The 57,671-nt window shown below is 36.7% G+C and carries 47 protein-coding genes and 4 riboswitches (2 of these 51 cut by a window edge); of the genes, 39 read left to right on the forward strand and 8 right to left on the reverse strand.

What is annotated here, in order from left to right:
- From metG to F8153_RS03645, 3 genes are all read left to right on the forward strand, one after another.
- A protein-coding gene (metG, locus tag F8153_RS03635) for a methionine--tRNA ligase (protein WP_151865000.1) crosses the window boundary here: on the forward strand, positions 1-495 show its end. The gene continues 1,449 nt to the left of window position 1, outside the view; only the last 495 of its 1,944 coding nucleotides appear in the window; the start codon falls outside the window, past its left edge; its stop codon occupies positions 493-495.
- Between the two features lie 12 nt (positions 496-507).
- A complete protein-coding gene (locus tag F8153_RS03640; RefSeq protein WP_151865001.1) occupies positions 508-1,275 on the forward strand; it encodes a TatD family hydrolase in 768 nt (255 codons plus the stop codon).
- A gap of 192 nt (positions 1,276-1,467) precedes the next feature.
- Positions 1,468-2,607, forward strand: coding sequence for an HD-GYP domain-containing protein (locus F8153_RS03645; protein WP_151865002.1), 1,140 nt, complete (start codon positions 1,468-1,470; stop codon positions 2,605-2,607).
- 129 nt (positions 2,608-2,736) lie between these two features.
- On the opposite strand, the gene F8153_RS03650 is transcribed toward F8153_RS03645, so the two are convergent.
- Complete coding sequence (locus F8153_RS03650) at positions 2,737-3,996, reverse strand: stalk domain-containing protein (protein WP_192929640.1); 1,260 nt, start codon at positions 3,994-3,996, stop codon at positions 2,737-2,739.
- A gap of 581 nt (positions 3,997-4,577) precedes the next feature.
- Between F8153_RS03650 and F8153_RS16525 the strand changes: the two genes are divergently transcribed.
- The 4 genes from F8153_RS16525 to F8153_RS03670 all read left to right on the forward strand — a co-directional run bounded on the left by F8153_RS16525 (position 4,578) and on the right by F8153_RS03670 (position 8,526).
- Complete coding sequence (locus tag F8153_RS16525; protein WP_151865004.1) at positions 4,578-5,612, forward strand: 3D domain-containing protein; 1,035 nt, start codon at positions 4,578-4,580, stop codon at positions 5,610-5,612.
- 163 nt (positions 5,613-5,775) lie between these two features.
- Positions 5,776-6,312 carry a ribonuclease M5 gene (rnmV, locus tag F8153_RS03660; RefSeq protein ID WP_151865005.1) on the forward strand — a complete coding sequence of 179 codons (537 nt, stop codon included), beginning with the start codon at positions 5,776-5,778 and terminating at the stop codon, positions 6,310-6,312.
- A gap of 8 nt (positions 6,313-6,320) precedes the next feature.
- The gene (gene rsmA / locus F8153_RS03665; RefSeq protein ID WP_151865006.1) at positions 6,321-7,184 is read left to right on the forward strand and encodes a 16S rRNA (adenine(1518)-N(6)/adenine(1519)-N(6))-dimethyltransferase RsmA; all 864 of its coding nucleotides are present in this window, start codon (positions 6,321-6,323) and stop codon (positions 7,182-7,184) included.
- Between the two features lie 142 nt (positions 7,185-7,326).
- The gene (locus F8153_RS03670) at positions 7,327-8,526 is read left to right on the forward strand and encodes a DUF7922 domain-containing protein (protein ID WP_151865007.1); all 1,200 of its coding nucleotides are present in this window, start codon (positions 7,327-7,329) and stop codon (positions 8,524-8,526) included.
- 89 nt (positions 8,527-8,615) lie between these two features.
- Here the strand turns inward: F8153_RS03670 and F8153_RS03675 are convergent, their stop codons facing one another.
- The 3 genes from F8153_RS03675 to F8153_RS03685 all read right to left on the reverse strand — a co-directional run bounded on the left by F8153_RS03675 (position 8,616) and on the right by F8153_RS03685 (position 9,932).
- Positions 8,616-9,059: a rhodanese-like domain-containing protein gene (locus tag F8153_RS03675; RefSeq protein ID WP_151865008.1), complete on the reverse strand. Its 444-nt coding sequence runs from the start codon at positions 9,057-9,059 to the stop codon at positions 8,616-8,618.
- Positions 9,060-9,162: 103 nt separating this feature from the next.
- Positions 9,163-9,606: a hypothetical protein gene (locus F8153_RS03680; protein WP_151865009.1), complete on the reverse strand. Its 444-nt coding sequence runs from the start codon at positions 9,604-9,606 to the stop codon at positions 9,163-9,165.
- Positions 9,603-9,932 carry a YtrH family sporulation protein gene (locus F8153_RS03685; RefSeq protein ID WP_151865010.1) on the reverse strand — a complete coding sequence of 110 codons (330 nt, stop codon included), beginning with the start codon at positions 9,930-9,932 and terminating at the stop codon, positions 9,603-9,605. Before F8153_RS03685 ends, F8153_RS03680 begins: the two co-directional genes overlap by 4 nt.
- A gap of 120 nt (positions 9,933-10,052) precedes the next feature.
- Between F8153_RS03685 and F8153_RS03690 the strand changes: the two genes are divergently transcribed.
- Entirely contained in the window at positions 10,053-10,433 is a 381-nt protein-coding gene (locus F8153_RS03690; protein WP_151865011.1) for a hypothetical protein, read from the forward strand.
- Between the two features lie 139 nt (positions 10,434-10,572).
- On the opposite strand, the gene F8153_RS03695 is transcribed toward F8153_RS03690, so the two are convergent.
- Positions 10,573-11,040 carry a DUF3189 family protein gene (locus F8153_RS03695; protein ID WP_151865012.1) on the reverse strand — a complete coding sequence of 156 codons (468 nt, stop codon included), beginning with the start codon at positions 11,038-11,040 and terminating at the stop codon, positions 10,573-10,575.
- A 416-nt stretch (positions 11,041-11,456) separates the two neighbouring features.
- Here F8153_RS03695 and F8153_RS03700 point away from each other — a divergent pair, with 416 nt between their 5' ends.
- The 4 genes from F8153_RS03700 (at position 11,457) to F8153_RS03715 (ending at position 17,298) form a co-directional block, all read left to right on the forward strand.
- Entirely contained in the window at positions 11,457-13,010 is a 1,554-nt protein-coding gene (locus F8153_RS03700; protein WP_151865013.1) for an AbgT family transporter, read from the forward strand.
- A 161-nt stretch (positions 13,011-13,171) separates the two neighbouring features.
- Entirely contained in the window at positions 13,172-14,287 is a 1,116-nt protein-coding gene (locus F8153_RS03705) for a M20/M25/M40 family metallo-hydrolase (protein WP_151865014.1), read from the forward strand.
- 164 nt (positions 14,288-14,451) lie between these two features.
- Positions 14,452-15,921, forward strand: coding sequence for an aminotransferase class I/II-fold pyridoxal phosphate-dependent enzyme (locus tag F8153_RS03710; protein ID WP_151865015.1), 1,470 nt, complete (start codon positions 14,452-14,454; stop codon positions 15,919-15,921).
- Positions 15,922-16,296: 375 nt separating this feature from the next.
- Entirely contained in the window at positions 16,297-17,298 is a 1,002-nt protein-coding gene (locus tag F8153_RS03715) for an LCP family protein (RefSeq protein ID WP_151865016.1), read from the forward strand.
- Between the two features lie 191 nt (positions 17,299-17,489).
- On the opposite strand, the gene murC is transcribed toward F8153_RS03715, so the two are convergent.
- Positions 17,490-18,872, reverse strand: coding sequence for a UDP-N-acetylmuramate--L-alanine ligase (gene murC / locus F8153_RS03720; protein ID WP_151865017.1), 1,383 nt, complete (start codon positions 18,870-18,872; stop codon positions 17,490-17,492).
- A gap of 444 nt (positions 18,873-19,316) precedes the next feature.
- Positions 19,317-19,402, forward strand: a riboswitch (cyclic di-GMP riboswitch).
- Positions 19,403-19,548: 146 nt separating this feature from the next.
- Here murC and F8153_RS03725 point away from each other — a divergent pair.
- The 25 genes from F8153_RS03725 (at position 19,549) to spoIIE (ending at position 49,983) form a co-directional block, all read left to right on the forward strand.
- Positions 19,549-21,915, forward strand: coding sequence for an MSCRAMM family protein (locus F8153_RS03725; RefSeq protein WP_192929641.1), 2,367 nt, complete (start codon positions 19,549-19,551; stop codon positions 21,913-21,915).
- 251 nt (positions 21,916-22,166) lie between these two features.
- A riboswitch (cyclic di-GMP riboswitch) is annotated at positions 22,167-22,250 on the forward strand.
- 34 nt (positions 22,251-22,284) lie between these two features.
- The gene (locus tag F8153_RS03730) at positions 22,285-24,303 is read left to right on the forward strand and encodes an Ig-like domain-containing protein (RefSeq protein ID WP_151865019.1); all 2,019 of its coding nucleotides are present in this window, start codon (positions 22,285-22,287) and stop codon (positions 24,301-24,303) included.
- Between the two features lie 58 nt (positions 24,304-24,361).
- On the forward strand, positions 24,362-25,066 hold the full coding sequence (locus F8153_RS03735) for a class D sortase (protein ID WP_151865020.1): 705 nt from the start codon (positions 24,362-24,364) through the stop codon (positions 25,064-25,066).
- A 200-nt stretch (positions 25,067-25,266) separates the two neighbouring features.
- A riboswitch (cyclic di-GMP riboswitch) is annotated at positions 25,267-25,346 on the forward strand.
- A 61-nt stretch (positions 25,347-25,407) separates the two neighbouring features.
- Positions 25,408-25,489: riboswitch (cyclic di-GMP riboswitch) on the forward strand.
- Positions 25,490-25,504: 15 nt separating this feature from the next.
- On the forward strand, positions 25,505-26,314 hold the full coding sequence (locus F8153_RS03740) for a transglutaminase-like domain-containing protein (RefSeq protein WP_151865021.1): 810 nt from the start codon (positions 25,505-25,507) through the stop codon (positions 26,312-26,314).
- Between the two features lie 150 nt (positions 26,315-26,464).
- Positions 26,465-27,283 (forward strand): pur operon repressor, encoded by an 819-nt coding sequence (purR, locus tag F8153_RS03745; RefSeq protein WP_151865022.1) that lies wholly within the window; start codon positions 26,465-26,467, stop codon positions 27,281-27,283.
- A gap of 142 nt (positions 27,284-27,425) precedes the next feature.
- Positions 27,426-27,722, forward strand: coding sequence for a septation regulator SpoVG (gene spoVG, locus F8153_RS03750; protein ID WP_151865023.1), 297 nt, complete (start codon positions 27,426-27,428; stop codon positions 27,720-27,722).
- A 161-nt stretch (positions 27,723-27,883) separates the two neighbouring features.
- The gene (gene glmU, locus F8153_RS03755) at positions 27,884-29,251 is read left to right on the forward strand and encodes a bifunctional UDP-N-acetylglucosamine diphosphorylase/glucosamine-1-phosphate N-acetyltransferase GlmU (protein ID WP_151865024.1); all 1,368 of its coding nucleotides are present in this window, start codon (positions 27,884-27,886) and stop codon (positions 29,249-29,251) included.
- A 63-nt stretch (positions 29,252-29,314) separates the two neighbouring features.
- Positions 29,315-30,262, forward strand: a complete 948-nt coding sequence (locus tag F8153_RS03760) for a ribose-phosphate diphosphokinase (protein WP_151865025.1) — start codon at positions 29,315-29,317, stop codon at positions 30,260-30,262.
- Between the two features lie 13 nt (positions 30,263-30,275).
- Positions 30,276-30,833 carry an aminoacyl-tRNA hydrolase gene (gene pth / locus F8153_RS03765; RefSeq protein WP_151865026.1) on the forward strand — a complete coding sequence of 186 codons (558 nt, stop codon included), beginning with the start codon at positions 30,276-30,278 and terminating at the stop codon, positions 30,831-30,833.
- Positions 30,834-30,863: 30 nt separating this feature from the next.
- Positions 30,864-31,244 (forward strand): hypothetical protein, encoded by a 381-nt coding sequence (locus F8153_RS03770; protein ID WP_151865027.1) that lies wholly within the window; start codon positions 30,864-30,866, stop codon positions 31,242-31,244.
- A gap of 69 nt (positions 31,245-31,313) precedes the next feature.
- Positions 31,314-34,835 (forward strand): transcription-repair coupling factor, encoded by a 3,522-nt coding sequence (gene mfd / locus F8153_RS03775; protein ID WP_243136888.1) that lies wholly within the window; start codon positions 31,314-31,316, stop codon positions 34,833-34,835.
- A gap of 32 nt (positions 34,836-34,867) precedes the next feature.
- Positions 34,868-35,824, forward strand: coding sequence for a peptidylprolyl isomerase (locus F8153_RS03780; RefSeq protein WP_151865028.1), 957 nt, complete (start codon positions 34,868-34,870; stop codon positions 35,822-35,824).
- Between the two features lie 159 nt (positions 35,825-35,983).
- Complete coding sequence (gene spoVT, locus F8153_RS03785; RefSeq protein WP_151865029.1) at positions 35,984-36,535, forward strand: stage V sporulation protein T; 552 nt, start codon at positions 35,984-35,986, stop codon at positions 36,533-36,535.
- Between the two features lie 461 nt (positions 36,536-36,996).
- Entirely contained in the window at positions 36,997-38,589 is a 1,593-nt protein-coding gene (locus tag F8153_RS03790) for a putative polysaccharide biosynthesis protein (RefSeq protein ID WP_151865030.1), read from the forward strand.
- A 14-nt stretch (positions 38,590-38,603) separates the two neighbouring features.
- The gene (yabN, locus tag F8153_RS03795) at positions 38,604-40,088 is read left to right on the forward strand and encodes a bifunctional methyltransferase/pyrophosphohydrolase YabN (protein ID WP_151865031.1); all 1,485 of its coding nucleotides are present in this window, start codon (positions 38,604-38,606) and stop codon (positions 40,086-40,088) included.
- A gap of 101 nt (positions 40,089-40,189) precedes the next feature.
- Positions 40,190-40,468 (forward strand): HU family DNA-binding protein, encoded by a 279-nt coding sequence (locus tag F8153_RS03800; protein WP_151865032.1) that lies wholly within the window; start codon positions 40,190-40,192, stop codon positions 40,466-40,468.
- 194 nt (positions 40,469-40,662) lie between these two features.
- Positions 40,663-40,908 carry an RNA-binding S4 domain-containing protein gene (locus tag F8153_RS03805; RefSeq protein ID WP_151865033.1) on the forward strand — a complete coding sequence of 82 codons (246 nt, stop codon included), beginning with the start codon at positions 40,663-40,665 and terminating at the stop codon, positions 40,906-40,908.
- Positions 40,909-41,289: 381 nt separating this feature from the next.
- Positions 41,290-42,273, forward strand: a complete 984-nt coding sequence (locus F8153_RS03810) for a SpoIID/LytB domain-containing protein (protein ID WP_151865034.1) — start codon at positions 41,290-41,292, stop codon at positions 42,271-42,273.
- Positions 42,274-42,346: 73 nt separating this feature from the next.
- Entirely contained in the window at positions 42,347-42,643 is a 297-nt protein-coding gene (gene yabP / locus F8153_RS03815; protein ID WP_151865035.1) for a sporulation protein YabP, read from the forward strand.
- A gap of 280 nt (positions 42,644-42,923) precedes the next feature.
- The gene (locus tag F8153_RS03820) at positions 42,924-44,750 is read left to right on the forward strand and encodes an LTA synthase family protein (protein WP_151865036.1); all 1,827 of its coding nucleotides are present in this window, start codon (positions 42,924-42,926) and stop codon (positions 44,748-44,750) included.
- A gap of 315 nt (positions 44,751-45,065) precedes the next feature.
- Complete coding sequence (gene yabQ / locus F8153_RS03825) at positions 45,066-45,578, forward strand: spore cortex biosynthesis protein YabQ (RefSeq protein ID WP_192929642.1); 513 nt, start codon at positions 45,066-45,068, stop codon at positions 45,576-45,578.
- Between the two features lie 28 nt (positions 45,579-45,606).
- On the forward strand, positions 45,607-45,903 hold the full coding sequence (locus F8153_RS03830) for an FtsB family cell division protein (protein ID WP_151865037.1): 297 nt from the start codon (positions 45,607-45,609) through the stop codon (positions 45,901-45,903).
- Between the two features lie 91 nt (positions 45,904-45,994).
- Positions 45,995-46,417 carry a S1 domain-containing RNA-binding protein gene (locus F8153_RS03835; protein ID WP_151865038.1) on the forward strand — a complete coding sequence of 141 codons (423 nt, stop codon included), beginning with the start codon at positions 45,995-45,997 and terminating at the stop codon, positions 46,415-46,417.
- A gap of 58 nt (positions 46,418-46,475) precedes the next feature.
- Complete coding sequence (locus tag F8153_RS03840; protein WP_151865039.1) at positions 46,476-47,396, forward strand: Ppx/GppA phosphatase family protein; 921 nt, start codon at positions 46,476-46,478, stop codon at positions 47,394-47,396.
- A gap of 226 nt (positions 47,397-47,622) precedes the next feature.
- Positions 47,623-49,983, forward strand: coding sequence for a stage II sporulation protein E (gene spoIIE, locus F8153_RS03845; RefSeq protein WP_192929643.1), 2,361 nt, complete (start codon positions 47,623-47,625; stop codon positions 49,981-49,983).
- Positions 49,984-50,027: 44 nt separating this feature from the next.
- Here the strand turns inward: spoIIE and F8153_RS03850 are convergent, their stop codons facing one another.
- On the reverse strand, positions 50,028-50,696 hold the full coding sequence (locus F8153_RS03850) for a transporter associated domain-containing protein (RefSeq protein WP_151865041.1): 669 nt from the start codon (positions 50,694-50,696) through the stop codon (positions 50,028-50,030).
- 716 nt (positions 50,697-51,412) lie between these two features.
- Between F8153_RS03850 and F8153_RS03855 the strand changes: the two genes are divergently transcribed.
- Entirely contained in the window at positions 51,413-52,819 is a 1,407-nt protein-coding gene (locus tag F8153_RS03855; RefSeq protein ID WP_151865042.1) for a hypothetical protein, read from the forward strand.
- Positions 52,820-52,928: 109 nt separating this feature from the next.
- On the opposite strand, the gene F8153_RS03860 is transcribed toward F8153_RS03855, so the two are convergent.
- The gene (locus F8153_RS03860) at positions 52,929-53,495 is read right to left on the reverse strand and encodes an S-layer homology domain-containing protein (RefSeq protein ID WP_151865043.1); all 567 of its coding nucleotides are present in this window, start codon (positions 53,493-53,495) and stop codon (positions 52,929-52,931) included.
- Between the two features lie 672 nt (positions 53,496-54,167).
- Between F8153_RS03860 and F8153_RS03865 the strand changes: the two genes are divergently transcribed.
- Positions 54,168-57,671 carry the 5' portion of an IPT/TIG domain-containing protein gene (locus F8153_RS03865; RefSeq protein WP_151865044.1) on the forward strand. The gene runs 2,454 nt beyond the window's last position, so the window shows 3,504 of its 5,958 coding nt (coding positions 1-3,504); the start codon lies at positions 54,168-54,170; its stop codon lies off the right edge, out of view.

The raw sequence follows: 57,671 nt of genomic DNA on the forward strand, positions 1-57,671 counted from the left end.
TGGGCTTCCTTAGCTGAGTTTAATGGTATAAAAGCAGGAGATAGAGTAGGAAAACCAGAAATTCTGTTTGGCAGAATAGATGCAGAAAAAAAACTAGAAGAAATTAAGCTGGAGCTAGGTAGTAGTCAAGGGAATATTGGAACCGAAGCTGATGAAGAGGTTACCGCCAAAGAGGAGATCACCATTGATGACTTCGATAAGGTTGAATTAAGGGTAGCTAAGGTACTGTCGGCAGAAAGTCATCCAAAGGCAGATAAGCTATTGGTTTTAAAGCTTCAGGTTGGGAAAGAGACTCGACAAGTAGTATCGGGCATAGCAAAGTATTATAAACCTCAAGATCTAGTGGGTAAATCTGTAATATTAGTAGCTAACCTTAAGCCCGTTAAGTTAAGGGGAATAGAATCTCAGGGAATGGTTTTGGCTGCTTCAGCTAATGATAAACTGGTATTGGCTACCGTCGATGGAGATATAGCCAGTGGAACCCTTATAAGCTAGGGGGTTATAAAAATGTTATTTGATAGTCATGCCCATTTAGATGATAGCAGATATGAAGAAAATAGAGGGGATATTATTGGTGCAGCCGAGGCTGAAGGGGTTAAGTATATTCTGAATCCTGGCGCTGACCTTGCATCCTCGATAAAAGCTGTAAATATTTCAGAGAAGTATGATGGAGTTTATGCTGCTGTGGGGGTCCACCCCCATGATGTAAAGGATATGGATGATTCTACCATAGAGCTTTTAAAATCCCTAACAACGAGAAAAAAAGTAGTGGCCATTGGAGAGATTGGTTTAGATTATTATTATAATCATTCTCCCCAAAAGGATCAAATTAAATGGTTTAGAAGACAACTAGAATTAGCTAAGAGTCTTAAATTACCTGTGATTATCCATGATAGAGATGCCCATCAGGATACCTTTGACATCTTAAAGGAGTATAAAGCAGGAGATTGGGGTTGTGTAATGCATTGCTTCTCTGGCAGTGTAGAATTGGCTAAGGAGTATGTAAAACTGGGAGTATTAATTTCCTTTGCAGGGCCCCTAACCTTTAAAAACGCAAAAAAAACCCACCAGGTAGCTAAAGAAATTCCCCTTAGGTGGTTAATGGTGGAAACAGATTCCCCCTACTTAACACCAGAGCCCTTGAGAGGCAAGAGAAATCAACCTTTAAATGTCAAACACGTTGCAGAAGCCTTAGCAAGAATCAAGGGGTTACCTCTTGAGGAGATTGCAGAAAAAACTACAAAAAATGCTAAGGATTTACTTTCTATAGAATAATTGTTGAACCCTCCATATTGATAAATGGAGGGTTTTGAATTTTATAAAAATTAGGAGGATTTAATTTATTCATGTCGAATATTCCAGAGATAGACAATATTGGCTATTTAATAAATGATCTAATATTGAATAATCAATAACGAAAATTATAATACATTCCTAAATAAAATTCCAGCTGTGGGGGGGTTAATAATGTCGTATCTTAACAAAAGAGACTATAAGCAGGTAGAAATTGAGGATTTAATGGAGGGTATGGAGCTTAAAACGGAGGTTGTAAACCGTTACGGAAATGTGCTGTTACCCGAAGGTATGGTTTTGCAGGACATCGAGAAGGTAAAACAGTTATTGGATCTACACAATATCCGAAGCGTTAGAGTTAAGGTGGATAATTCCATCAATACCAGCTTTTTAGACGACCTTATAAGACCAGATGAATACATTGATTCTGATGAGTTAGAAGAATTGCAGCTAAATATGGAAGTTGAAAACTTTAAAGCTGACTTGTCTGAAGTTAAAGAAGAATTGCAGGCAAACTTTGAAAAGATTCTAAAGGGAGAAACTGTAGAGCAGTCAGAATTCCAGGATAATATAAAGAAGATTCTAGAAATATTCAAAGGCAGCTTAAATGTATTCCAATTATTAGAAAGAATGAAGAATTATGATGATTTAACCTATGCCCATAGTCAAAATGTAGCTCTAATAAGCTATGCCATTGGTAAATGGTTAGACTTATCTCAAGAGCAACTTACTGATTTAACTTTAAGTGGCCTTTTGCTGGATATCGGGAAAATGCAGGTTCCAGTTGAACTGCTGAATAAAAGAGAAAAGTTAACCCATGATGAAATACTAGAGTGCCAAAAACATGCAATTTATGGTCATCAGCTAATAAAGAACTATAGCTTTGTAAGCGAAGTGGTGAAGCAGACTGTACTATTACATCATGAAAGAATGGATGGAAGCGGTTACCCTATGGGGTTAAAGGGGGATAAGATTCCGCTACTGGCAAGGATATTAGCAATTGCTGATGTGTATAATGCATTAACCTCCGAGAGACCTTATAGAGAAAAGAAAACCCCCTTTAATGCTATAAAAATCATGGAACAGGAATATGTCGAAAAATTAGATGCAAAAATTCTTTATATATTCCTACAGAGGATTGGAAACTGTTTTATAGGTCAAACAGTTGAGCTTAGCAATGGTTCTGTTGGTAAAATTATTTTCATTCCAAAGCAAAATTTATACCGTCCAATAATCCAAATAAAGAATAGCGATACCATTTTAGACTTAAGTCAACCTGCCAACAAGGATATAGAGATAATTGATTTTAAGTAGTTAAACGGATTTTATATTTTAGTAACTACCTAATATAATAAACCCAGCCTTTAAGGAACCTTATACAGGTCAGAAGCTGGGTTTTTTTATTATGAACTACTTTTTCTCGGTATAGAAATTTTGAGTGTATTAAACATTGTAGGGACCACCAAAGGCTACTCCCACTCCTAGGTTTTCGAAATCCCCTAGTATTGCCTCCCTGTGGCCTTTAGAATTCATTAAGCCTTCAAAGGCGTAGATTGCGCTTTGCTGTCCTGCTGCTATGTTTTCTCCTGCTCTATAATAATCAATTCCTTCCTTTAACAATCGATCGCCAGGAGACAGACCTTGTAAGTTATCGTGACTAAAGAACTGATTCTTTACCATATCATAGCTATGCTTATAGGCGACAGTATCAGCATCACTACATCTCACCAGAGGAGTCAACCCCCTTTTTACTCTAGCTACATTGGTTAAATCAAATAGTTGTGCCTCATAGGCCTTCCTTAAAGTAGTAGTATCATAATCAGAAGGAATGTAAGCTTCTTCTACGATTTTACTGACCATATGTATTGCAGTAACTTTGTTATGATTATGGAGATCGAAAAATATCGTAATATAGTCTCCATTAACTGAATACAAATAGTACTCTTCAAACCCCTTTCTAAATCCAGGTAGCAAATAATTGACATTTCCCTTAGTAATCATTGTAAGGGGGTCTTTTAGTTTCTCTTCTATGATTGTTTTTTCTGTATTTATATCAATATTATAATGATTATCCCAACCAGAATCATTACCATATAATGCAACTACAACCCGATCCTTTACACCTATTTGTATATACCCCCTATAATTATTGTGATAGACATACCAATTAAAGTTATATTCACTACTATCAATTCTAAGGGGATTACCAAAGGTTTCTATGACATGGCTAACGGAGTCGCCAAGGGAAATCCCTTTATATGAAAAGGAAGTTGAGGGATAAGTAATGTATACAGCATTATTTTTACCATCCCAACTGACATCTGCACCTAATCCTTCTGCTAGGAATCTAACGGGTATAAAAGTGCGGTCTCTTATCAATTGAGGAGGGACGTCCAAAACAAATGGCTTTTGATTTACATAAGCTGTTCTGCTGCCAATTTTTAAGCGTATATCAATACCATCTTTGCTGGTGGTAACGGTTCTAGTAGTGCCATCCCAGTTCACCTCGGCATCTAAAGATTCCAATATGCCCCTTACAGGAACCAATACTCTATTATCAATATTTCTGGGACTTGCGTCAAAGGCTATGAGTTTGTTGTTGACGTAAACCTTTATCGTTTGCTGGGCATATAATGTAGAAAAATAAAGGAAACTAGATATTATCAAAGCTGTCAGCAATATATATACTTTAATTTTTTTCATAACGTGCATTCCTTTCCTTTAGTTCAATTACTATTCATTCATGTAGAGTTTTGGAGTTACTATTATTATGATATCATTTTTATCAATCTTCACCAAGGCTATTAAAAAATAAAAAGACTTTAATATTAGACATATTTCCTGGGAAATAGACTTTTTATAAATTAGCTTCGATTTATCGAAGCATCCTGAATTCAACATTCAACACTTAGTTATAGGTTTGAGACCTATCATTATATTTATACGAAAACCATTAATAATTTAAGGAAATTGCAGATAACAAAAAGAATTGTGCAATAGGTTTAAATTTTTAAAATATTGACAATAATAGCCAATGAGTTGACAAAATCTAATAATAAGATAGAATATATGAATAAGTATCTTTAAACCTAGCAGAAATAAAAAATCCGGGGACAATTTATCCGTAAATCAGAGCTTTTATTGTTGAAATTTCAAAATAAAAGTACATACGAACTATGGAAGAACATTTAGTTCTTCGGAGAATAAAAAAAGCATATCATAACTTATAGATCACTTTAATTCAATGCTTTTGTTCTCATACAAAAAGAACAGGAGGAAGTAAGATGCAGAGTATAGTTAGCAGCAATAGACTTTTTAATAAAAAGATCCTAATTGCGGCAATGGTGATATTATTGGTTGCAGCAACCATTATCGTCATGAAATTAAATAAGCATGTTGTTATAGCCTTTGATGGCCAAGAAGTGAAAGTAATGACCTTTGCAAAGGATGTAGAAGGTTTATTAAAAAAGGAAGGCATAGAGTTTGAGGAAGAAGATAAAATTATACCAGGCCTTCAGGAAAGACTGGTAGATGGAACGAGGATTGTAATTCATAGAGCTTTTGATATTACTTTAGTTGATGGAGGGTATGAAACCCAGATAAGAACTGCCGAGTCTACTATTAAAGACCTATTAAGTTCTCAAGAAATCAAAATAAATCCACTAGATGAAATAGAGCCTGCTCTAACAGAAGAGCTTAAGGCTGGAGAAATCGTCACAATAACCCGGAGAGAAGAGAACTATATCGTTGAAGAACAAGAGGTTCCCTTTCATACTGTTACTAAATATAGCGATACTCTAAATCATGGAGAAACTAGATTAATCCAAGATGGAGAGAATGGTTTAAAGGAAATTAAGATTAAAATCTCATACGAGGATGGAATTGAAGTTGCTAGGGAAGTAGTAGAAGAAACGATTCATAAAGAGGCTATCGACGAAATCGTTGAGAAGGGCACTCTGAACTATATTGTTAGCTCAAGGGGCGAGGTTACAAGATACAAGGAAGTAATAGTTATGGAGGCATCCGCTTATGATGCAGGCTTTGAAAGCACTGGTAAAAACCCCGGAGATCCTTATTATGGTCTGACAAGAAGTGGTACTAAAGTTCGTAGGGGAGTAGTGGCTGTGGATCCTAAAGTGATACCCCTAGGAACAAAGCTGTATGTTGAATCGATGGATGGCACTGCCAGCTATGGATATGCAGTTGCTGAGGATACTGGTGGTGCCATAAAGGGGAATAAAATTGACCTATTTATGGAAGACCGTAGCGAGGCCTTGAAGTTTGGACGTAGAAAAGTTAAGGTTTATATACTTGAATAGATTGTATACCTTTTATACTAAGACCAGAGGGAACTCTGGTCTTTTTCTTGGGTTTTAAAATAGCTAAAAAACAGCTATAATAAAAACAACAGATACAATACATATTAAAAAAGATACCATAATTACGATAAATTATTGAGGTATAGGCTTTAAGGAGGACAAAATGATAAAGGAAATTATAGTAGTAGAGGGTAAGGATGATGTGTCGGCTATAAAGAGGGCTGTAGATGCAGAAATGATCATAACCGGTGGATACGCATTACCGCCCTCTGTCCTAAAAAGAATAGAAACAGCAGCAAAAAAAAGAGGGGTAATTATTTTTACCGACCCAGATTATGCAGGAGAAAGAATTAGACATATTATATCCTCTCAAATCCCTGGGTGTAAGCATGCCTTTCTCTCAAAGGAGGAGGCCATGAAGGATGATGATATAGGGGTGGAAAATGCCTCCCCTGAAAACATCATAAAGGCTTTGGAGAAGGTTAGGTGCCAACAGATAGAAACAAGCAATCTCTTTACCAAGGAAGACCTGATAAAACACAAGCTAATCGGATATGAAGGGTCAGCAGATAGAAGAAACACCTTAGGACAATTGCTAGGAATAGGCTATGGTAATGGGAAGCAATTTCTTAGTAGATTAAATAATTATGGTGTCACAAGGGAAGAGTTTTTAGCTGTAATAAATACTATGGAAGAGTAGGGATTAAAATGGATAAAATAGCAACCCCCAAACGAACTAAGGAATTAATATCAAAATACAACTTTTATTTTTCTAAGGGATTGGGTCAAAATTTTATAATAGATCAAAATATCCTTAACAAAATTACCTCGGCAGTAAAAATAACCAAGGATACAGAGGTATTGGAGGTGGGGCCTGGAATTGGAAGTCTCACACAATCTCTAGCAGAGGCTGCAAGAAGGGTTGTGGCTGTAGAAATCGATCAAAAATTGATACCCATTCTGAAGGAATCCTTAGCAGACTATGAAAATGTTGAAGTGATCAATAAGGATATCCTTAAGGTGGATTTACATAAACTGTTGGAGGAAAAATTTGAGGGGAAAGAGATTGTTGTTGTAGGAAATCTTCCTTACTATATAACAACGCCAATTATCATGAAATTTTTAGAAGAGAAGGTTCCAATTACAGCCATCGTAATTATGATTCAAAAAGAGGTGGCCGATAGAATGAAGGCAAAGGCAGGTACTAAGGATTATGGGGCCTTGTCAATAGCTGTACAGTATTATTGTGATATAGAAAACGTGATGATTGTTCCTCCGTCGGTTTTTATTCCCCAGCCAAAGGTGGATTCTAGCGTCATTCGGTTGCAGCTTTTAGAGGAACCTAGAGTTAAGGTTAAAAGGGAGGATTTGTTCTTTAAAGTAGTTAAGGATGCCTTTGGAAAGCGAAGGAAGACCCTGTTGAATGCCCTAAGCTCTGGTGAACTAGGATTAAGTAAAGAATTAGTAAGAAGAATTCTAGAAAGCTGTGGAATTAATGAAATGAGAAGGGGTGAAACCCTTTCTATCGAGGAGTTTGCCAATCTTTCAAATCTGTTGGCAGAAGAGCTCTAGCCTTAGGCTTAGGGCTTTTTTTATTGAATTCCCATTAATATTTATGAGTCCTATAAAATCAGTCAATAATTTCATACCTCTTACATATAATGAAACAGAGTACGATTTTAAATTTTGTTATAAAAAGGGGGGAAATGAAATCGTGAAAAGAAGATATAGGAGATTCTTTGTAATACTAGAGGGAGAAGATGTAGGCTATGAGAAGGTATTAAGTGATGCATTAAAGGGCTATGCAAAAATCGAAATTTATAACGAAAGGGGAACCATGGCATTAATCTGTCAGAACTTAAAGTCCACTGATGGAAGTAATCAGAGATATCGCTGGTATTTGATTAATGCAAAGGGGGACAAAGAGCCGACAATAGTAGACATAGGACCAATGGCCGTTGATAACAGCGGAAAAGGCGAGGTTGTATGGGAGTTTAATTGTGACAATGTTAAAGGTTCTGGTGTAGATGTTGAAGATTTCAACTTATTAGTGTTGTTAGCTGAAACCATTGGTGGAGATAAGGAACTGGAGGCACCCCTTGTAGGCTACATAGATAAGGTTAAAATCAATTGGAAACCAATGGTGGAAAGAAAAATGTTTGGTTCCTTCAAGAAGGATCAACTGGTGGTAGAAGAAAAATCTCTAATGAATGAAGAAAAGCCTACCTATAAGGAGACGAAGGGCCAGGAGATTAAGCTGGAAGAGGAAAAACCAATTATAGACTCAGCTCCATTGAAAGCAAAACCACTAGAAGCTAATAGGGATGACACCAATTATGCCGACCCAAATGTAGGAAAGGGTTACTCCTTTGAAGAGGATCGAATCACCTCACCCCAATATAAGGAGGCAGATCCTCAACAACAGCATAATTACTCTGAAAAAAGCATATTAAAATCTCTACAGGATTATATTGAAGGAACCTTAAAAATGTTCCCTAAAGTAAATCCCTTTCAGAAGAACTTAGATAACTATCATTGGTGGCAAATTCATTACAATTACCAAACCATTTATCGCAGCTATATGCCATTTATAGCCTATATAGACGGCATGAGGCAGGCGGCTTATTATCATCCTTATCAATATCCTTCGGAATATCATAGACAAATCTATATGTATCAGCATTACATTTTTGGTATTGCATATGATAATAACCAGAGGGCAGTGCATTATGTCTATGGAATACCTGGTAAGAAGACAATGGAAGAGCAACCCTATAGAGGTGCTACAGGTTTTGAATATTGGCATCCATGCAGCTATGAAGGTGGAGGAGGAACCAACCATGGTTACTGGCTATTGCACATTGATGTAAACACAGGAAAGGTTGTAACCCCTTTAAAGAAAACGGAGCTATAAAAAAGTCTTCCTATTTATAGGAGGACTTTTATAGTGTAGCAACAGCCTTGTATTCTATTTGATTTGTTCTACTAGGTGGAATAAAAACATTAGTGAATTTTGTCTATACCATAGGGCCAATTTTTGTAGCCCCCTACAATTGTGAAAACCCTGGGAAATCCCGATTCTGCCATAAGCTTAGATGCCTTCATGCTATCCTTTCCATTATTGCAGTATATCAAATAAGTGGAGTCGGTGTTCCATTGATCCAAACTAGCCTTTAACTCTTTATAAGGGATGGCTGTAGCATCCCTTATATGTCCCTTCTCATAGTCATTTCGTTCCCGAATATCAATAATAATGACATCGGGATTATTATTAATTACTTGGTGGGCCTCCTCTGGAAGTAGCTGTTGAAAGGTATATTTAAACTGCATATTGCTTACAGCTCTGTCTTTGGTATATTGCCATAGAAATATAGTTGCGAGAATAAGCAATATAAGTAGAAAAGCAACAATATGAATATGACGAAGCTTAAAGACGTAGATACGCAAAATACTCACCCCTTTTGTGTTATTATTATAAATATATTATAAGCTAGGTCTATTGATGTATAAGATTTCCTCTGTTGATGATCTGATAGGCTAAATATGTGCATTAATCAACAATTCTGCAAACTACAGAAATGGTGATAACCTCATTAATGATCAGGTACTTAACCGTTACCTTCATCTCTTTACCTTCAATTTGTAAAATACGATTATGAAAAATCTTATAAATCATCTCTCCATCGATTTCACTGACTTCTCTTCCTACTAGATCAGAAAGGTAGAAGCGAATATTCCTTTCTATAGCATCTTTTATTAAAACATTGCCATCGAACTCAATGAGAATATTTAAGTCTTTAATGAGGGGGATATCCTCTTTAATTGCCTTTTGTGTGAACCTTTCTAGTTTAATTTCCTTATCCAATAATTGAGTTGTAAGCTGCTTTTGCATACGATAAAGTCGGTCTAGTGTATGGCTATGAAAAAGGTTCATCAGGGCAAGGCCAAGTAGAAATCCTAATAAAAACATCGATAAAAACTTGTGTTTTTTCATACATTACCTCTTCCTTCAAGGTAATACATTAGAAGATAGCCAACCTGAGCCCCCATTAGAGCACTTAAAATGTACAGAACCTGTTTTGCCAGGCTTCTTATATCGCCATTAAATAGGCCGACCTGTAAAATTTTAAAAGAGGGGAAGGTGCCTCCAAGGGCTACAATAATGGCCCAAATTTTAATCTTTTCACATAAGTCCAGCATCGTTTTTAAAGGTGGGTGGCCATTTAAGGTGGCAGCTAAACCACCAAATATACAGCCGCCAATGATGACACCAAGGGATATAAAAAAATTATAAAGTACATTCTGCATAAAGGTAAACATAATGAGCCTCCTAAATAATCAATCTTTATAATATATGAAAAAGAGCCTATCTTAATGATTAAGAGGGTGCAATATAGAATCTAAAAACATAAAATGTATAGAAGAAAGGAGGGTTATATGATGCATTGCTATCCATATTGGGGGATGCCACCCATGTATTTAGATCAATATGAAAGTCAAAGAAGACTAATGGATATGTATCCCGATGTATATAATAGAATTCATCCAAGGGTTCAAGAGCTTTGTCATCACTTGGATGTACCATCAAATCCAAGAATGTACCCATATGTTGAACCAAGAATGCTGGAGGAAATGGTAGGGCAAATATATGAAACTGAGATAAATATGCCCCATGCCCAACAGTATAGAGGTATTCTAAGGGATTTAATTACAGTCCTATTTATTAGAGAACTAATTGGACGTAGAAGAAGGGGGCCATTTACTGGTTACCCAGGGTACCCAGGATACGGTCCTTATAATGGTATTGGAGGGTTTTACTAGATCTTAAATCATCAACCTTATAGAGGGTATGGAAACAATCTCAGGAGCAAGTAATAGATACTTGCTCCTGATTATTTTGGATATTCAATGGATAAAATCTTATTGTGAAAGATAGAAGATAACGAGACCCACTTTCAATCTATGATAGTTTATTTTTTGCTATAGCATCAGTTTTGCGTAATAATCTCACTAAATCGCCAGTTCTTTTCTTCAGCTTTTTCATGAAAAGCCATAAACTAAAGGCTTGAAGAGGGTTGTAGTGAATTAAGGTTAGAGCCATCGAGCTCAATAGGTTATCCAACTTTGTTGTATCAACCAGATAAAGTTGATCTCTATCAACTTCTAAAATATCAAAAACTGAGGATAGAGCAGGTAACATTATAGTCTCATGGGGGCCAGTATTGAGGATGTATATCTTATTATTGTATTGGTCTTTATCCATATACACCAATCCTCCTAGAGCTCTTTTATCACAATTTATTAAAGTGATAATCTCATCCATGGGAAGGGTTAGAGTCTGAAGGGAGATAGAATTGTTCTTTAGGTATAAATAGGCGGAGACAGCAGCTGTTAAGGATTTTCCGGTTCCGTAAAAAATTATATACATACTTTAGCTCCTTAGAATTGGATTACTTAAGTATTGTTATCTATATCCCCAATAATATGTGCTCCCTACCAGCAATATTATTGGATATAATGCTTTAGAAAATTCAGACTATAGACAATAGTGAAGAAATATAAGTTCGCAAGGATAAAAATTCAATTAATTCCCATGGTACTTTATAGAAAAACTGACAACGTCTAATTATATTTATACACAATCAGTACTATCCTGATGAAAGGAAAAAAGCACTATATATGAGGAATATGCGCTAGTGATTGAAAATACTGAATTCTTAGAAATACAAAATTATTAAAATTTATTAATTTGTTAATTTCAAATAACTATTGACTACAATAGCGAGTCTTTTGTATACTTATACACAGGTCTTTTATATACTTTTTACAATAAGGAGGTAAATTATGAGCACAAAAGTAGCAAAACAAAACAAAAAAGGCTTTTTTAATAAGTTTTTGGATGTTATTGAAGTAGTAGGTAATAAACTACCTCATCCAGTTACTCTATTTGTTCTTTTTAGTTTATTGGTTATTGCAATTTCTGCTATTGCAGCTAAGCTTGGTGTTTCAGTAGTGTTTGATAGAATTAACATAGCTACTGGTGAAACAGAGATCATAACTGTAGAAGCAGTTAGCTTATTAACAAAGACTGGAGTTAGAGATATTTTCTCAAAGGCCGTTACCAACTTTACAAGCTTTGCTCCGTTAGGAACAGTTTTGGTAGCTATGCTTGGTGTAGGGGTAGCTGAAGGAACAGGATTGGTTCAAGCCGCCCTAAGAAAATTAGTTTTAAGCACACCCAAAAGATTAATTACGGCTGTAGTTGTATTTGCAGGTATTATGTCAAACGTAGCTTCTGACGCTGGTTACGTTGTATTGGTTCCATTAGGTGCTTTAATATTCTTAAGCTTTAAGCGTCATCCATTAGCTGGTTTAGCAGCAGCCTTTGCAGGTGTATCAGGAGGTTTCAGCGCCAACCTTATTTTTGGTACTATAGATGCACTACTGGGAGGACTTTCCCAAGCGGCTGCTCAAATGTATTCCCCGGGATATGCTGTGGATATAGCAGCTAACTGGTATTTTATGGCGGCATCAACCGTTATCATCACGATTATTGGTACAATCGTAACTGAAAAAATTGTTGAGCCAAGATTAGGTGAATATAAAGGGGATGCTGAGGTTTTAATCGACAAAGTTGACGCTAATGAAACTAAAGGTTTAATATGGGCACTTATTTCATTAGTTGCCTTCATCGCAGTTATCGTAGCTTTAGTTGCACCAGCAAATGGTATCTTAAGAAGTGATGCAGGAGAAATTCTGAAAAACTCTGCATTCATGGGAGGCTTAGTACCAATTATAGCCCTTGCATTCTTAGTTCCTGGTGTTGCTTACGGTATTGCAGCAAAAACCATCACTAGTGATAAGGATCTTGCAGGATTTATGGGTAAAGCCATGTCTTCAATGGGTGGATACCTAGTACTAGCCTTTGTAGCAGCCCAATTCGTTAGCTATTTTGCTTGGTCTAACTTAGGGACAATCTTAGCAGTAAAAGGTGCTGATTTCCTACAGGCTACAAATATGACAGGGCTACCAATGCTAATAGGCTTTATCTTTGTAGCAGGTTTTATTAATCTATTTATCGGTAGTGCTTCAGCTAAGTGGGCAATAATGGCCCCAATCTTTATACCAATGTTTATGAGACTTGGTTATACACCAGAGTTCACTCAATTGGCCTATAGAATAGGTGATTCAACAACCAATATTATTTCACCATTAATGAGCTACTTTGCTGTTATCGTGGCCTTTGCTCAAAAATATGATAAGAAGACTGGTATTGGTACCCTAATATCAGTAATGGTTCCTTATTCATTACTATTCCTATTGGGATGGACACTGCTGTTTATTGCTTGGTTCTTACTAAGAATCCCAATCGGACCAGATGCCTTTATCAGAATGTAAATAAATCTTTAAATATAGGCACCGAAGCTTTTCGGTGTCTTTTTCAATCTGCTAAAGTACTTAGACACTAAAAACAATTAGACAATTTAATAGAAAATTGGGTATAATATAAGAAATTATGGGTTTTTAAATTTTGTACAATACATAAGGAGGTAGCTGTAATGGTTAATAGAGACAGAGTGGTAAATGAATTTATGGAACTAGTACAAATCGATAGCCTTTCAGGTAAGGAAGGAAATATCGCAGAAGTTTTAATCAAGAAGCTTAAGGATCTGGGGCTAGAGGTGATGGTGGATAAGGCTGGAGAAAAGGTAGGCGGTGAAACTGGAAATATCATTGCTAAGCTAAAAGGGACTAAAGATAAGCCAGCTATTCTATTTAGCAGCCATATGGATACAGTAGTTCCTGGTTTGGGAGTTAAGCCAGTTATTAAAGATGATGTAATCTACAGTGACGGGACAACTATTTTAGGCTCAGATGATAAAGCAGGTATTGCAGCAATATTAGAAGCCATAAGACTGGTAAAGGAGACCGATATAGATTATCCACCTGTGGAAGTAGTATTTAGCATTTGGGAAGAAGGAGGATTGTTTGGGGCAAAGTATCTAGATTATAGTAGTCTTGATGCAAAATTGGGCTTTGTTTTGGACAGCGGTGGATCTCCTGGAGAAATCATCACCGTTGGACCTGCTCAAGACAAAATTGAAGCAAAAATTATTGGAAGACCTGCCCATGCTGGAGTAGCTCCAGAGGAGGGAATCAGTGCAATCATGATTGCAGCTAGAGCCATTAACAATATGAAGCTTTTGAGAATAGATGAAGAAACCACTGCCAACATAGGGGTAATAAAGGGTGGAGAGGCAACAAATATCGTTACTCCAGAGGTTTTCATCAAGGGTGAGTCAAGAAGCCTAAAAGAAGAGAAGCTGAAAAAACAAACTGACCATATGGTGAAGGCATTAGAAGCTGCAGCAGAAGAAATGGGAGGTAAGGTGGAGATAAACGTTGAAAGGATGTATCCAGCCTTCAGTATAGATGAGAATCACCAGTTGGTTGTAAAGATGAAAGAGGTTTTAAAAAGAATGGGTGCAATGGCCAATATTGCGTCAACTGGTGGTGGTAGCGACACCAACATTATGAATGGAAATGGTATAGAAGCCATAAACTTGGGTATAGGTATGAAAAAGCCCCATACATTAGAGGAGCATATTCATATTAAGGACCTTGTAGATAGCAGTAGAATGGTCTATGAGTTAATTAAAGTTTTCGCTGAATAAAGGCATGGGTAGGGGGCTGTTGATGAAGACACAATCAACAGCCCTCAGCTATTATAAACTCCTTAAAAATTTATTGCATTTTTCGTCAAAATGTTTTTTAATAAATAGGAAAGAATAAAAGCTATAGAGTTTATAAACTCATACAAATGAAAGGGGTGGATTAAATGTCCTATCTAAACCAAAATCACACACCACTTTTTACGGCCCTTAAGGAGTATCATAAAAGACAGGTTGTACCCTTTGATGTTCCCGGCCATAAGCATGGTAAAGGACTAAAGGAATTTACGGACTATGTTGGAAGTACAATAATGGAATTGGATGTTAACTCCATGAAATGTCTAGATAATATATGCAATCCTATTGGAGTAATTAAAGAGGCCGAAGAATTGGCAGCCTATGCCTATGGAGCTGATCATGGATTTTTTCTTGTAAATGGAACAACCTCTGGGGTTCAAGCTATGATTATGAGTGCCTGTGAGCCTGGAGATAAAATAATTTTGCCAAGGAATGCCCACAAATCAGCAATTGCTGGATTAATTCTAAGCGGTGCAATTCCTATTTATATCCAACCTGAGGTAGATGACATGCTGGGAATAGCCATGGGAGTATCGCTGGAAAGCGTAGAAAAAACCATTGGCAGGCATCCTGATGCAAAATGTATTTTCTTAATTAATCCTACTTATTATGGGGCCACCTCTAATATTAAGGATATCGTAAAAGTAGCCCATAGAAATGCTATGGCAGTGCTGGTAGATGAAGCCCATGGTGCCCATATGGGCTTCCATGAAGAGTTTCCGGCAAGCGGAATGGAGTTAGGTGCAGATATGAGTGCTGTAAGCCTACATAAAACCGGAGGTTCACTAACCCAAAGCTCCCTATTGTTGTTACGGGAAGGGATTATAGACCCCTTTACTGTAAAGAAAAATTTAAACCTTATGCAAACCACCAGTGGCTCCTATCTATTAATGGCTAGTTTAGATGTTGCAAGGAAGCAGTTGGCTACAGAAGGACAACCTATGTTAGATAGGGTTTTGAAACTTTCGAGGGATGCTAGGGATAGAATAAATAAAATTGATGGCTTATATGCCTTTGGAAAAGAATTGATTGGCAATCCTGGAGTCTTTAACTTTGATGAATCAAAGCTGGGGGTTCATGTAAGGAGGTTAGGCCTAACAGGATTTGAGGTATATGATTTATTACGAGATGAATATGATATACAGGTGGAATTAGCTGACTATTATAATATTTTAGCTATTATCAGTCTTGGAGACACTGAAGAAGCCATTAATAGACTTGTAGAAGCCTTAGCCGACATAGCCTCTAAGCATAGAAGAGCAGGAGAATTAAGGGTGATAAATAATATATTAAAGAATCCAGATATTATTATTTCTCCCAGGGATGCCTATTATAGTAATAAACGAGTAATAAAACTGGAGGAGGCAGAGGGTGAGATCAGTGGCGAATCGATTATGGCCTACCCACCAGGTATACCGGTTGTTTCGCCGGGAGAGAGAATCACAAAGGATATGATAGAACATATAAAGATGCTAAAGGAAGAGGAGACCTTGGTTCAAGGAACTGAAGACCCCTACGTAAATTATGTAAGGGTGCTGGGCTTAGGGAATAAAAGATAGTTTAAAAATGGAAGTTGAAAATTGAAAATCAATAATTAAACCAAAACCCATAGTAGTAGGTGAATAATAGATTGAGGAATCAAAAATGAATATAAGAAGATATTCAAAGAGGAGGCGCAACCCCAAAAGGATTTCGCCTCCTTTACAGGCTTTTGGCGAACTTGTTCACCCTATAGGTGAAGCCTAATGAAGACAAGGCTGTAAATTAGAACTGAGGATATCTTGTGATGTACACATTGGGAAGGCATGGGTATAAAAATAAAAAAGGTGTAATGATCTTCACCACTAGATTTTATGTAAATAATTTGATAAAATTTAAATAGTAATTTTTATATTTTATCATTGAAACTTTGATATAGATGGGGAAGTGTCCAAATGAAAGCCTTTTTTAAAATTTTTACTATTGCCTTCCTAGGTTTTATAGTTTTGTTTAATAGCATTATTTTTACCTTTAATTATTTCATGAAGGATCAACACGGAAAAGGTAACAGTATTGTTGTCCGGGCTGCTGAAGAAGATAAGGAAGAAGTCATCCCGCCAGATGAAATGGATATACTGTTGCAATTGGCCTCTGAAAGCTCCAGAATCAACATAGTATTGCTGGGTTTAGAAGGACTACGCAGCGATACCAATATGTTTATATCCTATGACCCAGACAATAAGCAAATTGATGTTATCTCCATACCTAGAGATACATATTATCCAAGGAAGGGCTATACTGGCCTTGGAAAAGACAAATTTAATGCTGTTTATCAGGATCATGGAGCAGATGGGGTGAAAATGGCCCTAAGTGACTTGCTATTAAATATTCCAGTAGATCACTATATTACCGTTAATTATAAAGGGGCTGAAGCTATTATTAATACCTTGGGAGGGGTGCCTGTATATATTCCTGAGCTTATGAGCTATGAAGATCTCTATGACGATCCACCATTAAAAATTCATTTTGAGCCCGGACATCATCTGCTAAATGGGGAAGACGGAGTGAAATTTTTAAGGTATAGGCAAGGAAGTCCTGGCAGTGGTGCAATGTCCTATGCTGATGGTGACTTGGGCAGGATTAGAGCCCAACAGGAGTTTATGAAATCAGCCTTTAAGAAGGCTATAAGCTTTAGGCTTCCAACTGTTGTTGCTACCGCCTTTAGATTTGTACGAACAGATGTAGACCTTCAGGAAGCTGTAAAATATGCAACAATGGCAGCCGGAATGGAAATAGAAAATGTAAATATGCTAACCCTTCCAGGAGTAGATGAATATAGAAATGGTTTATCCTATTTCTTTTTAGATGAAGAGGAGACTAAGACCCTTTTGTTAAATATGTATGGCTATGTAGTGGAAACTGAAAATGAAGATGATGTAGTGGAAATAGGAGATTAGAAAATGAAAAGAGCAGGACCGGGGAATCCTACTCTTTTCTATAAATAATTGGATAGGGGAGTGGGGGTTATGTATTATAACATTACCCCCGCTTTTTATGATTAAACAAAAATAATTACTTCGATTAATCGATGTAATTATTTTTTGAATGACTTTAATTATCCATCCTCAATATCAACTTTTGCATTGCTTTAATTTTCTATTTTCAGTATCTTTTCTCCTACCTGATAAATATCTCCCGCCCCCATGGTTAATACAATATCCCTCTCCTCCATATTTTGCGAGATATATTCAGCAATCTCATCAAAATCTTTAATATATCTCACATCGGGGTGAATAATAGCATCTGCTAAGGTTTTGCTATGAATTTTGCCTTCGTCCTGTTCCCTTGCAGCATATATATCGGTTATGATCACATGATGGGCTTTATCAAAGGCCTTTGAAAAATCATCAAAGAGGGCAAGGGTTCTTGTGTAGGTGTGGGGTTGAAAAACACACCATATTCTATTATGAGGATAATTGGTTGCCGCCTCTAAAGTTGCCATTACTTCAACTGGATGGTGAGCATAATCATCTATAATTTTTACGCCGTCTATTTCACCAAGAATATCGAAACGTCTATGGGCCCCCTTATAAATGGTAATACTTTTAGATATATCAAGGGGAGAAGCTCCTAAAATGTAAGCCGTGGCAATAGAAGCTAGGGAATTATATATATTGTGTAAACCAGGTATGCTTAGAGTAAAGCTACCAAAGGAATTCCCTTTATACAGTACTTCGAAACTGGGAAAACCATTTTCATTATAGTTAATGTTAACAGCTCTAAAATCGCAGTCATTACTCAGACCATAGGTAATGATATTGCAATGTATCTGGGGTAAAATATCTAGAATGTTTTGATCATCAGCATTTGCAACAAGAAAGCCCTCCTTTGGTATCTTCATACCAAATTTTTTAAAGGCATCCTTTACATGGTGAATGTCTTTAAAGTAATCTAAATGATCAGCATCAATGTTTAAAATAATACCAATAAAGGGATTAAACTTTAAGAAGCTTTCTACATATTCACAGGCTTCGGTGATAAAATGCTGACTACTTCCAATTTTAATATTTCCACCAATTTCATCCAATTCTCCGCCAATTAATATGGTTGGATCAAATCCAGTGTATTCTAAAATCAGGGAAACTAAAGAAGTAGTTGTAGTTTTTCCGTGACTACCGGCTACTGCAATGGACTTTTCATACTTCTTCATAATGATTCCCAGCATTTCAGCCCTGTCAATTTCCTTAATTTCCAGTTCTTTAGCTCTAATTCTTTCGGGATTATTGTTTTTAATGGCTGCTGTATAAACAATAAGATCTGGATTCGTTATATTTTCAGGTCTATGTCCAATGTATACTTCAGCTCCGTGGTTTCTGAGTTTTTGTAAGATATTAGAGTCTCGCAAATCCGACCCACTAACTGTATAGCCATGATTCAGTAAAATTTCTGCTATAGCACTCATGCTAATGCCACCAATACCAATAAGATGGATGTGGTGAACCTCTTTAAAGGTCTTATCAAAAGATAACAATTTATTCACTCCTCAAAAAATATGTATTCATAGTTTTGCCAATTATATACAATCATATGACAAGTTCAAAATAAATAATTAAATAAATATTATTCCTGTTAGCTATATCATAAAACATATCAATAAATATTATGAAACTCTAATATGTATAATAACATAAATAATTAACATAATCACTAAATTTCTACAATGATCTAGGAGCCAACATATTTTAAAGACTGATACCACAGCTTTTCCATCTATAGAGAAATTCTACCTATGTCCAAATTCATAAATACTTGGACATTTTTTATTTAACAGTTAAATGGAGAATTTAGAATAGCTTAGCATGGATTTATTTTGTTAAATTATTAATTACTAACGATTATTGTTTGGAGGAGATTTTTGTCGGTATATATATATTATAATAAATGAAAATAAATCCAATAAGACCTCTATATAACAAAGTGAAAACGGCAAACCTTCGGAAACGTTGGGACGCAAAGCTATGAATCTAAAGTATTATATACTATGATTGTCAGGCTGCCACAGGATTGTGGCAGCCTTTGTGCTGTACTAATAGTTTACTAAGTCCATCACCAGTAGAGCTACTGATGGGTGGATTTTACATAGATTTATGATCATTGACAAATGGTCTAAATATTTCTATTAGTTAATTAAGGAAGGAGTGAAGAAAATGTCGAAATCATTAAAGAAAAATCTTAAGAAAGCACTAGTGTTCTTATCCGTTATTGCTTTAGTTATGTATGGCTTAGTTCCTAATCTATCCCTTAATGCATATGGTGCCGAAGAGATCATAGAGGAAATAGAAAATAGCCAAGAAACAATGGAGGACGTAGAAGAAAAGCAGGAAGAACAGCAGGAAGAACAGCAGGATGAAGAAGAACTAGAGGATCAGGAGCAACAGGGTGAAGAACAACAGAAGGAAGAACAACAGCAAGAGAATCAAACAGGTGAAGAAGATGTAGAGGAAGAAGAAAAAAGTGAAGAGCAAGAAAATAACAATCAACAGGAGGAAGAGTTAGAGGATAATGTGCCTTTAGGAGCACCTTCCCTTGAAGATGAAGGTGAATTTGAAATCTGTATCCCTATAACCCTATCCAATATTAAGGATGCAATAACCTTTGGAAACGTAGTTGATGGAGAAGTTACCTTTACAGTTAATGAAGGATATTGCGGTATAGGCCTACATTTAAGTAGCTACATTTATCCCGATGGATTTTATGATCCTAGATGGAATGGAAAACCCTACGAGAAGCAAGAACTTTATGATGATTTATATGATTTCTATACACCTGGTACCTACACCATATCAGTAGACTATCCAGATTGCGGTTTAGTACAAATTGATTTTTATACTGGATTGCATTTAGGCGATGGAGAATGGGAAGAAGCAACGGTTATTACTCCACCCCATCATAGTCATTCCTCAAATAATAACGACCCTAGCTGGAATAACACTAGAAAGTTATTAAAATGGGAATTAATGATTGGAGAAGAGTGTGAAATTCCAACGGGTTCTCTAACCATTATGAAGGAACTATATAATTCTGATGAATCCCTAATAGAAGAAGACGACACTGAATTTACAGTTGAGGTAGAAGGCCCCAACGGCTACGAAGAAACCTATACCTTCAGTGTAGATTCACCTTTAATGCTAGATGAGTTAGAATTAGGTGAATACACAATAACAGAAATAAATGTCCCATCATACTACCAATTGATGAGCATGGATCCATCAGATGGAAAGGTTGTACTAGATGAAGAAAATCTAGAAGCAACAGTTACCATTTCTAATAAACAATTATTATCCAGAAATAGCCTGAATCTAACGGCTATGTGCATTGATGAAGACTTAGCAGCCACATCAACTAAATGGAGAATATGGAATGAAAGTGGAGAAGATGTTGACTATACCTATGAAGTAGTAGGAACAAACATTAGTGGATCTGGCACCATCCCAGCGGAGCACACTAAAGAAGCTAGATTCGACAATCCATATTATCTAGTATTAGAAGCACCACATCCATCAACAGTAATCATTAGATGGGGTGAAGAAGGTAAATTTAGTAATACTAAGGCAAGTACACCTGATATTTGTGAAGTGCCTGTAGAAGATACCGGTTCAATCACCATAAATAAAGAATTAATGAATTTTGATGAAACTCCAATTCTTGAAGACGACACTGAATTTACAGTTGAGGTAGAAGGCCCCAACGGCTATGAAGAAACCTTTACCTTCAGTGTAGATTCACAGTTAGTGTTAGATGAGTTAGAATTAGGGGAATACACAATCACAGAAATCAACCTACCTGAGGGATATCGCTTTGAGTACATGGATCCATCAGATGGCGTGATCAATCTTACAGAAGAGAACCTAGAGGCAGAAGTTACAATAACCAACATGGTTGAGTTCCAGGAACAAACAGGAAGCATCCGAATTGTTAAGAGAATTGGCAGTTCCAATGGTAGCTTCCAAGCAGGAGTGACTTTTACAGTAACACCTATAGAAGGTTCGCCAATCAGCGGAACTACAGATAGTGAAGGAGAAATGTTATTTGAAAACCTACCTATTGGTGAGTATCTTGTAGAAGAGGTAGTGCCAGCAGGCTATACAACAAACCTAGCAGCAAACTATACTGTAAATGTTGTAGCCAATGAAACAGTAGTAATTAACGTTATCAACACCCCTATTGAAGATGACGATGACAACGATGATGATGTTATAGTAGTTATACCGGATGATCCGACACCTCAGGCTCCACCAGAGCCACCAGAGCCACCAGAGCCACAGGGACCCATCTCAACCACTATTATTTCCATTACGCCATCGGTAGTGGAAGTAGAAGTAATTGAAGAGGAAGAGGTTCCCTTAACTCCTATTGTTACAACAATTGAAGAAGTGGAGGAAGAGGAAGATATCATATTAGACCAAGAAGTACCATTATCCTCTTTACCACAAACAGGTGAAGGATCCTCCCTACTATTATATGGATTAGGAGTAATGGTTTCGACATTAGGTTTGAAGTTGAGAAAAAAATAAATAATAGCAACTAAAGAAGCACAAGACTATGGGTAGAAAAAACCCATAGTCTCTTTTTTTTTGTCGCTTTAACTCATTTTACCCTATATAAGGTCTAAATAGAAAGATTGAAATTTATTGATTTCGCAGGCTTTAAGTGGTATATTTTTTATACTTAAAGGCAGTATAGGCATCATCCATACATATAAAATAGTGGGGGGTGTTATTGGGAAAGATGATTCAGCAGGGGATGGAAAAGTAGCGCGGCCGAATGGAAGAAAGGGAGTGATGAATTGCATCTTTTATTTGGGCACTTGAGATGCATGGAGCAAGTAGTGCGACCGACCTAACTTTAAACAAAGTAAGTTTAAAGAAAGGAGAGAAGTCAATTTGAAGAAGTTAAATGGATTTATCAGGCTAATGATGGTATTTCTAGTAGCTACCACATTAATTCTAAGTAGCAGCTTAGCAGCTGCTTCAGCCCTTGATCAAGAGGGGGCAGAGGATTTAGACATAATGTCTATAGATGGAAGATTATCTATAGACCTAAGATATAAGCCTAACGGTGGTGGAGACTGGACAAATATTTCCGAGGGGGAAAGCATTAGCTTAACTGCAACGGAAGAATACGTACTGGAGTGTACAGTTGAATACGATACTGGAGTAATAACAAAAGCAGTCCCTATAAATGGGGTTGTGCTTGAATTTAATGGAGCACCTATAGACGATTTTTCAATTGGAACAATTGAAAACAACAGCAGTGAGACACGGGAATTCACTTTTACTGCTGATGAAGGAATCCACAATATACTAGTGACAGTAAGTGGAGATGATGGAGCTCAAACAGGAGACGAAATATCCTTTAGCTATGAGGGTGTAGCTATAATACCCATTAGTGGAATTACTATTGTAGGCGACGAAACTGAAGTAGTAGTAGGTGAAAGCCTGCAGCTAACAGCAATCGTGTATCCTGAAGACGCTACAAATCCAGATTTTACATGGTCAGTTGAAAATGGAACGGGTGAGGCCACAATTAGTCCCGAAGGTTTGTTACAAGGTACCGCAGTTGGAGAGGTAACTGTAACAGCGGCGGTCTATGAAGTTCCGGAAATATTTGATACTAAAAGTATTACAATTATACCTCAAATAGCAGAAGAGGAAAAAGGCTCAATACAGATAATTAATACAATAGAAAGTGAAGATGGAGAGCCTCAAAGTGGAGTAATGTTTAATCTATTGAAAGATGGGGAACCTCTAATAAGTGAGTCGACAGATGAAGAGGGGATCGCATTATTCGAAAACTTAGAGGTCGGTATCTATCACATTGAAGAGGTTGAGGTTGATGGCTACTATTCGAATTTTGATTTTTCAGAAGGCATATTAGTAACAGCAGAAAATACAACCATCGTTAATGTAGTTAACATTCCCTATAAACCTTTAAGGCCAGTATTAGAGGGCATTGAAGTTGTCGGTGAGGGATTGTATAGAGCTTGCTGGGGATATAAAAATGACAACGATATTGTAGTAGATGCAGAGGTTAGTAAGTTTTCAGGTAATCCATCTGGGGAGATTATAATACCTATGGCATCTGAGTTTTTACCGGGAAGACATAGTAACGTTTTTTCCACATTATTTGACGGAAGCAACCTAGTGTGGACTCTAAAGGGACCAGACGGTAGTCAAAGGACTGCTACAGCATCAGCCAACTCTCAAAAATGCAAAGGCTCAATTACATTTATAAAGGAAATTGAAAACCTAAATGAAGAAGATATAGTAGAAGAGGAATTTACAGTTAGACTAATAGGGATGAATGAAGATATATACGAAGTTGACTTTAGTTTCAATAATAATGGAAGTATCCATCTTGTTCCTGGAAGATACTATATTGAAGAAATCCTACATGGAGAGTCACAATTCATATTTCTAGGCTTCGGTGGTGAATACGTAAATATTGATGAAGATGGAAGCTATTATGTAGACCTTCAACCCCATGACGAGCTGACAATAACGGTAATCAACCAGAAGGAAAAGAAATCAGATCCAGATCCAGATCCAGATCCAGATCCAGATCCAGATCCAGACCCAGATCCAGACCCAGATCCAAAACCAAGGCCAAAACGAGATCCAAAACCAGATCCTGAACCAACTCCAGTTAATCCAGAGCCAATAACTGCTACCATTATTTCTGTTACCGGCGGAGAGGAAGAAGTTGTAATAGATGAAGAGGTGCCTGCAGCACCAACGGATTCTAATGTTGAAGAAGAAGTCGTAGAAGAAGAAACAGTAATCATCTTGGATGAAGAAGTGCCAACAGCACCCCTACCTAAAACTGGAGAAGGATCACCAATGTTATTCTACGGTTTAGGTTTATTAGTATCAGCATTAGGGTATAAATTAAAACGTAAATAATATATAATAGAGCTGGGGAATATCCCCAGTTCTATTAACATAAAGGAAGCTGATATTGATGAAAAACAAAATTTCTATAATATTAATAATCTTGGGAGGATTAATTTTTTCTTATCCCTTTTTAGAAAGGGCATATACCTATATTATGCAACAAAGGGCACTGGACAATTACGAAAAAACCATTGCTGAAGTGGAGGCTTCCCTCACAGATGAAGCAGATGAAGAGGCTTACCAGGAGTTTGTGGCCCTTGAAGATATATTTCAAAACTCTGTAGATTTGGGAGAATTGCCTGTTGAAGAATCAACTGTAGAGGAATCTACTGAAGAAGAAACCCCTACTAATGTCTCGAAACCAACTTCAAGTCCCTTAAATCCAATTGGAATCATAAAAATATCAAAGATTGATTTAAAGCTCCCTATATATGATGGTACCTCGGAGAGATATTTAAAGGTTGGGGTAGGAAGAATAAAGGGAACCTCTAGCCTTGGTGAAATTGGCAATGTAGCCTTAGCTGGACATAGAAGCAGAACCTATGGAAGATTCCTTAATCGATTAAATGAATTAGAAGTAGGGGACGAAATCATAGTAGAAGAGGGCGGCAATACCTACTCCTACACAGTGTACAAAACCCATATCGTTGAACCAGAAGATGTCAGTGTTCTGTATCGAAACAATAAAGACAGAGTACTCACTTTGGTTACCTGCGATCCTATTGAAACAGCCACCCATCGATTAATCGTTCATGCTGTTGCCAATGAGTAATGTAATGAGTAATTAGTTAATAATTATTAATGAAAAAAACCAAACAAAAAAAGACAATAGAATAATACTTAAGAAAGCAAAGCTATTTGTAGGACGTTTAAAAATTATGAAAAATTTAGCAAAAAAATGTTGATTACCAGATTCTTTGTGGTATAATTATATTAGGACAAGTATCATCTAACTACAATAATGTGACTTTTCACGATAAATGGCAAACCATGGGAAACTGTGGGACGCAAAGCTAAGGGCCTAATCGAAAGAATGGCAGCCAGCTACCGAAAGAGAAGTTTTTGTTTTTGTAAAAAACATAATAACTAAGGCAATTGTTGCAAGCAACTTTTCGCCGATAAAGGCAAACCATGGGAAACTGTGGGACGCAAAGCCAAAGGGCCTAATCGAAAGAATGGCAGCCGAGCTACCGAAGGGAGAGTTTTTTCTATGAGAAAAAGCAGAGTATTATCTCTAATTATAATAATGATTACATTACTTACCTTTAACGTTTTTTCCTATGGAGGCAATTCTGATATCTACCTTGTAGAGGATGACCTAAAAGTAGGATTAATCGGTGTATACAACAACAGTAATAACCAAAATCGATTAAAGCTTCTTATTGAAAAGGATGGAGAAAGGTATACATATAATATTTTCAATGAAGACGAAATTCAGCAATTCCCTTTGCAAATGGGCAACGGAAGCTACACTATAAAAATCATGGAGAATACTGAAGGAAATAAGTATCGCAGCCTATCAACCAAGAAAGTTCAGCTACAGCTTGAGGATTATAAAGCAGTTTTTCTCAACTCTATACAAGAGATTAACTGGGACCAATCAAATGAGGCAATAAAGCTTGCAGAAGAGCTCACTGAAGGCAAAACAACAGACCAAGAAAAGGTAGAGACTATATATACTTATATTATAGAAAACATAAGCTATGATTATAAAAAGATCGAAACATTAACTCCCTTATATTTACCCAATATCGACTCCACCCTTGAAGATGGACAAGGTATCTGCTACGATTATTCAGCTCTAATGGCAGCGATGCTAAGAAGTGTAGGGGTTCCAACAAAGATGGTAAAGGGCTACACTACAGAAATTCCTGGAGAATATCATGCATGGAACGAAGTACTTGTAGAAGGTGAATGGAAGGTTATGGATACCACCTTTGATGCAGCCTACTATCAATCAAATAGAGAGGTATCTCAGTATAAAGATTCAAATACTTATTCAGCACAAAAATTCTTTTAAAAATATACTTTTAAAAACCCCCTGACATTAATGGTCGTGGGGTTTTTGGTTTTTTAGAAAATAATCAAAGCGGATACTAATTGTTTTTTTTCAAAAAAACGAATAAAATATAAGCTAAGTAGAAAAATAATTCATTTTTGGAGGAAATTTATGGGCAAGCTTAAACGGAACGAGAGAATTGCAGCAATGATGAAAATATTAGGAGATCATCCGAATAAAATATATACGTTGAATTATTTTACCGAAAGATTTCAATCAGCTAAATCTACCATTAGTGAGGACCTTGTTATCGTTAAGCAGGCTATGGAGAAGATGTCCTTAGGTAGAATAGAGACAATTGCAGGGGCAGCTGGAGGAGTAAAATTTATTCCTCAAACCAATAAATCTCAAAATAAAGAGCTATTAATGGAAATGAGCACAATGCTAATGGATCCAGATCGAATCCTACCCGGGGGCTTTTTATATATGGCAGATATCATTTACTGGCCTAGTATCATTCAAAATTTAGGAGTCATTTTCGCAAGTCAATTTAGTCATAAATCAGTAGACTATATAGTAACTGTAGAAACCAAAGGAATCCCTCTAGCAATGATGGTGGCTAAGGCCTTAAATCTACCATTGGTAATCTTAAGAAGTGATAGTAAGGTTACTGAAGGATCAACGGTAAGCATAAGCTATGTTTCTGGTTCCTCTGGCAAAATTCAACAAATGTCCCTAGCCAAGCGGGCAATAAAACCAAATTCTAAAGTGATATTTATTGATGATTTCATGAAGGCAGGAGGTACTGCAAAAGGAGTCATGGATATGATGAGGGAGTTTGATGTAACAGTAGAAGGTATTGGCGTGCTAATCTCAACTAAAGGGCCAGAGAATAAATTAGTTGAGAATTATACCTCACTTTTAATACTGGATGAGGTAAACGAAAGGGATGGAATTATCGATATATATCCTAATCCAAAGCTAATTTAACCTGTATATTAGTAATTTTTATAATCAATTAACAAATAAATTCTGAAAACTTTGGGAATTAAGAAGGATATCTCCATTTTGTGGAGAATACAGGATAAAATGACATGCATTCCAGCAGGCAGAAGAAGGGTGGTGAGGGACAATGCAAGTGACTGATGTAAGAATTAGAAAGGTAGCAACGGAAGGTAAGATGAAGGCAATTGTTTCTGTTACTTTTGATGATGAGTTTGTAGTACATGATATTAAGATTATTGAAGGGCAAAATGGTTTATTTATTGCAATGCCTAGCAGAAAGATGGGAGAGGGTGACTTCAGAGATATTGCCCACCCAATTAATTCCGACACTCGTTCAAAAATTCAAGATGCCATTTTCGGGGAATATGAAAGAATGGGCGAAGAAGTTGAAATGATTGAAGAAGCAGGAGCAATGGCTGAGTAAGTCTAATCGGGGGGTCTCTTTTGAGGCTCCCTTATTATGTGGAGAAATTGTTGAAAAAAGGGGTTCATTATTTATCAAAAATATAATAAACTATTAAAGGGACGAAAATAAGAAAATACTATAAATATAAATATTTTGAAAATAAACCTGGAGGTGAGAGGATGAAATTAAAAGCGATAATATTGGCAGCAGGTGAAGGTAAGAGAATGAAATCCCGTATCCCAAAGGTTCTTCATAAGCTATGTGGACAAGGGATGTTGGCCCATGTAATAGAAGCTGCTGAAGGATCTCAGGTTTCTGAAACCATAGTAGTAATAGGTCATGGTGCTGATGAGGTAAAAAGCACCTTGAAGGCGGAGATTAGAACTGTTCTTCAAAAGGAGCAGCTAGGAACTGGACATGCTGTTATGATGGCTCAACAATACATAGAGGATGAAGGCAATGTAATTGTGTTATATGGCGATGGCCCGTTAATTACAGAGGATACCCTCAACTCATTAATTGATTATCATAATAAAGGATGCTATAGCGCTACGGTATTGACAACTGACTTAAGTAACCCCCAAGGCTATGGGAGGATTATCAGGAATAACGACTTAGAATTGGAAAGAATAGTAGAAGATAAAGATGCCAACCCACAAGAAAAAGAAGTGAAGGAAATAAATTCAGGAATCTATTGCTTCAGTTCAAAGGAGCTAAAGAATGCCTTACCTCTACTAAAAAGCAATAATGCCCAAGGAGAATACTATCTAACAGATGTTTTAGCAATTATTAAGAATATGGGCAAAAAGGTGGGCCTGTTTCAAACAGACAAATATGAAGATATAATGGCAGCCAACTCAAGGGATCAACTATCAGACCTTGAGGCCATTATGAGAAAGAGAATTAACCAAAAACACATGGAGAATGGAGTAACCATAATAGATCCTGCCAATACCTATATTGAAAAAAAGGTAAAGATCGGAATCGATACAACCATTTATCCTGGAGCAATATTAGAAGGTAAAACCATCATAGGGGAAGGTTGTAAAATTGGACCCAATTCTCATATAATCGATAGTGTCATTGAAGATCATGTAGAAATAGATAAGTCTACTATTAAAGAGAGTTCTGTTAAGAGCAATTCAACAATTGGACCCTACGCTTACCTAAGGCCAGGTAGCAGAATAGGAAATAACGTTAAAATTGGTGATTTTGTAGAGGTAAAGAACTCAGTAATCGGAGATAATTCTAAAGCCTCCCATTTAGCCTATATAGGTGATGCAGAAGTAGGAAAAGGGGTAAATATAGGGTGTGGAGTTATTTTTGTAAACTATGATGGGGTAAATAAGCATAAAACCATTATTGAAGATAATGCCTTTATAGGAAGTAATTCTAACCTAGTAGCTCCAGTTAAAGTAAATGAAAATGGATATGTGGCAAGTGGCTCCACCATCACCAAGGAGGTTCCAAAGGGAGCCCTGGCAATAGCCCGAAGCAGACAAGAAAACAAAGAGGGTTGGGCTGAAAAGAAAAATCAAAAGAAATAATGTACATACTGGATATAGGGATATTTCCCTAAGGATCAACAGAAGATATGAGGAGGAAGATGAATGAATACCAGTGGTAGTGAGATTAAAATTTTTTGTGGTAATGCCAATAGTAAGCTTGCTGAGGAAATTGCACAGCATACAGGGGTTCCCCTTGGTCACGCAGAGGTAACAACCTTCAGTGATGGTGAAATTGCAGCCAATATTAATGAAACCGTTAGAGGTGCAGACGTTTTTGTGGTTCAACCAACAAATCCTCCTGTCAACGATAACCTGATGGAATTACTAATCATGATTGATGCCTTTAAAAGAGCTTCAGCAGGAAGAATCACAGCGGTTTTACCCTACTATGGCTATGCAAGGCAAGATCGTAAAGCTAAGGCCCGTGATCCAATCACAGCAAAGCTAGTAGCTGATCTCCTTACTGTTGCAGGAGCCGATAGAGTTCTTACTATGGATCTACACGCATCTCAAATTCAGGGTTACTTTAATATACCAGTGGATCATCTGTTGGGAGTGCCAATTCTGGCAAGATACTTCCAATCCAAAAATCTTGGAGATGTTGCTGTTGTGTCCCCAGACTTAGGAAGTGTTACAAGGGCAAGGAGCTTTGCCAATTATCTAGATGCTCCAATTGCCATCATCGATAAGAGAAGACCGAAGGCAAATGTTTCCGAAATTATGAATATTATCGGTGAAGTAGAAGGGAAGAATGTAATTCTTATAGATGATATGATCGATACTGCCGGAACCATATGTCAAGCAGCCAATGCTCTAAAGGAGTTTGGGGCCAAAGAGGTATACGCCTGCTGTACCCATCCAGTGCTTTCGGGTCCAGCTTTAGAAAGAATCGAGAAGTCTGCTATTCAAGAGCTTGTAGTAACCAACACCATAGCTCTACCAGAGGATAAGATTATCGATAAAATAAAGGTAATTTCAGTGGCTCCCACATTTGCTGAAGCCATCACCAGAATTTATAAAAACATATCTGTAAGTAAACTTTTCGCATAAAAAGGTGAGAAAAATGTATATTGTTGTTGGGCTAGGTAATCCAGGCAATAAATATAGTGGTACAAGACATAATGTTGGCTTTCACACCATCGATTTATTGGCTGAAAGAAATGGAATAAAGGTTGGTAAGCTTAAATTTAAATCCCTTTACGGAGAAGGCTTTATTGCTGGGGAAAAGGTGCTTTTGGTGAAGCCACAAACCTATATGAACCTCAGTGGTCAAAGTGTTATTGACCTTGTAAATTTTTATAAAATGGATATGAAGAACCTCATTGTAATTTATGATGATATAGATGTAAAGTTGGGCTCCTTACGGATTAGAGAGAAGGGAAGCGCTGGCACCCATAATGGTATGAAGTCTATAATTTATCTATTACAAAGAGATGACTTCCCACGAATTAGAATTGGTGTTGGAAGACCAGAAACAGAAGATCTAGGGGATTATGTTTTATCCCCCTTTATTGGGGAAGAAATACCGGTAATTAAAGACGTAATTCAAAGGGCTGCAATGGCTGCAGAGACCATTATCCAAAAGGAACTTCAGGAGGCTATGAATAAGTATAACGGCTAAGGTGTAATATAATCAAAAAGGAGTTATGGGATGATTATTATTACAGGAATAATTTCCGCTATTCATGCTTACTTATGGAATAAAATCTTTTTAAAGAAGATTGGCAATAAAGGATTAATAACAGTGGTTCCTCTAATTGAAGAGATCTCTAAGTCTTTAGCAGCAGTTCTATTCAGCACCTCCCTTTTAGGCACTCATTTTATCTTTGGCATCATAGAGGGAGGGTATGATATAATAACCTCATCAAAGAAAATCGGCAAAATGGCGGCTTTAGCCAGTGTCATAAGCCATAGCATCTTTGGACTCATAACCTGGCAGGTATATTTTAGAATTGGTAGAATACTACCAGCCATCATCATTGCCTGCCTATTTCATAGTGGTTGGAATTGGTACATTACAAAATATCTATAAAAACAACAAAATAATCTATAAGCCCGGGTTAAAGAATCCGGGCTAATGATGTTAGGATGGTGGCTTATAATGAAGGAGCTATTATTAGCACCAATAAAAAAATCAATTGAATATAATCAGCTAATTGGTTCTATCAAGGCTAACAAAACCCCTGTTGCCATAAATGGTCTGAATAACTCTCAAAAACCTCATATAGCCTTTGGGATGTTTAAAGGGATTGATAGGCAAGTTTGTCTGATTACCTACAATCAGTTGGAGGCAAGGCAGCTATATGAAGATTTAAGGTTTTATGTTGGAGACCAAGCTTTGCTTTTCCCAGCTAGAGAGATGATATTCTATCAAACGGAGGCAATGACAGAAGCCCTAAACGAAGAAAGAATAAAGGTCTTAGAAAGGCTTTCCAGGGGTGGAAACTACATAGTGGTAGCCTCAATTGAAGCCCTTCAGCTAAAAATTACTGAGGCAAAGGAATATAAAAAACATTATATTCACTTTGAGGTTGGAGAAAGCATTAATTTAGATAGGTTAAACGAGATATTTCTTCATCAAGGTTATAAGAGGGTCGATATGGTAGAGGTAAGGGGAGAGTATAGTATTAGAGGGGGAATTATTGATGTTTATCCAGCCTCTGAGGAGCTTCCCTTTAGAATCGAGCTTTTTGATGATGAGGTTGACTCTATTAGACGCTTTAATCCAGAGACCCAAAAATCCGTCGATAAAAAAGATTCTGTAAGGGTATACCCAGCAACGGAAATAATCATCGAGAATCAGGATCTCCAAATTATTGAAGACAGATTATCTAAAGAGCTCAATAAGACTGCAGAAAAACTCGTTGGTGAAGGCCAGCAAAAGCTAATAGACAAGTTTAATGAAATAAAGGAAAAGCTTAGAAATCATATGGTTTTTCAAGGACGAAATTTACTATTACCTTATTTAGAGGGAAGAGAGGCCTCTCTTTTAGATTATCTTGTTAAAAACTCATTAATAATTCTAGATGAGCCCAGACGCATAAGGGAGAGTGCAGAAGCGGTAACAGAAGAGTTTCGAGATAACTTTCAAACCTTGTTAGAGAGGGGAGAGGTATTACCCTCTCAGGGAAGGTTACTCTATAGCTACGATGAACTGGTTGCTAAAATAACGAAATTTCCTTCCGCCACCATGAATATCCTACCCAAATATAATCCCGACTTCCAGCCTAGGGAAGTAGTCAACTTTATCAGTCGAGGTGTTCAGAATTATAATAGTAAAATTGAGTTTTTAGTTGAAGAGCTAAAGACCCTACAATACAAAGGCTATAAAATAGCCCTATTGCCTGGTACCAAAGAGAGGGCCCTGAGGCTATTGGAACTCCTAAAAGAAAGAGGTATAAAAGCCACCTTTGTAGTTTCCCCCCAAGAGGATTTGCAATCAGGACAAATAGTAATTATGCAGGGCAGCCTTCAAAATGGCTTTGAATATGTATCCTCAAAATACATGTTAATTACTGATGGAGAAATATATGGCGTTCATAAAAAGAAGAAGCATCAGGAGAAACGAAAGGATGCAGCACCCATCAAATCCTTTATAGACCTTCAGCCTGGAGACTTTGTAGTCCATGAAGGCCACGGAATCGGAAAATATATTGGAATTGAGGAGCTTAGGGTAGAAGGCATTAAAAAAGACTACTTGAAAATAAGATACTCTGGAGAAGACCATCTTTACGTACCCACCGATCAAATGGATCTCATTCAAAAATACATTGGTAGCGATGAGAACCCACCAAAGCTGAATAAGCTTGGCGGGGTGGAATGGACAAAAACCAAAGCTAAAGTTAAAAAGGCTATTGAGGATATGGCTGAAGACCTGTTAAAGCTCTATGCCGAAAGGGAGAAATCTAAAGGCTATGCCTTTAGTGAGGATACTGAATGGCAAAAACAGTTTGAAGATTTATTTCCATATGAAGAAACTCCAGACCAATTAAAATCTATTAATGAGGTTAAAGGGGATATGGAAAAAGAAAGGCCTATGGATCGTCTCCTTTGTGGTGATGTAGGCTACGGCAAAACAGAGGTGGCCATTAGGGCAGCCTTTAAAGCCGCTATGGAGGGTAAGCAGGTGGCTTTCTTAGTCCCCACCACTATACTAGCCCAACAGCATTATAATACCTTTGCTCAACGATTTTCAGGCTTTCCATTAAGGGTTGAAATGTTAAGCAGGTTTAAAACCCCTGCCCAACAAAGGGCAATATTAGAAAATCTAAGAACAGGAAATGTAGATATATTAATAGGTACCCACCGCATACTTTCTAAAGATATCTCTTTTAAAGATCTAGGCCTGCTAATTATAGATGAGGAGCAGCGCTTTGGTGTTAAACACAAAGAAAATTTAAAACAGCTAAAGAAGAATATTGATGTATTAACTCTAACGGCTACCCCAATCCCACGAACCCTACACATGGCAATGATCGGCATTAGGGATATGAGTGTAATAGAGGACCCTCCAGAGGAAAGATATCCCGTTCAGACCTATGTGATGGCCCACAGTGATGACATAATTAAGGACTCTATCGCTAGAGAAATTGCCCGAGGAGGACAAATTTATTATGTCTTTAACAGAGTTCAAGGTATTCATCAAATGGCAGCTAAAATAGGCCACATGGTACCTAATGCTAGAATTGGAGTAGGACATGGCCAAATGAGTGAACGACAGCTAGAAAACCTGATGATAGAGTATTATCAGGGTATGTACGATGTTTTAGTGTGTACTACCATCATCGAGACGGGTTTAGACATTCCCAATGTTAATACAATCATTATTCATGACGCCGACAAGCTAGGATTATCTCAACTGTATCAGCTTAGAGGAAGGGTAGGACGATCCAATCGTCAAGCCTATGCCTACTTGATGTATGAAAAAAATAAAGCCCTATCAGAGGTTGCAGAAAAACGTCTTAAGGCGATTAAAGACTTTACTGAGTTTGGTTCTGGGTTTAAAATTGCCATGAGAGATCTGGAGATTAGAGGTGCCGGTAATCTTTTAGGTGGAGAGCAGCACGGACATATGGCTGCCATAGGCTACGACCTATACGTAAAGCTGTTGGAGGAGACTGTAGGAAGCCTTAAAGGAGAAACGGTTGAGCACTTTGAGGAAACCACCATAGACCTTAGTGTGAATGCATACATTTCAGAAAAGTATATAATAAACCAAAGTCAGAAAATAGAAATTTACAAAAAAATCGCATCCATAAGAAACAAACAGGATTTATATAGTATTGAAGAGGAGATCGAGGATCGATTTGGTGATATACCAGCCAGTGTTAGAAACCTACTTTCTATCTCGTATATTAAGGCCCTAGCAAAGACTTTAAGAATCACCAGCATCAACCAAAAAGCTGGGGAAATAACCATAACATTTAAGGATGGAAGTATGTTAATGCCAGAGAATATTAGCGAAGCCCTATTTAATTATAGCAGAACCCTTCGCTTTCACGGTTCAAAGGAACCCTACTTTGTTTATAAAATTACTACTACTGACCAAAATAAGGTTCTTAGCGACCTTAGGGATATTATAGAAAAAATTAGTGGTTTGCAAAAACCTATAAATTCGTTATAATAGAAAGGACGAATAGATAGGAGTTGAAAATTATGATTAAAAATAAGAATAGAATAATTATGACCATAGTCCTTATTTTAACCATGAGCTTACTGCTGGTGGGATGTGGTGGAAACAAAAAGTTAGATGAAGAGTCCGTTGCTATCGTAAATGGAACCAAAGTATCTTTAGAGGAATATAATAAAAATGTATTATTATTCTCATATGGTTATACAACAGAAGAACTAAAAAAGGATGAAGGCACCACTGGTTTAACCTTAGAAGAAACAATTAAAACCTATGTAATGGATAAGCTAGTATTAGAGGCTGTTGTTACAGAGGAAGCGAAAAAGAACAATTTAGTTGTTGAAGATTCTGAGATAGAAGAAGCCTTTAACCAATTTCAAACTGATAGGGATCAAGATGAAGCCTTTAATAACTATATGACAGAAAATAATATAGACGATGAGTTTATGAAGAGTTTCCTAAAAACAGGAAAGCTGATGTCAAAGTATGAAGTATTCTTTATCGAAAACTCAGAAATCGGTGAGGCTGAAGCTCAGAAGTACTATGATGAAAATACAGAAGCCTTTATAAATGAAAAGGTAAAGGCTAGACATATTTTAGTTGGTGAGCTTGAAATTGCTCAGGAGTTAAAAGAAAGAATCGCAAATGGCGAGAGCTTTGAAGATTTAGCGAAAGAGTATTCCTTGGATGAAAGCAATAAGGATAAAGGCGGGGATCTTGGCTACTTCGATAGACATACGATGGTACAAGAGTTTTCTGATGCAGCCTTTAGCCTGCCAATTGGTGAAGTTAGTGAACCAGTTCAAACCATGTTTGGTTACCATTTAATACTTGTAGAAGATAAGTTATCTGAAGAAGTAAAATTTGAAGAAGCAGCCCTAGGAATTATCGAGGGTCTTAAACTACAAGAACTTAGAGCCCACATTGATGAATTAATGAATAAAGCTGAAATAGAAAAGAAGGAAATAGACGAAATAAAATAATATATAGATGCCTACAGATGTTCAAAAGCTGTTAGAGGGGTTAAAACCCCTCTAATTTTTTTTAGCCTTTTCATTTTTTCCCTCTAGTGCATAAAAAAGAGGAATCAGTAAAATAATATATTTACGATACAATACTACTTACACTAGGAGGTTATATAAGTGAAGGCAACAGGTATAGTAAGGCGTATAGATGATTTAGGAAGAGTGGTAATTCCTAAGGAAATTCGTAGAACCCTTAGAATAAGAGAAGGTGACCCTTTAGAGATATTTACTGATAGAGAAGGGGAGGTAATATTGAAGAAGTACTCTCCAATAGGAGAACTCAGCGAATTTGCAACAGAGTATGCTGAATCCCTTCAAGAGGCATTGGGTCATATGGCAATCATTACAGATAGGGATACAATTATTGCAATTGCAGGAGCATCTAAAAAAGAGTATATGGATAAAAGAGTGAGTAAAACCTTAGAAAAGCTGATGGATGAAAGGGAGGTAATCATAGTAAATCAAGGGGAGCAAAATTATCCTATAGCTTCGGATGAAGGCGATGGAAGCAAATATAATGCTCAAGTAATTGCGCCAATAGTTACCCAAGGTGATCCTATAGGAACTGTAATTCTATGTTCTAAAGAAAAGGGAATCACAATGGGAGAAACCGAAAAGAAAATTGCTCAGACAGCAGCAGCCTTTTTATCAAAGCAAATGGAACAGTAAATATACCCCGGTCTCCGGGGTTTTTACTTGTTTAATAGGAAAATTCTCTTTGTTTCCTATTAAATGGGGGATCATAAGGGGCCCCTCCCCCTTATAAAAATAAGGAGAGTACAACGGAGTGTCCTAGAGAACGCATGGGTTCTCTGGAAAACAAAAGCATTTTAACCATAAGTATTAACGCATGAAATGCTTTTGTTCTAATTCCATAGCCGAAGGCTATAGATTATCAATTATATGTTAAAGATATAAATACAGTGAATAACTAATAACTAATAGTTAAAATTTTTTGTGTATGGATATTTTGTTTTCATATGGTTTTAATTTTAATATATATTGCTTCGATGAATGGAAGCTTCATCAATTCAACATTTAACATTCAACATAACATAATCATTTATTTTGCTTCAACAACCGTTTTCTGCTATAATTAAGCATGATTTGATCAACGAGGGAGAGATATTATGAAAAAGGAGTCCTTTTTAAAGGGTGCTGCTATTCTAGGAATTGCAGGAATATTCATTAAGGTTATGGGAGCATTTTTTAGAATCCCATTAGGAAATATAATAGGTTCAGAGGGTTTAGGTTACTATCAGGTGGGTTATCCAATATTTAATTTTCTTTTGGCCTTTTCTGTCGCAGGTTTCCCAACTGCAATTTCAAAGCTTATAGCAGAAAAAAGGGCCCTTAACAATTATATCGGTGCCAATCAAGTGTTTAAAACATCCATGCTGGTGCTTTTTATCATAAGCTCAACCTTCTCCCTGGCACTATTTTTTGGAGCTCGATATTTTGTAAATGACTTCGTGCAAAGTCCTAAGGCCTTCTATGCCGTCATTACCTTAGCACCAGGCTTGTTCTTTGTATCGATGCAGGCAGGCTACAGGGGCTACTTTCAAGGATTAAAGGACATGGTGCCAACAGCCGTTTCCCAACTGGTGGAGCAGCTGGTGAGGGTAATTATAGGACTATTATTAGCTGTATACTTAATGAATCAGAGTGTAGAATATGCAGCTGCAGGGGCATCCTTCGGAGCAACAGCAGGTGGAATCGCTGGATTAGGGGTAATCCTAATCATCTACTATAGACATAAGAGAAAGCTTAAGAACCATAATGAACCCCTTATTGGTGAAAGGGATCATTCAAGTAATATTATTAAGGAGTTAATGAGGATTGCTATTCCTATAACCATAGGAGCTTCCATTATACCCTTAATAAGCCTCTTAGATACAGCCATCGTAATAAGAAGACTTCAATCCATAGGATTCTCATATTCTGAAGCAAATAGCTTATATGGACAGCTTACAGGAATGGCCACAACCCTAATTAATTTACCTCAGGTTCTAACCGTTGCATTAGCCATGAGTATCGTGCCTGTAATAGCAGAATCTAGTGCAAAAAATAATTTGCCAGAAATACAAAGAGATACCCAATCTGCCATGAGGATTTCTATGTTAATAGGATTACCATCAGCAGTTGGTTTGGCGGTTTTATCTACACCCATTATGCAACTACTATTTCCAAATGAACCTGCAAGTGTAGGGAGGGTTCTTTTATATCTATCCTTCTCGGTTCTTTTTATAACTCAAATTCAAACCATGACGGGTATATTGCAAGGATTAGGAAGGCAGGTTATACCAGTTAGAAACCTACTTGTGGGAGCACTATTCAAACTGATTGTAACCTATGTACTGGTAGGGATACCTGCCCTAAATGTGAATGGTGCTGCTATAGGGACAGTAATGGCTTACTTGGTAGCCGCATCCCTTAACTATATTTCTCTAAAGAAATATACTCTTGTAACCTTAGACAAGAACAGAGTTCTTATAAAGCCAATCATTGCCGTTATCGTTATGGCAATTGTTGTAAAACTATCCCATATGGCATTTATTCCTCTTGTTGGAGAAAAGCTATCAACTGTAGCCTCTATTACTATTGGTGGAATCGTTTATGGGGTTATGCTTATAGCAACAAAAACCATTACAAGGGAAGATTTTAATATGCTACCTGGTGGAGGAAAGCTGATAAAGATCTTAGATAGATTCGGTGTTTTATAGCAGTAGGAAGGAGAATGGAAGTGGGTAAAATAACCATTGCTGGTTTGGGCCCTGGTTCTAAAGAACACCTCACTCTTGGAGTGGTGGAGGCCATAAAAAACCATAATAACCTATACCTTAGAACAGAAAAACATCCAACAGTTGATTATTTAGTAAAGGAAGGCATCAACTATAAGAGCTTCGACGATGTCTATAATCAACATGAAAGCTTTGATGAAGTTTATCAGCATATATGCCAGTATTTATTGAGGGAAGCTGCTGATCGAGACATCCTTTATTTAGTTCCTGGTCATCCATATGTGGCAGAATATACTGTTGACCTATTGGTTAATCAAGTAAAGGAAAAAAACATTGAAATTGATGTTATTCCAGCCATGAGCTTTTTAGATGTATTGCTGCCTATAGTGGGCTTAGACCCTGTAGCTGGATTTAAGCTATTAGATGCACTACAGCTAGATCATCAGGAGCCCGATCCCCTGGTGGCTAATATCATTACACAGATGTATGACTCTTATGTGGCTTCGGAGGTTAAGCTTAAGCTGATGGAGTATTATGATTATCAGCAGGAGGTATTTGTAATAAGGGCAGCTGCAGTACCTCAATTGGAGAGGGTTGAAAGGCTACCCTTGTACCAACTAGATAGAGTTGATTGGGTGGATTATCTTACCAGCCTTTATATACCAAGGATTGACAGCAATCAAAAAAGATTTTATAATATGAATAATTTAATTGACATCATGGAAAGATTAAGACATAAAGACGGTTGCCCGTGGGATATTCAGCAGACTCATGAGACTTTAAAGCCTTATTTAGTAGAAGAGGCTTACGAAGTCTTAGAGGCAATTGACCTTGAAGATGACCTCCTCCTTGAAGAGGAGCTTGGAGACCTATTACTACAGGTTGTTTTCCATAGCCAAATTGCAAAGGAAAGAGGAGCCTTTAACATTAAAGACGTTATTAGGGGAATCTGTGAGAAGCTTGTATATAGGCATCCCCATGTCTTTTTAGATGTAAAGGTAGAGGATAGTGAAGGTGCCCTAGATAGTTGGGAAGAGCAAAAAAGGCAGGAGAAGCATATAAAAAGCCATACAGAGTCGATGATTTCAATACCAAAGGAACTACCAGCCTTAATGAGGGCAGATAAGATTCAAAGGAAGGCAGCAAAGGTGGGCTTTGATTGGGACAACCCTCAGGATGTGATTAATAAGATTCATGAAGAATTGCAGGAGCTATTAGAAGCACAAGAAAAAGGAAACCCTGTAGAAATTAAAGAAGAGGGTGGAGACCTGTTATTCGCAGTAGTAAATCTTTTGCGCTTCTATAAGGTTGAACCTGAAGATGCCCTAAGGTCTACAATAAACAAATTCTTAAAAAGATTCAGCTACATAGAAGACAAAGCGAAAAAAATGGAGCAAAAACTAGAAAACATGTCTTTAGCTGAAATGGATCTTCTTTGGGAAGAAAGCAAAAAAAATAATACAATAGCACCAAAATGTTAAAAATGTGGAAAAAAAATATAGAAAATCTAATAAAAAGAAGGATTTTCTGATTTTAAAGAGAATATCACATACGTATTCTAAAATTAAAGGAGGTTTTTTAAGTGAACAAAGCTGAATTAGTTTCTAAAATGGCTGAGAAAAGTGCATTAACAAAAAAGGATGCTGAATTAGCATTGAACTCTTTTATGGAAAGTGTTGAAGAGGCTCTAGTAGGAGGAGACAAGGTTCAATTAGTTGGTTTTGGAACTTTCGACGTAAGAGAAAGAAAGCCTAGACAAGGACGTAACCCAAGAAACCCAGAGCAAGTAATTGATATCCCAGCTTCTAAGGCTCCAGTTTTCAAGGCTGGTAAGACTTTAAAAGAGAAAATCAACGGATAATTAAATCAGGTCTTAGACCTGATTTTTTATCTTTTGGCGAGTGATTTGCCATTACTTTAATTTAATTACTCAATATTGTTATTATATAGTGTTTTTTAATATTTTTTATAATTGCTTCGAGGAATCGAAGCTACATCAATTCAACATTCAACATTCAACATTCAACATTCAACATTATTAACGGAGGTGTCAAAATGAGACTAGACAAATATTTAAAGATATCTAGAATAATCAAACGCAGAACTATAGCCAAGGAAGCCAGCGATAGTGGAAGAATCACAATAAATAATAAACCTGCCAAGGCCAGTACTGAGGTAAAAGAAGGGGATATCATTGAAATACAGTTTGGAGACAAAAAATTTATTGCAGAAATTACTACAGTAAAGGAACATGTTTCAAAGGACGATGCTAAGGAAATGTATAGGATTATAGAGGGGTAAGGAAACCAGTTAATAGTTAATAGTGAAAGGCAAGATACAAAAGGTAAGTTAATAGGGAATAGGTAATAAGTAATAAGGAAAAATTCAGAGTTTGTAGTGAAAAATTAAAAGTGAAAAATGAAAAGTTATCCTAAAAGATAAGACTTAAAAGTAAAATCCCAACATGAGCTAAGCTAAATCTTATTATTGAAAAACTGCATACAATCCTTCTAGAGACAAATAATATGTGTAATAACAATGTTGTTTTAATTAATAGAAATTTACTATGTAAATTTCAAACAATATAAATTTGCTTCTATAGAGCAAATTTATTCAATAATTCAACATTCAACATTCAACATTCAACATTACTCATTACTTATTTATACGAGGAGGTTTTGTATGAAAAATAAAAAGTTTATCCTTATACTCATAGCTATTTTATTAACGATATCTGCCTTTGGCTGTAGGCCTCAGGAAAGGCCTGAAGGAAGAAGAAACCCAGGAGATGGAGATATCCCCCCTATACCAGAGGAAATAAGCCAAGGTGAAGGGAAAGAGCCCCGTCTTAAGGTATATTTAGTAGAGAACCAAGGAATTAAAGAAATGAACTTTGAAGAGTATGTTGAGGGTGTATTGGCAGGAGAAATGCATAATGATTGGCCAGAGGAGGCCTTAGCGGCTCAAGCTATCCTAGCTAGAACCTTTGTAATGGAGTTCGTAACATCAAAGGGCGGCTCTAAATATGAAGGAGCCCATGTATCCACCGATATAGAGGAGGCTCAAGCATGGGATGCAGCAAAGATCAATGACAGAATTAAAGAAGCTGTACAAAGAACCAGAGGAATGGTAGCCCTCCATGAGGATGAATATATTAAAGCCTGGTTCCATGCCCATGCCGGCGGGAAAACAGCAACGGCTAAAGAGGGGTTGGCCTTTGAAGAGGAAGAACCCCCATACATTCAAGTTGTAGAGTCTCCGGATTCTGCAGAGGCTCCTCCAGAGGATACCAACTGGAGAGCTGAATTTACTAAAGATAAAATTAAGCAGGCTGTCAGTGAATCAGGACAGCAGGTGGCAGATTTTAGTGCCATTGAGGTAGTAGAAACCGGACCTTCCGGAAGGGCCACCAAGCTTCAGATAGGAGAAGCAACCGTAAATGCTGCTTCCTTTAGGGTTGCCTTAGACAGTACCAAAATGAAATCTACTCAGCTAAAAAACATTTCAGTTGAGGGAAACAAGGTAATTATGGAGGGCGTAGGCTATGGCCATGGAGTAGGGTTGAGTCAATGGGGCGCATATCAAATGGCCAAGGATGGGAAAAGTGCTTCAGAAATTATTACCTACTACTTTAAAAATGTAAGGGTAGTCAATTTGTGGGACTAGCCTAAAATGGTTCTATTCCCAGTGCCTTCCGCATACTATAACTTGAGAAGATAGATGGGGAAGGTGAAAAAGGGTGGATGAAGGTAAAGTAAATAAAAATAAAAATAAAAATCATAATATGATTCTAGAAAACAGAGAGAAGGTTTCAATATCAGGAGTTGAACACGTTAATAGCTTCAATAGCGAAGTAATCATCCTTGATACTGTTGCCGGATTATTAACTATAAAGGGGCAGGAGCTAGATGTTAGCAAGCTAAATATAGAGGACGGCAATGTAGTGATAACAGGAACGGTGTTCTCCATGCAATATAGTAATAGAGAAAGCTTAGGTAGTAAAAGCTCCGGCTTATTAGGAAAAATGTTTAAATAGAGCATAAAAAAGTAAATCCAAACAAAGGATTTACTTTTTTTAAGGAATAAATGCAATACACCCCATGGAAAATACTATAAATTTTGTCATTATTACAAAAAGTTTATTTTAAATAACCCCTCTACATTATTGATTTTTGATTGAAATTGTACTACAGTATTAATGGGTACAAAGAATTTTGAATAAAAAATAAAGAGTTTAGAAATAAACAATTAGAACAGGTATCTGCAATCTTAAAACTATATTTTATTATCAATTTCAGAAAAGAGGATTGTGCACCATGAAGAAACTAAAACCTTACTATTGGTTAAGTGCCTTTATAATTCTAAGCACTATTAAGCAAGTATTTGTAGAAGGAATGATGGGTATTTCCTTAATAGAGCCCTACACCCTAATGATAAACCTACTAATATTTTCGGGGCTTTATGCCATAGTTTTTGTTACCTTTAAGAAAAATAAGTTGATCCACATCCTTAGTGTATATTCTTTATTGGCAATTATTCTATTTAGTAACTTAATCCATTACAGATATTTTCATATGCCACTATCCTTCTATTCCTTTCAAGCTTTTAAGCAGGTGGGGGCAGTGAAAACCAGCGTATTTTATTTAATCAAATTAACAGATGCCCTCATTTTTCTAGATTTGATTATCCTATGGCCCCTTCTTTTTAAGAAAAGAGCCATTACTGAATTTTTTACCAGCAAAAAAGATCGAATTATGGCCTATAGCCTATCTATAGTTGTATTTGCAGCTGCACCAGTTGCCAATAATAAGATTTTAAATGGAAATACCCACACCATTAATCAGCTTGGAACAATTAATTATCATCTTCAGGATCTATATGGATATATATTTGATCAATCCACCTTTGGTGGATATGATGCCACTGTCTTCAATTCTGGTATCAATCTTGGAGAGGGAAAATATCACGGTTTAATCGAGGGAAGGAACATTATTACCATACAGGTAGAGTCTATGCATAATTTTGTTTTACAGAGGGAAATTGAAGGCCAACCAATAACCCCTATTATGAACAGCCTTATAAATAAGGATTCTATCTATTTCAGCAGATATTATCAGCAGTTAGGTCGAGGAAATACCTCCGATGCCGAATTTGTATCCAATAACAGCCTGTATGCATCAATGAAAACCTATAGCTACAAAGAGTATGAGGGTAATGAGCTTTATACCTTACCGCAGGTATTAAAGGAAGAAGGCTACAATACAATTGCCTTCCATGGTAACGAGCCAGATTTCTGGAATAGAAAGAGCATTTATCCTTCTATAGGATTTAATACCTATATCAGTACAGATGAAATGGAAATGGATGAAGTAATCGGGATGGGAATAAGTGATGGCTCCCTATTTAAGCAATCACTAGGTTATCTTGAGAAGCTTCCGCAGCCCTTCTACAGCTTTTATGTATCCCTTACCTCCCATAACCCCTTTATCATCCCAGAAGAGCAAAGGGGCTTAACAATTGATGGAGAGTACAAGGACACCATAATTGCAGATTATTTTCAGTCTGTAAATTACTTTGATAGAATGCTAGGGGAGTTTATTGAAGAACTCAAAAGAAGAGATTTGTATGATAACTCAGTGATTGTAATATACGGTGATCACTTTGCCCTAGATATCCGTAAGGATAATATTAAAGAATTGATTACTGATTATTTAGGCAAACCCTATGATTTTGAAGAGTTTTTAAATGTTGGATTGTTGATTCATATTCCAGGCTCTGGAATAACAGAAACCTACACAACCGCTGGAGGGCAAATAGACTTTTTCCCTACAATGATGAACCTTGTAGGAGTTGATGAAATAAAGGGGAACATTTTAGGAAAGGACCTTATAAATACTGAAGAAGGCTTTGTAGCCCACCAAACCTATATGATTAGGGGTTCCTTTATTGACAACGAAAAGGTATTTGAATTTTCTAGAGATGGTAGATATGAAAATAGTAGGGCTTGGCGAATAGATAATCATGAGCCTGTCCCCCTAGAAGAGTGTAGAGAAGGCTACGAAAGGGCTTTACGGGAAATAAGAGCCTCGGAGTATTTATTAGATAATAACCTATCTAGACAAAAACAAAATAGTGATGAATAGATTAAAAACTACCCTCCGGGGTAGTTTTTAAAAAATGTTGAATGACTAATGTTGAATGTTGAATTGATATTAAATTTCCTTTGGGAAGTTTATTTATATAAGTCCAAGGACTCTTTACTGCATAGAATACTTTCTTCTAAATTTATTTTATAAAAATGGCTTTCATCTTTAAAAGCTTCAATAATTCAACATTCAACATTTAGCATTCCACATGCAAAATATTTTGTAATTATTATAAAAATACTTTGTAGACACGCACCTTTTGAAATTTTCCACATAATATGATAAGAAGTTAGAATTTCATGGGGTGATCATATGGATATGTATTCAATTAATCAAGAAGTATACATATTGTTAGCAACTATATACGGCGGTATTATCATAGGTTTCATATACGAGCTTTATAAGGTCTTTAGAAACATCTTTAAACCAAGGAAGGTAGCCACAAACCTGCAGGATATGTTTTTTTGGACAATTATAACCCTAGTAGCCTTTTATGTTTTAATCTACAGCAACAATGCACAGCTTAGATTCTATAATTTTTTGGGATTTTTGATAGGTGCCTTAATGTATCATTATGTATTAAGTAAGCCCGTTAGTAAAGGATTATATTTTTTGCTAGGGGTCTTCAAGGGTTTTTTTCATGATCTATGGCAATTGACAATATACCCCTTTCGTGTGGCATTTTCTTTGGTTGAGGTACCATATACCTATTGTAAAAAAAAGACAAAACCAGTATACTATAAATCAAAGAGGATTTTTAAACTACCAGGTAGAATAGTATACGATACCAAAAGAAGCATAGGTAGATATTTTAAGAAGAGATAAACCAACGTTTAACAAGGGAGTGGAGAATATGCCAAAGAAAAAACTGAAGTTCAACAGGATATTAATGCTATTTATTCCTATTTTCTTGTCGGCCTATGTACTCTTTACCCTTTATGAGCAGCAGATGGAGATGGTAGAGTTAAAGAAGCAAGAGGGCAACTATGTTGAAAAGCTAAATGCCACTTTAAATGAGATAGAAGAAATAAAGGCTCAGATAGAAGGAGCTAGCGAAGATGGCTTTATTGAAAAAATCGCTAGAGAACAATTAAAAATGATTGGTTCCGATGAGGTTATATTTATTGATATGGGAAAAGGAGGAAAGTAAAAAAATATATACCCATTTAAAATGTTGTATGGTATAATGGGTTTGAATATTGAATAACTTTCTTAATTATTAAAAGGAGGAAATTACATCTATGCCGTTAGAGGTAGGTAAAGTCGTAGAGGGTACAGTATCAGGAATAACAAATTTTGGGGCCTTTATCGACTTAGGAGAAGGAAAAACAGGTCTTGTTCACATTTCAGAAGTAGCAAATGATTATGTAAAAAATATTAAAGACTACCTTATGGATGGTCAAAAGGTAAAGGTGAAGCTGCTTTCAATAGAAAAGGACGGAAAAATCAGTTTATCTATTAAACAGGCAACGCCACCAAAGCCCAAAACCATCAAACCAGCAGAGGTTGATTGGAATAAGTCAGAGGATACCCAATCTATGTCTTTTGATGACAAATTAAGTAGATTTCTTAAGGATAGCGAAGAGAAGATGCAATCTATGAAAAGCAAGAATAAGAACAATCGAAAAGGGAATGGGCATTCAAAAAAAGCATATAAAGAATAAGATGTATAAGCCGGCGACCCCGGCTTTTGTTAATTTATGAGCTCAGGAGGAGATACTAGTGAATAAATGTGCCACCATAGATATTGGAACCAACTCCATGCGACTATTGTTAATAGAGCTGGAGGGGAAAAAGGTAGTTTCTAGGGAAAAAACCATAAATGTAACTCGAATTGGAGCATCGGTGGATGGCTGCGGCTACATCACTCCCCAAGGGATTGATAGAAATTTACAAAGCTATAATCAGCTAGTACAGAAGGCTGAGGAGTGGGGGGCTGAAAGTATTTGGTCCATTGCAACCAGCGCTGTAAGAGATGCAAAGAATGGTGAAGAATTTACTCAAATAGCCTTCCAAGAGACAGGTGTGCCCATTAAGATTATAACTGGTGAGGAAGAGGCTGAGCTAGGCTACAAAGGTGTTTTGTGGGGAATAGAAACAAAGCCACAAACAATGATGGTAATAGACATTGGTGGCGGCAGTACAGAACTAATTGTTGGTAACGCAACAGAAATTATAAAAAAATCCAGTATTGATATCGGCGCAGTAAGGATGACAGAGAGATATATTACAACAGATCCTATTTCTGAAGAAGAGTATCTAAGACTGAAGGAGGAAATCAATAAAGCTTTAGATGGCTTCTTTAGTAGCACTTCTTTGCCAAACATAGAGGTTTTTGTGGGAATTGGGGGAACCGCAACCAGCCTTGGCGCTATTGATCAACAGCTTGTGGAGTATGACATGGACAAAATCCACACCTATAGGCTAAAAGAGGACAAAATTCATCGGATAATGGAGAATCTAAAGACAATAACCCTAGAAGAGAAAAAGAAGCTAAAGGGTTTGCACCCAAAGAGGGCTGATATTATCCTTGCTGGAACTGTAATTCTTCATCAGCTGATGAAAAAATTCTCTTTTAAAGAGATGATTCTAAGTGAGTACGACAATCTTGAGGGACTATTGATAACACAGCAATATAAGTGAAAAATTAAAAATGAAAAGTGAAAAATGATTTTTTCCCTTCTAACTTGAAATTCTCAATGTGTAATCTTAACCATTAAGTGAATTTTTGTTAATTATGTTTCATTTTGTCTTTCTACAATGCTAATTGTCATATGGTTTTTTGAAGTAGACAAGCATTCTTGACAAATCTTTTGGACAACCTTTGGTACACTTGATTCATTACATCAATATGAGGAAGGGTGTACCTATGGAAAATAAAGCAATTTTGCATTCAATAGAAAAAAATATCAGCACATTACTCAATTATAAAAATATGATATTTCTTCATTTTATAGGATTCTTTATGGGAAGGGCAGGAATACTGGATAGTCTTGCCCCCTTTGGCATAGGCTTCTATGTAGCAATAATCCTATTTAATAAAAGATATTTTTCGGTAGCCCTTGCCATTATGGCAGGGACTATTTCAACTCAGGGACTAATGGGGAGTCTTCAATATGGAATCAGTATAGTAGTGATATCCATATTATACAAATATGTATTGAATCTTAGAAAAACAAAAATCATCAAGATTTCTATACTCTCAAGCATTATATACGCAATGGTTGCATCCACGTTTTTAATTCTCAATAAGTACTACATTTACGATCAACTAATGATATTATTCGAGGCTTTAGTGATTTTAGCAATCGTATTCATTTCTTCCTATGCCATTCCTGCAACCCTACAATCCATTAAGAGGAAAAGACTTGCCACTGAAGAAGTCATTTGTGTAGCCATAATAATGGCCTTGGTCTTATCGGGAATCAAGGATTTCAATATTGCAGGCCTGTCTATAAAAAACGTATTAAGCATACTAATTACAGTGCTTTTTGCCTATAATGGTGGAGCAAGCATAGGGGCAGCTGTGGGGATTACAATTGGATTGATAGGAAGCATGTCCAATAGCGGCATGCCCCCTGTTGTGATTGCTATCTATGGTTTTTCTGGCCTATTGGCAGGGATTTTTCGTGAGCTTGGCAGGGCTGGCAGTGCCTTCGGGTTTTTACTAGGGAATACGATTTTAACCTTCTACATAAATGGCTATTATGAAATTTTTATACAACTAAAAGAAGTATTATTATCATTTATAATGTTTTTAATAATACCTGCTGGCGTTATTAAGAATCTTCAAAGGTATACCAGCTCTTTAGCACCTGTTCATGGCGGTAGAGGCTACGGAGAAGTTATGAAGCAAAGAATACACGATAAGCTATGGGATTTTTCAGATACATTTTTCGAGTTGTCCTCAACCTTTGAGAATATGGTACAGCAGGTGGAGGCCTTTGATAATCAAGATCTTTCACGATTAATAGAAAGGGTTGCTGAAGGAGTATGCCTAGAATGTGGTATGAGGAGAAGTTGCTGGGATAAAGGTTTTATGACCACTTATAAAAGCATCGAAAACCTTCTCCTCTTAATAGAAACAAAAGAAGAAATAGGGCTAGAAGAGTTACCCGACCATATAAAAAAACGGTGTGTTAAGGCCAAGGCTTTGGTTCAGAAGGCTGCAGCTTTGTATGAATTGAGCAGAATTAATCTAACTTGGAGGAAAAAGCTCATGGAAAGCCGAGAACTGGTTGGACAACAGCTTAAGGGGGTAGCCCAGGGGATACAACAGCTGGCCAAAGAGGTTAACAACAATATTTACTTCGATACACGTCTTGAAGAGGCTTTATATATAGCCCTCGATAAGGTAGGTCTGCCCGCCACCAACATAATGGTTACCCATGATGAAAGCAATTTCCTAGAAGTAACCGTTGAAAGAAAAAGATGCTTTAAAAGGGAGGAATGTAGCTCTAGTTATATTCCAATAATGTCGGAGATTATAGGGGCACCGATGATTAAAAAAACCCAAAGCTGCAATATAGATTTTGATAATAATCTATGCAAATTTGTATTGGTGGAGGCAAATCAATATTCAGCAATTACAAAGGTAGCCCAGGTTACCAAAGAAGGGAACTTTCTATCAGGAGACACCTACTCCTTTATTGATTTAAGAGATCATCAGTATATGGTAGCCCTTAGTGATGGTATGGGCACCGGCGAGAAGGCCCACTCCCAATCCACTGCAACGATTTCAATGCTAGAAAAAATGATGGAGGCTGGTTTTAACCAAGAGATGGCCATTAAAACCGTCAACTCTATGCTGATATTAAAAGCATCCAATGAGATTTTTTCAACCATTGACATGGTGGTTTTAAATTTGCACAATGGGATGGCCAATTACGTTAAAATAGGGTGCGTATCTTCCTATATCAAGAAAAGAGATGGAAAAGTTCATACCATTCCCTCCTCCAGTCTTCCAATAGGAATATTGTCAGAGATAGAAATTCAAGAGAGGCAATGTCAGCTATCAGATGGAGATCTATTAATCATGATTTCTGATGGAATACTGGAGGTAAATAAAGAAGGTAGGGATGAATGGTTATTTGATTACATTTCAAGCATCCATACCCTTAATCCTCAGGAGATGGCGGATAAAATCCTCCATAGAGCCCTCCAGTTTACAAACAATATCCCGGAGGATGATATGACGGTTTTAGTAACAAAGGTATGGAGGAATATATAAAAAACAGGGCATTGCATATGCAATGCCCTATCTTTATTAAAATTTTAAGAATGATTAGCTACTTCTTCTGCTGATCCTTCTTTAACTTTATCACTATCCAGTAATAATACCTTCTCGATTAAACCATCCTTCATTTTTACAATCTTCAATGTAACGCCACCCACGCTGTATTCTGCTCCTTCTTCTACTGGTTTGCAGGTCTCATCGGATAAGTGGCAAATCAAACCACCAATTGTAGATCCCTTGTCTTCGGGAATGCTTAAACCAGATTCGAAGTTAACAGCATGAACAGGGGAGGCTGCTGACACTACTTTTCCTTCATTTACATTAAAGGTGGCATACTTACTGGACATAAGGTACTTTCTAATTAAAAATACAATTAAAATTGCAATGGTTCCTAAAATTAAATCTAGCATAGTTTCGCTATAAACCAACATCTTTCTTGCTATGGCAAATAGCACAAGTTCAAGGATACTACCCGTAGAGTGAGACAATAGCATTAATACTAACTCAATACCAATTACCATTAACAGAGCAATACTTAAGAACTTCTTAAAGGAATCATAGATATGATATATATCTGTAGATAGAAGAACACTTAAATATTTAACAATAGAAATACCACCTAATATGATTGCAACTACAATAAAAAACGCAATTATTAATTCTAGGCTAGTTGCAATTTTTACTAGCTTTTTCTTTAAATAGTCCATTTCATCATCCCTCTTATTATATTGTTTTATACTATTATTATAGTCCTTTGATATATATTTGGCAATACGAAGAAGACAGTCATCACCGGCGAGAAGGGCTAAATATCCTAATTCATACCTATTAATAACAGAAAAATGAATAATGAAAGGAACAGTTATTCAATTCTAAAATATGAAATTTTAGAGGTTTCTATGATGCTTACAAATCTTAACAAGAAATCACAATTTCCGATGATAAAGAGGAAAATCTATTATGTCGAATAATTAAGAATAATCAGAAACAAGAATAATTGGAGCTGTAATTATGCATAAGTAGTTAAAAAGATAACGATTAAATATTTATTCCAAAATAACAAAATATAGTCTTTAAGAACTTGTCTATTATATTTATTTAATATTTACCCTATAATTATTATGATTTTTGGCCGATATTATTAGATAGATGCAAAGATAATAAATGTTAAATGTTGAATGTTACATGTTAAATTGGGGTCTAAATTTACAAAGTAAATTTATTGCTTTTTTAAAGAATTTTTAAGTCAAACATACAAGAAGCTAACCTTTTATTTAAATTTATGTTTAAAAAATATGATCATATTAAGTGTATTCTTATTATATTAATTGCTTCGATTTATCGAAGCTACAATTATTCAACATTCAACATTTAACATTATATTTTAAATTACTATTATTTGTACTTAAAAGGGGGAAATCACATGAAAAAGAAGTCAATAGCGGGGGTGGCATTAACCATAATTCTGGTTATTAGCTTTTCAACCATCTCATATACACAATCCTACAGAAGAACGATTACAGCATGGTTTAACAATATTGGAGTAGAGCTGGATGGTGAAGTCCTTCAGCTAGAGAAGGAGCCTTTTATTTTTGATAATCAACTATATATGCCGATTGAGGAACTGGCAGATCATTTATATATAAACTACCTATACGATGAAGAGGAAGGTTTGGTTAAGTTAGACACCAATAGACTATATTCTGAAGATCCTGACACTTCAGTGATACCCGTTGCCTTCCAAAAACACTATGAGATGGAGGCCCTAAAAAGGCAGGTGGCAGAACTACAACGAGAGGTTGAACTCCTGCAAGACGACAGATTTCCATTCCAGAGGATAGCCTCAGTTAGTGAAATGGAGGAATATCTAAGGGAAAACTTTAAAAACTTAGGAGACCTTAATATAGATTTGAGATTTACCCAGTTAGGACAAGATAAATACTACTTTAATGCAGCCTTTAGCAATGACACTACCCAATGGGGGGAACTAGATAGAAGAACCATAGAAAATTGGGTGGATGATATACTATATGTTACCCGAAAGCTTTTCAATCCAAATGCAGAAATACAAGGGAGCATTAAGTATAAAAATATCACTTCAGGGACAATCTATGCATCCTATTACACTAGGGGAAATAGACTATACTTCGACTTTAAGCTGGCGGACCATAAGGAAAGCCAAGAGGTAGACGGAGTTAAAGTGGAGACAAACTTGAAGAAGTCGTTAAAATACTATAGTAACGAAATGTTCAATTATCAGGTATTCGTTAATAAAAATGACGTAGATGTGATTGTAAATGCTGAAAAACAGCGCTTTGATGATTGGTCCCCAACAACTAAAATGCAATATCTAAAGAGGTTAAGAACAGAAATTTTCGAAATAAATGAAAATGTAAATATAAATGGTAAAATCATCGATGAGGTAACAGGTAAAACCCTCCTCAGCTTCTCCATAGTAAACAATCAAATTCGTTCTGCAGATTTAATAGTAGAAGTTGAAGAGTACTTAAACAAGAATTATAAAGATTTCTATTACCGTCATGGATTCGACTTTACTTATAAAATCTACGAAAGCTTCGGTGATGCCTTTGAAATCGTAATAGAAGGTGATTTCGCCGACAGTGATGAAGAGTGGCAAGATGTAGAAGACGATGGAGAGTATTCCTTAAGACAATTCATACAAAAGTCCTTTAGATACGTTGATTCAATCTATGATGTAGACATATTTGGTGAATTGCAGGATGAGAATCTTAAGAGTATTAGTAATTTAGAGTATTATCGAGAAGAAGACCATTCCCAACGAGCATTGCTTCCAATAATATTCCAATAATCTTCCTCAAACATAAAAAGAGTAGCTGGCTCAATGCCGCTACTCTTTTATATTGATTTTGCATTTGTTCTTATAATTATTAATTATTCATTACTAATTATTAATTGAGTTATTTCACTTCTGCCTTCAATGCCTGATAAATCATATAAGCAACATCCCCACGGGTTACTACGTAACTGTTCTCATAGGTTAAATGATCCACCAACCCTAACTCTGAAGCCACCCTTAAATGTCCAATTGGCCATTCTTCTGTGACAGTTTTCTCCTCGTAACCTAAAAGTCTTACAAGGATAGTGGCTACTTCTGCATAGGTAATGTTGGCCTGCGGTTTAAAAGTATCGTCGGGATAACCCGTCATCAATCCTTCTTCTTTGGAAACAGAAATATACCCCGATGCCCAAAAGCTACCAGCTATATCCTTGAAGGGGGTCTTACCCTTGTTGGCACTTGCCCTTTCCTCTAAGCTCATCATTCTAACCATCAAGGTGGCAACCTCAGCTCTAGTAATATTGTTTTCAAGCCTTAGTGTACCATCCTCATATCCTGTAAAAATCCCTAAATCCTTAAGATAATTACCAGCACCTTCAAAATCTACAGTGCTGTTGGCACTGATGGGTGTAATCGATACAACCAATATCAGTACCATTATCATTATAGATAAACTTCTTTTAGTCATTTAAATCCCTCCTATGCTGTTTCACCATCATTATAACAGAGAGGGGATTATTTTAGTGTTAAGATTGTATTACAGAAATACAGAGTGTCCTTAATAGATGAAAACACTAATGTTAATGTTTAATGTTGAATGTTGAATTATTGAAGCTTCAATCAATCGAAGCATTTATAAAAGTGCAATTAGGAAAAGAAGCAAATATAAAACAGTTATAAATCGTAAATTTTTTTATACAGCTTTTACCACTTAATTGTTCACATAAAATTAGTAAATTTACACGGTAAATTTATGCCTCAATTCAACAGTTTTCATTCAACAGTAGTCCCTGAGGACAATAATTTAAAGGATGCTGGTTAATTTGACTAAAAACAGGTATATCAGAATGGAGTTTTTAATCAAATTGCATGTCTTTTTATATATTAACTGCTTCGAAATTTCGAAGCTTCCTCAATTCAACATTCAACATTCTTAATTCAACATTATACCCTGAGGAATATAGTCCTCAGGGTATAGCTTATATTTCAATTTTATGACAATTGTCGAAAATAAGGGAAGGGTGGAAATACATGTGCTATAATATAAAATAATGCAATATTACCATAATATACAGCTATTAATAAATTTGGTTTTTTTGACGATAAATATATTAAGAATTTGGCATAGGGGGACATACAAATGAGAAGAAAATTGGCGATGCTGGCTACTTTTATTATGCTATTCAATACAATATTTACTACAATTAATATAGAAGAGGTCTATGGGGCAGTTACCCCTACTGTAGATAGTATTGTAATTGAGGAAGAGGTAAGGGTTGTTAACGGTCAAAGGGTAACTAGCTATTCCGTTAACTTTAATGGATACCCTCTAAACAACGTAACTGCCATTCGAGTAAGAACCACTGCAGACCCAGCTGATGGAGCGGTAAAAACATTAACCGGCTTCACTAAGGTAGGCGATGGCACCTCGGATCTTCTTTATACACCCTCAGGAGCAGGTCAAACCCTTGCTTCCATTTTCGGTACCACAGGAAATGTGTATTTCGGTGTAATCGCAGATGGAGTTGAGTATATAACCAATAAGGCCTTTTTAATTCCGCCTGATTCAAACGTTATGAAGGTAGACTATATTAATGGCCTGAGCCCTGCCTCATGGCCTATTAACGTAAACAAAGGAGAGGACCTTAAAGTTCAAGGTACCCATTTCACAAACCCTGCTATAGATGATCCCTACTATAAATTAGGTATAACCACCGGTGATTTTGTAGCCAGTGAGGTTCCCTATACTAGTAATCTTACGAAGGATGAAATTGACATAGATACCTCCAGTGAATATTTAAATGCGGGACAAAATCTTAACTTGATATTCCAAAAAAAGAGTGGCAGCTTTGTCACCATTCGATATGTAGTTAGAGATGCTGTAAACATTGCAAACCCCCTTAATTTAGGTGATGTAAGTGTATCACCCCTAAGGGGTACCTCCGGTACAATAGTTAGAATTAGAGCTAACAATCACATACCCCTACTAGATGCTGGTACAAAGGTATACATTGGAGGAATAGAGGCCAATAGAAATGTAAGTAGCTTCAGTGATGGCACCTTCGATTATACAGAGGGAGGAGACAATAAGAAGGGTATAGAGGTTGTAGTGCCTGCATTGCCTTCAACGGGAGTAACCTATCCTATTGTAATTAGAAACCTTGATGGCGATACCTATCAGCATGATCAGGGCTTCTACTATGAAGCAGCACCTAGCTCCTTGCTAAATATCATTGGGATAAACCCCGATAAAGCCTACACCAACGAAGAACAGCTTATAGATGGCCTTCGGATTCAAAACCTCGTGGTTGTCAACAATATCGATAATTATGGAACAATAAGTAATACTGAAGAAGGTACAACAGGTGTAGGGTCAAATTTAAACTACTTTAAAAATGATGACGACCCTAAATCCTATTATATTAAATATGAGTTGGCTGAGCCCAACCATTTTATTGAAAGAAAAATAACCGTTAATATAGCTCTAAAGGCTAATATAACTAATGTACCGTTGGCATTAGATGCCCCACAGGGAATCACCACCATAGAGGTAGTCACCGATAAGGTTGGTTTGGCAGGCACATATGAGGTAACAGCCCGTACCGAAACCATCTATTATCAAATGGATGGTACAGACCTAGTTGAGCTTCAATATAGGGTAGAGGAGGCTCCCTACTCCCAACAGAACAAGGTTAATTTTATCTTTGAGCCTGATATCACAACACCAACCATTACCAGCATAACCCCCAATAAGGGACCCTATGCTGAAAATATCGTAGCAACTATAACAGGACAAAACTTTAGAGTTATTGAAAATATTGATGGAAATCGATATTATCCCACCATTGTTTTAGGTACTCAATCGATAACAAGCGATGGTAAATATAAGGTAATTACCAAAAACACCAATGGCGAGACAATAACTTATCTAAGCCCAAACTCAAATGGGAATGATGTGGTTGATGGTTCTTATCAAATACTACCAGATGTTGAATTTTTAGTGCTAGATGCTCAAAATAATATCGTTGATGGCAAGTTTAGACAAGCTGGAACAAAAATTAAGTTCACCATCCCTGCAGGTCTTGGCAATTTCTCAGGCTTCGCAGATCTACATGTTTACAACCCATCACCCTCTGGGGGCTTAGGGGGAAAAGATACTGTGGAGAACATTTTCGAATATGTTAGCCCAGGGCCGGATGTACTATGGCCAGTTATAGAATCGGCAACTCCCAACAAGGTTGCTGTAGGAAAGCAAGAACAAGTAACAATTAAAGGAAGAAACTTTCAACCCGATGCCATACTAACGGTGGATGGAGAAGTAGTTCAAAATCGCAGCATTAACGTAGTAACAGGAACTATAACCTTTAATGCCCCAGCTGGCAGGGTTGGAAAAACCTTTATTCAAATCATTAACCCAGATGGAGGCTTTGCATCTACCCCCTTTGAATTTATTCAAACCTTTAGTCAGCCCTATATTCAGAGTATCATACCTAATACTGGGGGTAAGGGCAGTTTGGTTATTATCAAGGGTACAGGCTTTTTTCCTGCGGATCCTGCTTTAGAAAATGATGATAGAAGAATGGGTACAAGGGTTTATATAGATGGAAAGGATATTAATAGAGAGTACTATAGAGTAGGGGATGTTCCTGAAGGTGATTTGGAGCTAAGGCCCTTCGTCAACGATTATTACCCTGATGAAGATGGCAACCCCATACCAATCTATGGTCCGGATGGACAGGTTCTTCAGGCCATGGGCAGTAATGTAGTAGTGGTAGATAATAATACAATTTACGTCCTTATTCCCGATCCAAAGGATGTAAATAAATCCTTCTTTATGAATACACCACTAGATGTAAGAGTAGTAAACCCTGATCTTGGTAGCCATACTGTTAACGGTGGTTTCAGATTTGTTGACGTGGTAACAAGACCTCAAATAAACAATATAATCCCTAACCTAGGTGATTATAGAGGTGGAAATATCGTAGAGATTCAAGGGGAAAATCTATTGGAGGGTGTAAAGGTTTACTTTGGAACCCAACTAGCAGAGGTATATAGAAGGAGTAATAATGCAAGAACTTTATGGGCATATGTACCTCCCTATGGTGAGGATATGGGTAATGAAAACGAAAAGATGGTGCCTGTAACGGTTCAAAATACCAATGGGGGTTCCTTTACCAAATTTGATGGATATAAGTATGTTAATCCAGGTTATGATGTGACAATTACCAAACTTACACCGGCCATTGGCAATACCGCCGGAGGAGATAGGATTCTTATATCAGGTGTTAACTTTAGAGCTAAAAACTATGGAAGCCTTGATGTTGATAACCCCGAAGAGCTTCCTGCTGTATACTTTGGTGGAATAAGGGTGCCATCACAGGATATCACCTTTGTAATACCACCTAAAGGGGTATACCAAGAAGTTGAAACCACCGATTTAATAATTGTTGAAAACACACCAGCTAACCCAGCTGGAAGGGTGGATGTTACAGTTATAAACTTTGATGGAGCAACAGCTAACCTAAAGAGTTCCTTTGAATATAGGTCTAAGCAACCAGTAATAAACCAGGTTTTACCTAGCCAGGGAAGCCTTTATGGCAATAGTGAAATAACCATTGTAGGTAGAGATTTTGTTGAAAAGGGC

The organism is Alkaliphilus serpentinus, assembly GCF_009017255.1.
Taxonomy (GTDB): Bacteria; Bacillota; Clostridia; order Peptostreptococcales; family Natronincolaceae; genus Alkaliphilus_D; species Alkaliphilus_D serpentinus.

What these genes read in the sequence shown, in the direction of transcription:
- F8153_RS03835 (WP_151865038.1), top strand. Translation starts at nt 45,995, where the DNA reads ATGCCGTTAGAGGTAGGTAAAGTCGTAGAGGGTACAGTATCAGGAATA.
- F8153_RS03640 (WP_151865001.1), top strand. Translation starts at nt 508, where the DNA reads ATGTTATTTGATAGTCATGCCCATTTAGATGATAGCAGATATGAAGAA.
- F8153_RS03735 (WP_151865020.1), top strand. Translation starts at nt 24,362, where the DNA reads ATGAAAAACAAAATTTCTATAATATTAATAATCTTGGGAGGATTAATT.
- mfd (WP_243136888.1), top strand. Translation starts at nt 31,314, where the DNA reads ATGAAGGAGCTATTATTAGCACCAATAAAAAAATCAATTGAATATAAT.
- F8153_RS03860 (WP_151865043.1), bottom strand. Translation starts at nt 53,495, where the DNA reads ATGACTAAAAGAAGTTTATCTATAATGATAATGGTACTGATATTGGTT.
- yabN (WP_151865031.1), top strand. Translation starts at nt 38,604, where the DNA reads ATGGAAGTGGGTAAAATAACCATTGCTGGTTTGGGCCCTGGTTCTAAA.
- F8153_RS03650 (WP_192929640.1), bottom strand. Translation starts at nt 3,996, where the DNA reads ATGAAAAAAATTAAAGTATATATATTGCTGACAGCTTTGATAATATCT.
- F8153_RS03725 (WP_192929641.1), top strand. Translation starts at nt 19,549, where the DNA reads ATGTCGAAATCATTAAAGAAAAATCTTAAGAAAGCACTAGTGTTCTTA.
- F8153_RS03850 (WP_151865041.1), bottom strand. Translation starts at nt 50,696, where the DNA reads ATGGACTATTTAAAGAAAAAGCTAGTAAAAATTGCAACTAGCCTAGAA.
- F8153_RS16525 (WP_151865004.1), top strand. Translation starts at nt 4,578, where the DNA reads ATGCAGAGTATAGTTAGCAGCAATAGACTTTTTAATAAAAAGATCCTA.
- F8153_RS03740 (WP_151865021.1), top strand. Translation starts at nt 25,505, where the DNA reads ATGAGAAAAAGCAGAGTATTATCTCTAATTATAATAATGATTACATTA.
- F8153_RS03780 (WP_151865028.1), top strand. Translation starts at nt 34,868, where the DNA reads ATGATTAAAAATAAGAATAGAATAATTATGACCATAGTCCTTATTTTA.
- F8153_RS03710 (WP_151865015.1), top strand. Translation starts at nt 14,452, where the DNA reads ATGTCCTATCTAAACCAAAATCACACACCACTTTTTACGGCCCTTAAG.
- F8153_RS03690 (WP_151865011.1), top strand. Translation starts at nt 10,053, where the DNA reads ATGCATTGCTATCCATATTGGGGGATGCCACCCATGTATTTAGATCAA.
- spoVG (WP_151865023.1), top strand. Translation starts at nt 27,426, where the DNA reads ATGCAAGTGACTGATGTAAGAATTAGAAAGGTAGCAACGGAAGGTAAG.
- F8153_RS03760 (WP_151865025.1), top strand. Translation starts at nt 29,315, where the DNA reads ATGAATACCAGTGGTAGTGAGATTAAAATTTTTTGTGGTAATGCCAAT.
- F8153_RS03705 (WP_151865014.1), top strand. Translation starts at nt 13,172, where the DNA reads ATGGTTAATAGAGACAGAGTGGTAAATGAATTTATGGAACTAGTACAA.
- F8153_RS03855 (WP_151865042.1), top strand. Translation starts at nt 51,413, where the DNA reads ATGAAAAAGAAGTCAATAGCGGGGGTGGCATTAACCATAATTCTGGTT.
- F8153_RS03685 (WP_151865010.1), bottom strand. Translation starts at nt 9,932, where the DNA reads ATGTTTACCTTTATGCAGAATGTACTTTATAATTTTTTTATATCCCTT.
- rnmV (WP_151865005.1), top strand. Translation starts at nt 5,776, where the DNA reads ATGATAAAGGAAATTATAGTAGTAGAGGGTAAGGATGATGTGTCGGCT.
- F8153_RS03790 (WP_151865030.1), top strand. Translation starts at nt 36,997, where the DNA reads ATGAAAAAGGAGTCCTTTTTAAAGGGTGCTGCTATTCTAGGAATTGCA.
- F8153_RS03830 (WP_151865037.1), top strand. Translation starts at nt 45,607, where the DNA reads ATGCCAAAGAAAAAACTGAAGTTCAACAGGATATTAATGCTATTTATT.
- F8153_RS03700 (WP_151865013.1), top strand. Translation starts at nt 11,457, where the DNA reads ATGAGCACAAAAGTAGCAAAACAAAACAAAAAAGGCTTTTTTAATAAG.
- rsmA (WP_151865006.1), top strand. Translation starts at nt 6,321, where the DNA reads ATGGATAAAATAGCAACCCCCAAACGAACTAAGGAATTAATATCAAAA.
- glmU (WP_151865024.1), top strand. Translation starts at nt 27,884, where the DNA reads ATGAAATTAAAAGCGATAATATTGGCAGCAGGTGAAGGTAAGAGAATG.
- F8153_RS03645 (WP_151865002.1), top strand. Translation starts at nt 1,468, where the DNA reads ATGTCGTATCTTAACAAAAGAGACTATAAGCAGGTAGAAATTGAGGAT.
- purR (WP_151865022.1), top strand. Translation starts at nt 26,465, where the DNA reads ATGGGCAAGCTTAAACGGAACGAGAGAATTGCAGCAATGATGAAAATA.
- F8153_RS03805 (WP_151865033.1), top strand. Translation starts at nt 40,663, where the DNA reads ATGAGACTAGACAAATATTTAAAGATATCTAGAATAATCAAACGCAGA.
- F8153_RS03715 (WP_151865016.1), top strand. Translation starts at nt 16,297, where the DNA reads ATGAAAGCCTTTTTTAAAATTTTTACTATTGCCTTCCTAGGTTTTATA.
- F8153_RS03695 (WP_151865012.1), bottom strand. Translation starts at nt 11,040, where the DNA reads ATGTATATAATTTTTTACGGAACCGGAAAATCCTTAACAGCTGCTGTC.
- yabQ (WP_192929642.1), top strand. Translation starts at nt 45,066, where the DNA reads ATGGATATGTATTCAATTAATCAAGAAGTATACATATTGTTAGCAACT.
- pth (WP_151865026.1), top strand. Translation starts at nt 30,276, where the DNA reads ATGTATATTGTTGTTGGGCTAGGTAATCCAGGCAATAAATATAGTGGT.
- F8153_RS03770 (WP_151865027.1), top strand. Translation starts at nt 30,864, where the DNA reads ATGATTATTATTACAGGAATAATTTCCGCTATTCATGCTTACTTATGG.
- F8153_RS03820 (WP_151865036.1), top strand. Translation starts at nt 42,924, where the DNA reads ATGAAGAAACTAAAACCTTACTATTGGTTAAGTGCCTTTATAATTCTA.
- F8153_RS03810 (WP_151865034.1), top strand. Translation starts at nt 41,290, where the DNA reads ATGAAAAATAAAAAGTTTATCCTTATACTCATAGCTATTTTATTAACG.
- spoIIE (WP_192929643.1), top strand. Translation starts at nt 47,623, where the DNA reads ATGGAAAATAAAGCAATTTTGCATTCAATAGAAAAAAATATCAGCACA.
- F8153_RS03680 (WP_151865009.1), bottom strand. Translation starts at nt 9,606, where the DNA reads ATGAAAAAACACAAGTTTTTATCGATGTTTTTATTAGGATTTCTACTT.